47 protein-coding genes (1 of these 47 cut by a window edge) are annotated in these 56,681 nt (G+C 68.2%); 29 read left to right on the top strand and 18 right to left on the bottom strand.

Going from position 1 to position 56,681, the window contains the following annotated elements; genetic code table 11:
• The 8 genes from AC56KL_RS00985 to AC56KL_RS00950 form a co-directional block, all read left to right on the top strand.
• Nucleotides 1-1,925, top strand: partial view of a bifunctional salicylyl-CoA 5-hydroxylase/oxidoreductase gene (locus AC56KL_RS00985; RefSeq protein ID WP_497178288.1) — the 3' portion only. Its footprint begins 460 nt before the window's first position; only the last 1,925 of its 2,385 coding nucleotides appear in the window; the start codon falls outside the window, past its left edge; its stop codon occupies nt 1,923-1,925.
• Between the two features lie 25 nt (nt 1,926-1,950).
• Entirely contained in the window at nt 1,951-2,805 is an 855-nt protein-coding gene (locus AC56KL_RS00980) for an enoyl-CoA hydratase family protein (protein ID WP_497178287.1), read from the top strand.
• A 1-nt stretch (nt 2,806) separates the two neighbouring features.
• Nucleotides 2,807-3,973 carry an acyl-CoA dehydrogenase family protein gene (locus AC56KL_RS00975; RefSeq protein WP_497178286.1) on the top strand — a complete coding sequence of 389 codons (1,167 nt, stop codon included), beginning with the start codon at nt 2,807-2,809 and terminating at the stop codon, nt 3,971-3,973.
• Entirely contained in the window at nt 3,973-4,398 is a 426-nt protein-coding gene (locus AC56KL_RS00970) for a RidA family protein (RefSeq protein ID WP_497178285.1), read from the top strand. Before AC56KL_RS00975 ends, AC56KL_RS00970 begins: the two co-directional genes overlap by 1 nt.
• Nucleotides 4,395-5,009: a pyridoxamine 5'-phosphate oxidase family protein gene (locus AC56KL_RS00965; RefSeq protein ID WP_497178284.1), complete on the top strand. Its 615-nt coding sequence runs from the start codon at nt 4,395-4,397 to the stop codon at nt 5,007-5,009. Before AC56KL_RS00970 ends, AC56KL_RS00965 begins: the two co-directional genes overlap by 4 nt.
• Nucleotides 5,010-5,190: 181 nt before the next feature.
• Nucleotides 5,191-5,478: a hypothetical protein gene (locus AC56KL_RS00960; protein WP_497178283.1), complete on the top strand. Its 288-nt coding sequence runs from the start codon at nt 5,191-5,193 to the stop codon at nt 5,476-5,478.
• Nucleotides 5,479-5,665: 187 nt separating this feature from the next.
• The gene (locus AC56KL_RS00955; protein WP_497178282.1) at nt 5,666-6,199 is read left to right on the top strand and encodes a hypothetical protein; all 534 of its coding nucleotides are present in this window, start codon (nt 5,666-5,668) and stop codon (nt 6,197-6,199) included.
• Between the two features lie 81 nt (nt 6,200-6,280).
• Nucleotides 6,281-6,604, top strand: coding sequence for a hypothetical protein (locus AC56KL_RS00950; protein ID WP_497178281.1), 324 nt, complete (start codon nt 6,281-6,283; stop codon nt 6,602-6,604).
• 40 nt (nt 6,605-6,644) lie between these two features.
• Here the strand turns inward: AC56KL_RS00950 and AC56KL_RS00945 are convergent, their stop codons facing one another.
• The 6 genes from AC56KL_RS00945 to AC56KL_RS00920 form a co-directional block, all read right to left on the bottom strand.
• A complete protein-coding gene (locus tag AC56KL_RS00945) occupies nt 6,645-8,894 on the bottom strand; it encodes a xanthine dehydrogenase family protein molybdopterin-binding subunit (protein WP_497178280.1) in 2,250 nt (749 codons plus the stop codon).
• Complete coding sequence (locus tag AC56KL_RS00940) at nt 8,891-9,370, bottom strand: (2Fe-2S)-binding protein (protein ID WP_497178279.1); 480 nt, start codon at nt 9,368-9,370, stop codon at nt 8,891-8,893. Before AC56KL_RS00940 ends, AC56KL_RS00945 begins: the two co-directional genes overlap by 4 nt.
• Nucleotides 9,371-9,653: 283 nt before the next feature.
• Nucleotides 9,654-11,003 carry an erythromycin esterase family protein gene (locus AC56KL_RS00935; RefSeq protein ID WP_497178278.1) on the bottom strand — a complete coding sequence of 450 codons (1,350 nt, stop codon included), beginning with the start codon at nt 11,001-11,003 and terminating at the stop codon, nt 9,654-9,656.
• A 14-nt stretch (nt 11,004-11,017) separates the two neighbouring features.
• Nucleotides 11,018-11,794, bottom strand: coding sequence for a hypothetical protein (locus tag AC56KL_RS00930; protein ID WP_497178277.1), 777 nt, complete (start codon nt 11,792-11,794; stop codon nt 11,018-11,020).
• A 38-nt stretch (nt 11,795-11,832) separates the two neighbouring features.
• Nucleotides 11,833-12,501: a phosphoribosyltransferase gene (locus AC56KL_RS00925; protein ID WP_497178276.1), complete on the bottom strand. Its 669-nt coding sequence runs from the start codon at nt 12,499-12,501 to the stop codon at nt 11,833-11,835.
• A gap of 212 nt (nt 12,502-12,713) precedes the next feature.
• Nucleotides 12,714-12,920: an Hsp20/alpha crystallin family protein gene (locus tag AC56KL_RS00920; RefSeq protein ID WP_497178275.1), complete on the bottom strand. Its 207-nt coding sequence runs from the start codon at nt 12,918-12,920 to the stop codon at nt 12,714-12,716.
• Nucleotides 12,921-13,155: 235 nt separating this feature from the next.
• On the opposite strand from AC56KL_RS00920, the gene AC56KL_RS00915 reads away from it, so the two are divergent.
• Nucleotides 13,156-13,914: a hypothetical protein gene (locus AC56KL_RS00915; RefSeq protein WP_497178274.1), complete on the top strand. Its 759-nt coding sequence runs from the start codon at nt 13,156-13,158 to the stop codon at nt 13,912-13,914.
• Between the two features lie 19 nt (nt 13,915-13,933).
• On the opposite strand, the gene AC56KL_RS00910 is transcribed toward AC56KL_RS00915, so the two are convergent.
• The 3 genes from AC56KL_RS00910 to AC56KL_RS00900 all read right to left on the bottom strand — a co-directional run bounded on the left by AC56KL_RS00910 (nt 13,934) and on the right by AC56KL_RS00900 (nt 15,665).
• On the bottom strand, nt 13,934-14,374 hold the full coding sequence (locus tag AC56KL_RS00910; protein WP_497178273.1) for an FKBP-type peptidyl-prolyl cis-trans isomerase: 441 nt from the start codon (nt 14,372-14,374) through the stop codon (nt 13,934-13,936).
• A gap of 18 nt (nt 14,375-14,392) precedes the next feature.
• Nucleotides 14,393-15,235: an S-formylglutathione hydrolase gene (fghA, locus tag AC56KL_RS00905; protein WP_497178272.1), complete on the bottom strand. Its 843-nt coding sequence runs from the start codon at nt 15,233-15,235 to the stop codon at nt 14,393-14,395.
• 253 nt (nt 15,236-15,488) lie between these two features.
• Nucleotides 15,489-15,665, bottom strand: coding sequence for a hypothetical protein (locus AC56KL_RS00900; protein WP_497178271.1), 177 nt, complete (start codon nt 15,663-15,665; stop codon nt 15,489-15,491).
• 194 nt (nt 15,666-15,859) lie between these two features.
• On the opposite strand from AC56KL_RS00900, the gene AC56KL_RS00895 reads away from it, so the two are divergent.
• Nucleotides 15,860-16,096 (top strand): hypothetical protein, encoded by a 237-nt coding sequence (locus AC56KL_RS00895; protein WP_497178270.1) that lies wholly within the window; start codon nt 15,860-15,862, stop codon nt 16,094-16,096.
• 397 nt (nt 16,097-16,493) lie between these two features.
• Complete coding sequence (locus AC56KL_RS00890; protein ID WP_497178269.1) at nt 16,494-18,596, top strand: ATP-dependent helicase; 2,103 nt, start codon at nt 16,494-16,496, stop codon at nt 18,594-18,596.
• A 246-nt stretch (nt 18,597-18,842) separates the two neighbouring features.
• On the opposite strand, the gene AC56KL_RS00885 is transcribed toward AC56KL_RS00890, so the two are convergent.
• Together AC56KL_RS00885 and AC56KL_RS00880 are read right to left on the bottom strand one after the other, a co-directional pair.
• On the bottom strand, nt 18,843-19,691 hold the full coding sequence (locus AC56KL_RS00885; protein ID WP_497178268.1) for an SIR2 family NAD-dependent protein deacylase: 849 nt from the start codon (nt 19,689-19,691) through the stop codon (nt 18,843-18,845).
• Nucleotides 19,678-20,340: a phosphohydrolase gene (locus AC56KL_RS00880; protein ID WP_497178267.1), complete on the bottom strand. Its 663-nt coding sequence runs from the start codon at nt 20,338-20,340 to the stop codon at nt 19,678-19,680. Before AC56KL_RS00880 ends, AC56KL_RS00885 begins: the two co-directional genes overlap by 14 nt.
• A gap of 121 nt (nt 20,341-20,461) precedes the next feature.
• Here AC56KL_RS00880 and glpD point away from each other — a divergent pair, with 121 nt between their 5' ends.
• The 3 genes from glpD to udk all read left to right on the top strand — a co-directional run bounded on the left by glpD (nt 20,462) and on the right by udk (nt 23,454).
• Nucleotides 20,462-22,033, top strand: a complete 1,572-nt coding sequence (glpD, locus tag AC56KL_RS00875; RefSeq protein ID WP_497178266.1) for a glycerol-3-phosphate dehydrogenase — start codon at nt 20,462-20,464, stop codon at nt 22,031-22,033.
• Nucleotides 22,034-22,098: 65 nt separating this feature from the next.
• Nucleotides 22,099-22,713: a glutathione S-transferase family protein gene (locus tag AC56KL_RS00870; RefSeq protein ID WP_497178265.1), complete on the top strand. Its 615-nt coding sequence runs from the start codon at nt 22,099-22,101 to the stop codon at nt 22,711-22,713.
• Nucleotides 22,714-22,812: 99 nt separating this feature from the next.
• A complete protein-coding gene (gene udk / locus AC56KL_RS00865; RefSeq protein ID WP_497178264.1) occupies nt 22,813-23,454 on the top strand; it encodes a uridine kinase in 642 nt (213 codons plus the stop codon).
• Nucleotides 23,455-23,457: 3 nt separating this feature from the next.
• Here the strand turns inward: udk and AC56KL_RS00860 are convergent, their stop codons facing one another.
• Both AC56KL_RS00860 and AC56KL_RS00855 read right to left on the bottom strand, forming a co-directional pair.
• On the bottom strand, nt 23,458-24,318 hold the full coding sequence (locus AC56KL_RS00860; protein WP_497178263.1) for a CheR family methyltransferase: 861 nt from the start codon (nt 24,316-24,318) through the stop codon (nt 23,458-23,460).
• On the bottom strand, nt 24,318-29,222 hold the full coding sequence (locus AC56KL_RS00855) for a response regulator (RefSeq protein WP_497178262.1): 4,905 nt from the start codon (nt 29,220-29,222) through the stop codon (nt 24,318-24,320). The genes AC56KL_RS00860 and AC56KL_RS00855 overlap by 1 nt, the downstream gene beginning before the upstream one ends.
• Nucleotides 29,223-29,579: 357 nt before the next feature.
• On the opposite strand from AC56KL_RS00855, the gene AC56KL_RS00850 reads away from it, so the two are divergent.
• Nucleotides 29,580-30,314: an autoinducer binding domain-containing protein gene (locus AC56KL_RS00850; RefSeq protein ID WP_497178261.1), complete on the top strand. Its 735-nt coding sequence runs from the start codon at nt 29,580-29,582 to the stop codon at nt 30,312-30,314.
• Here AC56KL_RS00850 and AC56KL_RS00845 read toward each other — a convergent pair.
• Nucleotides 30,289-30,504, bottom strand: a complete 216-nt coding sequence (locus tag AC56KL_RS00845) for a helix-turn-helix domain-containing protein (protein ID WP_497178939.1) — start codon at nt 30,502-30,504, stop codon at nt 30,289-30,291. The two genes, AC56KL_RS00850 and AC56KL_RS00845, sit on opposite strands and share 26 nt — an antisense overlap.
• Nucleotides 30,505-30,727: 223 nt before the next feature.
• Between AC56KL_RS00845 and AC56KL_RS00840 the strand changes: the two genes are divergently transcribed.
• Nucleotides 30,728-31,312 (top strand): acyl-homoserine-lactone synthase, encoded by a 585-nt coding sequence (locus AC56KL_RS00840; RefSeq protein ID WP_497178260.1) that lies wholly within the window; start codon nt 30,728-30,730, stop codon nt 31,310-31,312.
• Here AC56KL_RS00840 and AC56KL_RS00835 read toward each other — a convergent pair.
• Nucleotides 31,309-33,384 carry a prolyl oligopeptidase family serine peptidase gene (locus AC56KL_RS00835; RefSeq protein WP_497178259.1) on the bottom strand — a complete coding sequence of 692 codons (2,076 nt, stop codon included), beginning with the start codon at nt 33,382-33,384 and terminating at the stop codon, nt 31,309-31,311. The genes AC56KL_RS00840 and AC56KL_RS00835 overlap by 4 nt on opposite strands.
• Before the next feature lie 83 nt (nt 33,385-33,467).
• On the opposite strand from AC56KL_RS00835, the gene AC56KL_RS00830 reads away from it, so the two are divergent.
• The 5 genes from AC56KL_RS00830 (at nt 33,468) to AC56KL_RS00810 (ending at nt 47,047) form a co-directional block, all read left to right on the top strand.
• Nucleotides 33,468-36,524 (top strand): CHASE domain-containing protein, encoded by a 3,057-nt coding sequence (locus AC56KL_RS00830; protein ID WP_497178258.1) that lies wholly within the window; start codon nt 33,468-33,470, stop codon nt 36,522-36,524.
• Nucleotides 36,525-36,651: 127 nt separating this feature from the next.
• Complete coding sequence (recC, locus tag AC56KL_RS00825; protein ID WP_497178257.1) at nt 36,652-40,074, top strand: exodeoxyribonuclease V subunit gamma; 3,423 nt, start codon at nt 36,652-36,654, stop codon at nt 40,072-40,074.
• Nucleotides 40,071-43,739 carry an exodeoxyribonuclease V subunit beta gene (gene recB / locus AC56KL_RS00820; RefSeq protein ID WP_497178256.1) on the top strand — a complete coding sequence of 1,223 codons (3,669 nt, stop codon included), beginning with the start codon at nt 40,071-40,073 and terminating at the stop codon, nt 43,737-43,739. The genes recC and recB overlap by 4 nt, the downstream gene beginning before the upstream one ends.
• On the top strand, nt 43,732-45,714 hold the full coding sequence (recD, locus tag AC56KL_RS00815; RefSeq protein ID WP_497178255.1) for an exodeoxyribonuclease V subunit alpha: 1,983 nt from the start codon (nt 43,732-43,734) through the stop codon (nt 45,712-45,714). Before recB ends, recD begins: the two co-directional genes overlap by 8 nt.
• 211 nt (nt 45,715-45,925) lie before the next feature.
• Nucleotides 45,926-47,047: an RDD family protein gene (locus AC56KL_RS00810; protein WP_497178254.1), complete on the top strand. Its 1,122-nt coding sequence runs from the start codon at nt 45,926-45,928 to the stop codon at nt 47,045-47,047.
• Nucleotides 47,048-47,114: 67 nt separating this feature from the next.
• Here AC56KL_RS00810 and AC56KL_RS00805 read toward each other — a convergent pair whose 3' ends face one another.
• Both AC56KL_RS00805 and AC56KL_RS00800 read right to left on the bottom strand, forming a co-directional pair.
• Nucleotides 47,115-48,083 (bottom strand): serine hydrolase, encoded by a 969-nt coding sequence (locus AC56KL_RS00805; RefSeq protein ID WP_497178253.1) that lies wholly within the window; start codon nt 48,081-48,083, stop codon nt 47,115-47,117.
• A gap of 289 nt (nt 48,084-48,372) precedes the next feature.
• Complete coding sequence (locus AC56KL_RS00800; protein WP_497178252.1) at nt 48,373-49,377, bottom strand: sulfate ABC transporter substrate-binding protein; 1,005 nt, start codon at nt 49,375-49,377, stop codon at nt 48,373-48,375.
• Between the two features lie 220 nt (nt 49,378-49,597).
• Between AC56KL_RS00800 and AC56KL_RS00795 the strand changes: the two genes are divergently transcribed.
• The 4 genes from AC56KL_RS00795 (at nt 49,598) to AC56KL_RS00780 (ending at nt 51,808) form a co-directional block, all read left to right on the top strand.
• Entirely contained in the window at nt 49,598-50,134 is a 537-nt protein-coding gene (locus AC56KL_RS00795; protein WP_497178251.1) for a GNAT family N-acetyltransferase, read from the top strand.
• Nucleotides 50,135-50,278: 144 nt separating this feature from the next.
• Nucleotides 50,279-50,914 carry a YcbK family protein gene (locus AC56KL_RS00790; protein WP_497178250.1) on the top strand — a complete coding sequence of 212 codons (636 nt, stop codon included), beginning with the start codon at nt 50,279-50,281 and terminating at the stop codon, nt 50,912-50,914.
• Nucleotides 50,915-51,035: 121 nt separating this feature from the next.
• Nucleotides 51,036-51,329, top strand: coding sequence for a DUF378 domain-containing protein (locus AC56KL_RS00785; RefSeq protein WP_497178249.1), 294 nt, complete (start codon nt 51,036-51,038; stop codon nt 51,327-51,329).
• A gap of 17 nt (nt 51,330-51,346) precedes the next feature.
• Nucleotides 51,347-51,808 (top strand): metallophosphoesterase family protein, encoded by a 462-nt coding sequence (locus AC56KL_RS00780; protein ID WP_497178938.1) that lies wholly within the window; start codon nt 51,347-51,349, stop codon nt 51,806-51,808.
• Nucleotides 51,809-51,861: 53 nt separating this feature from the next.
• On the opposite strand, the gene AC56KL_RS00775 is transcribed toward AC56KL_RS00780, so the two are convergent.
• Nucleotides 51,862-53,652 (bottom strand): glycoside hydrolase family 16 protein, encoded by a 1,791-nt coding sequence (locus tag AC56KL_RS00775; protein WP_497178248.1) that lies wholly within the window; start codon nt 53,650-53,652, stop codon nt 51,862-51,864.
• Between the two features lie 246 nt (nt 53,653-53,898).
• Here AC56KL_RS00775 and AC56KL_RS00770 point away from each other — a divergent pair, with 246 nt between their 5' ends.
• From AC56KL_RS00770 to AC56KL_RS00755, 4 genes are all read left to right on the top strand, one after another.
• Nucleotides 53,899-54,576: a class I SAM-dependent methyltransferase gene (locus AC56KL_RS00770; RefSeq protein ID WP_497178247.1), complete on the top strand. Its 678-nt coding sequence runs from the start codon at nt 53,899-53,901 to the stop codon at nt 54,574-54,576.
• A gap of 51 nt (nt 54,577-54,627) precedes the next feature.
• Complete coding sequence (locus AC56KL_RS00765; protein ID WP_497178246.1) at nt 54,628-55,032, top strand: hypothetical protein; 405 nt, start codon at nt 54,628-54,630, stop codon at nt 55,030-55,032.
• A gap of 79 nt (nt 55,033-55,111) precedes the next feature.
• Entirely contained in the window at nt 55,112-55,921 is an 810-nt protein-coding gene (locus AC56KL_RS00760) for a transporter substrate-binding domain-containing protein (protein WP_497178245.1), read from the top strand.
• A 10-nt stretch (nt 55,922-55,931) separates the two neighbouring features.
• Nucleotides 55,932-56,594 (top strand): amino acid ABC transporter permease, encoded by a 663-nt coding sequence (locus tag AC56KL_RS00755; protein ID WP_497178244.1) that lies wholly within the window; start codon nt 55,932-55,934, stop codon nt 56,592-56,594.
• Nucleotides 56,595-56,681: the final 87 nt, after the last annotated feature.

The raw sequence follows: 56,681 nt of genomic DNA, 5'->3' as shown, positions 1-56,681 counted from the left end.
AGCCGGAGCTCGAGCAGCGCCATTGCCGCTTCGTCTGGCTCGGCACCCGCAAGCGCTTCGACGCCTTCACCTTCGCCTTCGAGGAGACCGAGCACGGCTGGTTCCAGGCCCACGCCTACCAGTATGACGGCGACACCGCGACCTTCATCATAGAAACCCCGGAGCAAACCTGGCAGGCCGCCGGGCTGGAAGCGATGGACCAGGGGGAAGCGCTGGCCTACTGCGAACGCCTGTTCGCGCGCTACCTCGACGGCCAGCCCCTGATGGCCAATGCCGCCCACCTGCGCGGCTCAGGGATGTGGATCCGCTTCCCGCGGATCGCCTGCCGCCAGTGGGTGCACGTGCAGGAGATCGATGGCCGGCGCGTGCCGCTCGTGCTGATGGGGGACGCGGCGCATACGGCGCACTTCTCGATCGGCTCGGGCACCAAGCTGGCGCTCGAAGACGCGATCGAGCTGGCGCGCTGCCTGGACAACCCCCTGGCGCCGCTGGCCGAGGCCCTGGCGGCCTACGAGGCGGCGCGCCGGGTCGAGGTGCTCAAGCTGCAGAGCGCCGCGCGCAATTCGATGGAATGGTTCGAGAACGTGAAGCGCTACACGGCGATGGAGGCCGAGCAGTTCGCCTACTCGCTGCTGACGCGCAGCCAGCGCCTGTCGCACGAGAACCTGCGCCTGCGCGACCCGGACTACGTCGCCGGGTTCGAGCGCTGGTTCGCGGCCCGCGCCGCGGCGCAGGCCGGCGTGGCGGCGCCCGAAGGCTTTACCCCGCCGATGTTCACCCCCTACAAGGTCCGTGGCGTCCTGCTGAAGAACCGCATCATCGTCTCGCCGATGGCCCAGTACTCGGCGGTGGATGGGGGGGTGGGCGACTTCCACCTGGCCCACCTGGGCGCGCGCGCCCTTGGCGGCGCGGCCCTGGTCATGGCCGAGATGACCTGCGTGTCGGCGGACGCCCGCATCACGCCGGGCTGTCCGGGCCTGTACGCGCCGGAGCACACGGTGGCATGGCGGCGCATCGTCGAGTTCGTCCACGCCAGCAGCGATGCGAAGATCGGCGTGCAGCTGGGCCATGCCGGCGCCAAAGGCTCGACCCGGCCGATGTGGGACGGGATCGACCAGCCGCTCGCGGAGGGCAACTGGCCGCTGGTCGCGAGTTCGCCCCAGCAGTACCTGGACGGGGTGTCGCAGGTGGCGCGCGAAGCCACGCTCGACGACCTGGAGCGTATCAAGCAGGATTTCGTCCGGGCCACGCGGGCGGCGAACGATGCAGGCTTCGACTGGCTGGAGCTGCATTGCGCGCACGGCTACCTGCTGTCGAGTTTCATCTCGCCGCTCACCAACCGCCGCCGGGACGCCTACGGCGGCAGCCTGGAAAACCGCTGCCGCTACCCGCTCGAGGTGTTCGCGGCGATCCGGGCGGCCTGGCCTGCCGAAAAACCGGTCAGTGTGCGCCTGTCCGCGCACGACTGGGTCGAGGGCGGCGTCACCCCGGACGACGCGGTGCAGATCGCGCGCCTGTTCAAGGCGCTCGGGGCCGACATGATCGACTGCTCGTCGGGGCAGGTCAGCAAGGACGAAAAGCCGGTGTACGGGCGCATGTTCCAGACCCCGTTCGCGGACCGCATCCGCAACGAGGCCGGCATCCCGACCATCGCGGTCGGTTCCATCTACGAGGCCGACCACGTCAACGGCATCGTTTCCGCCGGGCGCGCCGACCTGTGCGCGGTGGCGCGGCCGCACCTGGCCAACCCGGCCTGGACCCTGAACGAGGCCGCCCGAATCGGCTATACGGGCGCCGCCTGGCCGCGCCAGTACCGCCCGGGCAAGCTGCAGCTGGAGCGCAACCTCGAGCGCGAACGCCAGATGCAGGCCGCGAACGCCGGCCTCACGCCCCAGCAGCTGGCCGCGCGCCTGCTCGAAGGCTGAACCCACCATCAACAGGAGCCACCGCATGCATTATCTACCGGGCGAAGCGCACCGGCTGCCGGGCAGCCGCACCGAGCTCGCCGCCTACCAGGCCACCCATTTCGCCTACGCCGTGCACGAGCGCGTCGCGACGATCACCCTGAACCGGCCCGAGCGCAAGAATCCGCTCACCTTCGATTCCTACGCCGAGCTGCGCGACCTGTTCCGCGGGCTCGCCTATGCGGACGACGTCAAGGCGGTGGTCATCACCGGCGCCGGCGAGAACTTCTGCTCGGGCGGCGACGTGCACGAGATCATCGGGCCGCTCACCAGGCTCGACATGCCCGGCCTGCTGGCCTTCACCCGCATGACCGGCGACCTGGTGAAGGCCATGCGCGCCTGCCCGCAACCGATCGTCGCGAGCGTGGACGGCGTGTGCGCCGGCGCCGGCGCCATCCTGGCGCTGTCCGCCGACATCCGCTACGGTACCGCGCGCAGCAAGACCGCCTTCCTGTTCACCCGCGTTGGCCTGGCCGGCTGCGACATGGGCGCCTGCGCGCTGCTGCCGCGCGTGATCGGCCAGGGCAGGGCGGCCGAGCTGCTCTACACCGGCCGTGCGTTGAAAGGCGACGAGGCCGAGCGCTGGGGCTTCTTCAACCGCCTGTGCGAACCGCAGGCCTTGCTGGCCGAGGCGCAGGCGTTCGCCGCGCAGCTTGCCGGCGGCCCGACCTTCGCCCACGGCATGACCAAGAAGATGCTGCAGCAGGAATGGAACATGGGCGTGGACGAGGCCATCGAGGCCGAAGCGCAGGCGCAGGCGATCTGCATGGCCACCAATGACTTCCACCGTGCCTACCACGCCTTCGTGGCCAAGGATGCGCCGCGCTTCGAGGGAGACTGACATGCTTGACTGCGACTACCTCGACTGGCCTTTCTTCGAGCCGCGCCACCGCGCGCTGGCGCTGGAACTCGATGCCTGGGCGGCCGCGCACCTGGAGCACGCCCACGGAAGGGACGTCGATAGCGCCTGCCGCGCGCTGGTGCGGCAACTCGGCAGCGCCGGCTGGCTGCGCCACGCCGTCGGCGGCGCCGGGCAGGCGATCGACACGCGCGCCATCTGCCTGATCCGCGAGACCCTGGCGCGCCACGCCGGGCTGGCCGATTTCGCCTTCGCCATGCAGGGCCTGGGCAGCGGCGCGATCTCGCTGTTCGGCAGCGCCGCGCAGCAGGCGGCATGGCTGCCGCGGGTGGCCGACGGCAGCGCGATCGCCGCCTTCGCGCTGTCCGAACCGCAGGCCGGCTCCGACGTCGCCGCGATGGCGTGCGCGGCGCGGCGCGAGGGCGACAGCTACGTGCTCGACGGCGAAAAGACCTGGATCTCGAACGGCGGCATCGCCGACTTCTACGTCGTGTTCGCCCGCACCGGCGACGGCGGCAGCGAGGGCGGAAGGGGCTCGCGCGGCATCTCGGCCTTCATCGTCGAAGCCGGCGCCCCCGGCTTCGAGATCGCCGAGCGCATCGAGGTGATCGCCCCGCATCCGCTGGCGCGCCTGCGCTTCACGGGCTGCCGGGTGCCGCTGGAAAACCGCATCGGCGAGGAAGGGCAGGGCTTCAAGGTGGCGATGGCCACGCTCGACGTGTTCCGCACTTCGGTGGCCGCGGCCGGCCTCGGTTTCGCCCGGCGGGCACTGGAGGAAGCCTTGCGCCGCGCCCGCGAACGGGCGATGTTCGGCAAGACCCTGGCCGACTTCCAGCTTACCCAGGGCAAGCTGGCCCAGATGGCCACCGGCATCGACGCCGCCGCGCTGCTGACCTACCGCGCGGCCTGGATGCGCGACGGCGGCAAGCGCGTGACGAAGGAGGCGGCCATGGCCAAGCTGACGGCGACCGAAACGGCCCAGCAGGTGATCGATGCGGCCGTCCAGATGTTCGGCGGACAGGGTGTAGTCAGCGGCGAGACCGTCGAGACCCTGTACCGTGAAATCCGCGCGCTGCGCATCTACGAAGGCGCGAGCGAAGTCCAGCTGCTCATCATCGCGCGCGAACTGCTGGCCCGGGAGGCACGCTGATGGACATCCTGCAACCGCCCGGCTGGGTTCGCCCGAAGGGCTATTCGAACGGCGTCGCCGCCCGCGGCCGCCAGGTCTATGTGAGCGGCATGATCGGCTGGGACGCGCACGGGCGCTTCCAGACCGACGACTTCGTGGGCCAGGCGCGCCAGGCGCTGGACAACGCCGTCGCCGTGCTGCGCGAAGCCGGAGGCGGTCCGGAGCACATCGTGCGCATGACCTGGTACGTGCTCGACCGGCGCGAATACCTGGAAGCCGGCGCCGCGCTCGGGGCCGCCTACCGCGACGTGATCGGGCGCCACTACCCGGCCATGAGCGCCGTGCAGGTGGCGGCCCTGATGGAAGAGCGGGCCCGGGTCGAGATCGAAGTCACCGCCGTGATTCCGGATCGGGACGGGCAACAGAGCGAGCGGCCGCAGCCATGAGCGGGCATCTCGTCACCGACCTGGCCGCACTGGAGGCCCTGTTCGGCCAGGTCGCGCCGGCCTCGATCGCCAAGGAGGCGGACAGCCTGCAGCCGGTCTACGCGCGCTGGATCGCGCAGGCGCGCTTCGCCCTGCTGGCTACCCAAGGACCGGGGGGACTGGACATCTCGCCGCGCGGAGATGCGGGCCCCCTGGTGCGGATCGTGGACGGGCACACCCTGCTGCTGCCGGAGCGGCGCGGGAACAACCGTATCGACAGCCTGCGCAACCTGGTCGCCGATCCGCGCCTCGGCCTGCTGTTCATGATCCCCGGCGTGGGCGAAACGCTGCGGGTGCGTGGCCGTGGCCAGATCTGTGTCGACCCGGCCCTGCTCGCCTCGTTCGAGGTCGAAGGCAAGCGGCCGCTGTGCGTGCTGCGCATTGCGGTCGACAAGGTCTTCTTCCAGTGCGCCCGTTCGATCCTGCGATCGCGCTTGTGGCATCCGCAGGAACACGATGCCTCGGCCGTGCCGTCTCCGGGAGCGATGCTGGCCGCCCTGACGCAGGGCGCGATCGACGGGCCCGGCTACGACAGCGCCTTGCCGCAGCGGCAACGCGACACGCTGTATTAGCGCGCGGCTCCGCCCTATTTCACCGCAAGCGCAGCAGGACTGCTCCTACGCCATCGCAGGTACTGGACAGCTTGTTCGGGGCCGCGCAGGGGAGTAAGTTAGCGTTATCGACCGAGTCCATGATCGTTTCCCGGCCTGACAGGCTGAGCAGGACCCGATCCATTGCTTAAGGAGAAACGTTATGCGCGCTTTTATCGTGACGGCAGCGAGTGCCCTGTGCTTGCTCGGCTGTGCAACGCCCCAGGAACGGGCACAGAAGGAACAAGCCGACATGGAGCGCATGATGGTCGAATTCGGCCCCGCCTGCACCCAGCTGGGCTTTGCGGCAAATACTGATCCATGGCGAAATTGTGTGGTCCAGTTGGCTGAACGGGAAGGCGTCCGCCGCGGCGGCGTATCGACCTCGGTATTCGGCGGCTTCGGCGGCAGAGGAAGCGGGCTGGGCATCGGCATTGGTATAGGGCGCTAGCACCATCCCTGCAGAATCAGCAGGCTCGGCGGAATTACCCGCTTAAGTGAGTTTGCACGCATATTTTCCCACGTGGACATGGCATGATGCTCGGGCTCGGCGATTCGAGCCCCGAGCCGCCGCATGTCGCCGCCGACACGAGGACAAAGGCGGATTCGGCGATGACATCTCATCCGAAAGGAAAAGCATGAAGTTTGTAGCCCACGCCGTACTCGGCCTGTCGCTGTTCTCGGTCATCCCTGCGTTTGCGGCCGCCCCGGCCCAGGCGCCCCTTGCCGCCAAGGGTGTCACGCACGTCCAGGCAGTACAGGACCTGCTGGCGGCAATGCAGGTCGAAAAGGTCTTGCGGGGTGTCGCCGCCCGCAGCCGCTACCAGAGCGAAGCACAGCGCAAGGCCGTGTTCGCCAAGCTCGACAAATTCCCGCCTGCCGAGGTCTATCGGCGCCTGGCTGTGCCGATGACGCAGGTGATTTCCGCCGACACCGCGACCGAAATGACACGCTTCTACAGCACGCCCTATGGCAAGCAGGTCATCCACAAGCGCTACAACAGCGGCTCGCAGATCATCTTCCCGGGCATGAAGCCGGTCGTGCCGCCGGAAGAAAAGAAGGAGCGCAAGCGCGCCGCCTATGTCAAGGCCAGCAAGGAGCTGGCGGATGCGGAACCCGTGCTCGAGCGTGAAGCCTTCAAGGTGCTGCAGGAAATCAACAAGCAGCGCTAGGCCGGCGTCCCTGTCCGGTGCGAGCGCCGGCCCCGGCGCATTTCTGGTACGGTGCCTTCAACAGGAATCGACGGAGGCACCATGAACAAGCAGATCGTACGTGTGATCGAAAATGTCCAGGACGCGGAGCGCGCGCGCCAGGCGCTGCTGGACGCCGGATTCGACCGGGACGGGATCGAGATCAGCCATACCGGCGACGAAGCCGGCCCGTCGGAGGCCAATTTCACGGTGGGCGATTCGCCCGCGGTGAAGGGCGGCACCGACTACAAGGACGTCTACACGCCGGGCCTGGAGATCGGCAAGTGCGTCGTTACCGTCAGCGCCGATGAATCGCGCATCGAGAAGGCCGCCTCGATCCTGGAATACCACGGCGCCAGGGACAACGATCCCGCGCACCGCCACTGAAGACGGCGCCGCGCCGCCCGGCCGGCGGCGCGCCCCGCCATCAGCTCCAGCTCAGGTCGGTCTTGCTCAGCGGGAGCTGGCGCACCCGCTTGCCGGTGGCGGCGAAGATCGCATTGCACACGGCCGGCGCCAGCGGGGGCAGGGCGGGTTCGCCCAGGCCGGTGACCGGATTGTCGGTCTTGATGAAGTGCGTCTCGATCCTGGCAGGTGCGTCCGGCATGCGCAGCAGCTGGTAATCGTGGAAGTTGCTCTGCACGATGCGGCCTTTCTCGATGTTCAGCTCCGGGAACATCAGGGTCGACAGGCCGTCGATCACCGAGCCTTCGACCTGGTTCTCGGCGCCGGACAGGTTGACGATCTGGGAACCGACATCCGCCGCCACCACCACCCGGTCCACCTTCAGCTTGCCATCGCGCGACACCGTCACCTCGGCCACTTGCGCCACGTAGCCGCGGTGGCTGAAGTGGAAGGCGATGCCCTGGCCCTGGCCGCGCGGGAAGCGCTTCTTGCCCCAGCCGGCGCGCTGGGCCACTTCGACCAGTACGTTGCGCATGCGCTTGACGTCGTAGGGCTGGCCGCGCTCGCTGCTGGCCGGCATGATGTCCTTGCTCCCCAGCAGCTCCAGGCGGAATTCCAGCGGATCGCGCCCGCCTGCGTGGGCCAGCTCGTCGATGAAGCTGTGTACGACCCAGGAGACGACGCAGCTGCCCGGGGCGCGCCACGGGCCCATCGGGATGCGGCATTCGAGCCCGGTCTGCTCGAACAGGCAATTCTCGATCCACCGGCCCGGGAACTCGTCGGCAGGCAGGATGCCGCCGCTGCCCGGCTGCAGCACGCTCTTGCCTTCGCGTTCGACGCGGTTGGTGAAGGTCACGAAATGGTTGTGCCAGGCGAGGACCTTGCCGTTCGTATCGACGCCGCCGCGCAGGAAGTGGAAGCCTCCCGGGCGGAAATGGTCGTGCTGCAGGTCGTCCTCGCGGGTCCAGGTCAGCTTGACCGGTGCGGCAAGCTTCTGCGCGATCGCGGTCGCTTCGACGATGAAGTCCGAGCTCAGGCGCCGGCCGAAGCCGCCGCCGCTACGGATGATGTGGAGGGTGATCTTTTCCTTCGGGATGCCGAAAACGGTATTCACGAGGTTCTGGCCCGCGGCCGGGTTCTGGGTCGGCGCCCACAGTTCGAGCGCGCCGTCCGGCTTGATCCAGGCGGTGCAGTTCTGCGGTTCCATGCTCGCATGCGAGATGAAGGGATAGCTGTAGGCGGCTTCCACCACTTTCGCGGCCTTGCCGAGCGCGGCCGGGACGTCGCCGTCCTTGCGCACGGTGGCGGCCCCTGCCTGCTTCGACGCGGCCTGGGCCTGGGCCGTGAAGTCGGCCCAGCTGTGCTGCGCGCCTTCGCCTTCGTCCCATTCCACCTCCAGTGCCCGGCGCGCGCGCAGCGCTGCCCAGGTCGAGGTGGCGACGATCGCCACGCCCGGGCGCAATCCGTTCAGGTTGGGCGTACCTTCGACGATGAAAGCGTCCTTCACGCCCGGCATGGCCTTGATCGCATCCAGGTTGGCCTTGACCGGCTTGCCGCCGAAGACCGGGCACTTGGCGTACACGGCATACAGCATGCCCGGCAGGCGCACGTCGATGCCGAACAGTGGCTTGCCACTGACGATGGCCGCATTGTCGACGCCGCCGATGCGCTTGCCCAGCAGCTTGTAGCTGGATGGGTCTTTCAGCACCACCGCCTTGGCGTCAGGCACCGGCAGCCTGGCGGCGCGCTCCACCAGGGCGCCGTAGCCGAGCCGGCGCTTGCTCGGCCCATGGACGACGGCGCCGGAGCCGGCTGCGCACTCGGCGACGGGCACGCCCCAGGTGTCGGCCGCGGCCTGCACCAGCATCATGCGGGCGGCGGCGCCCAGCCGGTGGAAATTCTCATAGTTGGTCGGCGTCGAGGTCGAGCCGCCCGCGCCCTGCGAACCGTACTGGGCGGTGTCGAGGTCGCCCTGGACGATGCGCACGTCGGACCAAGCGACCTCGAGCTGCTCCGCAATCACCATCGGCAGCGAGGTCTTGATGCCCTGGCCGATCTCGGGCTGCTTGGAGATGAGCGTCACGCGGCCGTCGCGGCCGATGCGGATGAAGGCGTTCGGCGTGAACTCCGGGGCCGACGGCGCACCGGCCCGTGCGGCGGCAGCAAGCGCGCCTTCGGCCGAGATGCCGAGCATGAAGGCGCCGCCGATGCTTGCGGTGCGCAGGAAGCTGCGGCGCGACGACGACAGCGGTGCGTTGCTCAGTGGAGTCATTTCTTGACCTTTCCATTAGCGGCGATGTCGGCCGCGCGGTGGATGCCGGCGCGGATGCGGGTATAGGTGGCGCAGCGGCACAGGTTGCCCGCCAGCGCTTCGTCGATCTGGGCGTCGGTCGGCTTCGGGTGCTGCTTCAACAGGTGGCAGGCCGTCATGATCTGGCCCGACTGGCAGTAACCGCACTGGGGCACGTCGAGCTCCTGCCAGGCCTGCTGCAGCGGGTGTTGGGCGTTCGGATCGAGCCCTTCGATGGTGGTGATCTTCCGCTTGCCGAGGCTCGATACCGGCGTCAGGCAGGCGCGCGCCGGCACGCCGTCGACATGCACGGTACAGGCGCCGCACTGGCCCAGGCCGCAACCGTATTTGGTGCCGACCAGGCCAAGGGTGTCGCGCAGCGCCCACAACAGCGGGGTGTCGGGCTCGACCTCCACGGCCTGCGCCTTGCCGTTGATGTGGAGCATATATGTACTCATGGTAGCCTCGTCGGTAGCGGAAAATCGGCGGAAGAATGCGACATGCTAATCGAATCCGGCGGTCTCAACAATACCGACATTTGCCTTAGGGAAGCAAACGAGGCGGCCAGACGGAATGCCGAAGCGGGTCCAGGGCGGCCATCGGCGGACCGCACGCCGCGGCTGGCCCCGGTGGGGGCCGCGGGCGTGTCCGCCGCCAGGTTTCTCGCGACCATGCCCGCGCTTCCGGCGGCCGAGCGCGGCATGAAAGGCGTAAGCTTTGCGCCAGCCGGGGACCTTGCAGCTACAAGCCCTGGGGATAGGTCTCCGGCGGCTCGTCGGAATGCCAGCCGCTGGTCGGGTCGAGCGGGGTGACGGCGCTGGTGCGGTCGATGTGGATGACGGCGTCGAACTGCTTAGGCAGCCGGGCCATGAAATAGTGGCTCTGGCGCTCGGTGCGGGGCAGGTAGAGCACCCCGATGGCGCGCTCCAACCGTTCCTCCATCAGCAGGTCGCGCGCCTCGCCCGGATCGCGCAGCGGCAGGAAGAAGCGCTCGATGCCGACGCCGTGCAGCAGGTGTTCGTAGCTGCCGGGCGTGCCGGGCCGCACGTGCTTGTGCTCGGCCGGCCCGTCCCACGCCGACGCCGCCGTGACCCGGCCGTCGTAGGTGGTGAAGCCGATCAGGCGGGCGTCCTCGCCATAGGCTTTGCGCGCCAGTTCGCCGACGTTCCATTCGCCCTGGCGCCCGATCTCGGTGGCGCGCGCGTCGCCGATGTGCGAGTTGTGTTCCCACACGACGATCTTGGCCGGGACGCCGGTGCGCGAGAGGTGGCGCGCCAGTGCGTCGAGGGTTTCGGCCATGTGGCTGTCGCGCAGGTTCCAGGACGAGACGCGGCCGCGGAACATGGTGCGGTAATACTCCTCGGCGTTCTTCACCAGCCGCGCGTTCTGGTGCGCGTAGAAGAAGGCGTCTTCGGCATGGGCGCCGTCGGCCTGCATGTAGTCGAAGGCGCGCTGCTGCAGCTCCTGCAGCGCCGCCAGCACCCCTTGCTGGCACGATGCCGACATCCCGATGCTGGCGGCATAGCCGTAGTGCTGGCTGTCCTGGCTGTAATGGTCGAAGCAGGCGTAGCGGCGGCGGGTTTCCTCGGCAGCCGCCGGATCGACCTGGTCCAGGTAGCGCAGCACTTCCTGGATCGAGGTGAACAGGCTGTACAGGTCGAGGCCGTAGAAGCCTGCCTTGACGGCATTGCCGCCGGCGCCTGCGGCCTCGTTACGCTTGCGCAGCCATTCCACGAAGTTCAGGACCGAGGTGTTGCGCCACATCCAGGCCGGGAACCGCTCGAAACCGGACAGTGCGGCCCTCCCGTCGGGGTCGGAGCCTTCGCCGCGTACATAGCGGTTGACCCGCCAGGCGTCGGGCCAGTCGGCCTCGACGGCCACCGCCGTGAAGCCCTTTTCTTCGATCAGGCGCTGGGTGATGCGCGCCCGTTCGTCGTAGAACTCGGCGCTGCCGTGGGTGGCTTCGCCAAGCAGTACGAAGCGGGCGTTGCCGACCAGATCCAGCAGCGGGTCGTAGTCGGAAGCGGCGCCGGTGAGCGGGCGCGCGGCCGCCCGCAGGACACCGGTTTCGTCGTCGGTGACGCTGGCCATGCGATGCCGGCGCTTCAGTGCAGGTAGCGGCTGCCGGCCTGTTCGCCCGGCGGAATCATCGGGGCCTCGGCTGCTTCATCGGCCGTCTTCACGCGCGGCAGGGCCATGTTGTCGGTGACGCGGTAGGTCCGGTTGCGCGTGCTCTGCATCAGGAGCGCCAGCGCCGCCAGGCCAAACAGCAGTCCGCCCGGCGAACGGCGCATCAGCCCGACGATGCCCAGCATGCCGCCGCCCACCAGGGCGGGATGGGGCGCCTCGGCCGCGCCGCGCCCGGCCGGGCCGGCGCCGCCCAGTCCGCGCAGCCATTGCGCCAGCCCGCCGCGCGTGCGCGCAGCGCCGCGCGCGCCCGCGTCGTCGTAGCGGTCCGACTCGTAGGTGTTATAGGTGTCGTAGGGCGCCGGCTTGGGTTCGTAGCCGGCCGCTTTGTGTCCGCGCTCCCGCACCCGCTCCGCGCTGTCCTCGAGCTTCCGGGTCGCCTGCTGCGCGCCATGGCGCGCGCGTTCGATGACCGGGGCCGCCTGCGCCTGCAGGCGGCCAGCGCCGCGCGACAGGGCGCCGGCGGCGCTGTCCTTCAGGTCGACCAGGCGTTCGCCCGCGCTGTGCAGCGCGTGGTCGACGCCGGCCCCCGTGCGGGCGCCGGCTGCGCGCACCGCGGACAGCGCGCGCGCGCGGCGCGCGGAGCCGCGCTCGGGGTCGAGCACGTACATCAGCAGCGCCCCGGCCGCTGCCGCGCCCACCCACTTGCCCACGCTGCCCACGTCGGTTGCCGTCTCGGTTGGAATTGGTTTCATGTCCGCTCCTTTCGGTTGTCCTGGTTGCCTTGCTGCCTTCACCGTGGCGAGGCGGGCGCTGCCCATGCCTGCGCCAGCAAGTCCTGCACCTCTTCGTCCTCCGTCTGCCCGAACGTGCCGTAGTGCTGGCCGACCGCCTGGAAGCGCGGCGGGACCAGCGGGCAGACTACTTCATCGGCCTGCGCCGCGAGGCGCCCGACGCTATCAGGCGCGCCCACCGGCGCCGCCGCCACCAGCAGTGCCGGCCGCTTGAGCCGCGCGACCCGGATTGCGGCCAGCATGCTGGCGCCGGTAGCGATGCCGTCGTCGACCAGGATCACGGGGCGTCCCGCGAGCTGGGGCGGCGGCCGGCCGCCCCGGTAGAGGCGGTCGCGCCGTTCGAGCTCGGCCAGTTCGCGTGCGGTGACGCGCTCGACCTGCTCCTGCGTCACGCCCATCAGGCCCGGCACACCGGGCTGCAGCACGCGTACGCCGCCGCTGCCGATCGCGCCCATGGCGAATTCCGCGTTGTAGGGCGTGCCCAGCTTGCGCACCAACAGCACGTCGAGCTCGGCGCCAAGCGCCCGCGCCACTTCAAAGGCCACCGGCACACCTCCGCGCGGCAGGGCCAGGACGATCAGGCCCGCCTGTCCGGCGTGCTGGCGCAAGCTTTGCGCCAGCGTCCGGCCGGCGTGGCTGCGGTTCCTGTAGCCTTCGGTATCCCACATGGCGCAGTGGCGAAAGAACGCGTGAACGACAACGAAGCAAACCGCAAACAAGGGGCGAGCGGTGCCACGCACGACCACCAGCCCGCAGCGCACCGCGGCAGGGCGCCGCGCGCGGTATGCGGACCACGGAGGCGCCAGCCCGATATGCAGCGCGGGCGGCGCTTACTGGATGGTCAGGCGGCGTGCTTCAGTGCCCTGTTTTTTCGGCAGGATCAAAGCAGAACGCCGTTCCCGAGCCGCGCCTGTGCCGTACCGTCGTCGACCTCGGTGGGCAGGGCGGAGCTGCGCATGAACTTGCGTGCGGTACGTTCAGCATACACCACGGTTTCACCGTCACGGCGTTCGTTTGCCGAGCGGCATTCCGCCTCGATGGTGACACGCTGGCCGTCGACCGAGACCTCGACGTCTTCCCGACTCATGGGGGCGCGGGGTTGCCTCTCCTGATGGGATTCATGATGGCCTCCGTGAATGGACATTGACCTGGCCGGCGGGCGCCGGCAGTTCATTCATCGTCTCCAGGCGGCCTGTTTTCATACGGGCTGCGCAGGGGTATGGGGGTGTGGCGGCGGATTACAATTTGTTTCCAAAATGCATCTATAGCGCTGCACGCTTTGCTATCCTGTACAGACCATCCCTCATGTCCATACCGAACCCATGCGCCTGTTGATCCTGCTCTGCGTCTTCCTGTCCGCCTCCGTCCAGGCAGGTACCCGAGCCGTCTATGAACAGCTCGCCCGTCCCGACACGCTGGTGTTCGAAATCGCCGACAACGGCGACTTTCGCGCCGGCGCGCCCGACGCGCGGCAATACCGGCTGGTGCTGGGCGGCGAGTCCTACCAGGTCGTGGAACTCGACGGCAAGCCGGTGGTGGCGCGGCTCGCCGACCTGGAGGAAGCGCTGCGAGCGAACGCCCATGGCCTGGGGCGCGGCCTGATGCAGACCCTGACCGCACTGGTGGCGGCCCTGCCGCAGCGCCTGGTGCATAACGGGCCGATCGAGATCAACGGCTGGCGCGGCGAGGTGTACAACATCCGGGGCGCCGAGTGGGAGATCGACGGTGTCGTTGCGATTCGCGATCCGGAAGGCGCGCCCTACTATGTGCTCAGCCGCGATCCGGCGCTGCGCCAGATCGGCCCGGCCATGAAAGCCTTTACGCTCGGCGAGCTGTCCTTCGGACGCCACTTGCTCGCAGACAGCGCAGTCCGGCTGGTGCTCGACACCCTGGACCAGCTGGACGCGCGCGGCACCCTGATCGACAGTAGCGAGAACGGGTTGCAGCTGGTCAAGGCCGAGCCACTGCGGGTCGAGCCGGCGCGGCTGGCGCTTCCTGCTGCGCCGCTGTCGCGCGCAGCGCTGACGGCGCTGGTGAAGGAGGGGCGCAGCCCGTTCCGCCGGCTGGTGGAGGACGACTGAGCACCCGGGATCTGCCCGCTCAGCGCACGTCCAGCAGCTCGACCTCGAAGATCAGGTTGGCATTCGGCGGGATCGGACCGGCGCCGCCGGCGCCGTAGCCGAGTTCCGGCGGCAGGATCAGGGTGCGCTTGCCGCCCACCTTCATGCCCTGCACGCCCTGGTCCCAGCCCGGGATGACCTGGCCGCCGCCGACCTGGAAGCTGAACGGCTCGCGTCCGCGCGAGGAATCGAACTGGGCGCCGCGCTGCGACGCGGCGCCTGGCTCGTACAACCAGCCCGTGTAGTGGACCACGGCGGTGGCGCCCGCCACGGCTTCCTTGCCGCTGCCGGCAACGGTGTCGATCTTCTGGAAGGGCACGGCGGCCGTCGCGGCCGCCTGGGGCGCCTCATTGCGTTTGCAGGCGGTGGCGGACAGGGTCAGCGCGAGGCCGATAGTGCAATAGCTGAGGAGTCGTTTCATCGTTGTTATCCTGGTTTCTTATCCGAGTTGGCTGCGGTGGAAGCGCAAGTGGTCCTCGACGAAGGTCGAGATGAAGTAGTAGCCGTGGTCGTATCCCGCATGGCGGCGCAGCAGCAAGGGCTGGCCGGCGCGCGCGCAGGCTTCTTCGAAGGCCTCGGGATACAGTTGCTCTGCAAGGAATTTGTCGGCCAGGCCCTGGTCGATCAGGATCCCGCCGGGGAAGGGCGCGGCGTGCATGTCGTTCATCAGTTCGGTCGCATCGTACTGGCGCCAGGCCGCTTCGTCCGGGCCCAGGTAGCTGCCAAAGGCCTTCCTGCCCCACGGGCAGCGCATCGGCGCCGCGATCGGCGCGAAGGCCGACACCGAGCGGAACAGGCCGGGATTCTTCAGGGCCAGCGTCAGCGCCCCGTGCCCGCCCATCGAGTGCCCGAAGATACCCACCCGCGCCGGGTCTGCCGGCAAGCTGGCAAGCACCAGCTCGCGCAGTTCCAGGATGTGGCCGTACATGCGGTAGCGCTGCGACCAGGGGGGCTGGGTCGCATCGAGGTAGAAGCCGGCCCCGGCGCCGAAGTCCCAGCTGTCGGTTTCGCCCGGCACGCCGGCGCCGCGCGGGCTGGTGTCGGGCGCGACCAGGATCAGGCCTTCCTGTGCGGCCACGCGCTGGGCGCCGGCCTTGGTCATGAAGGTCTCTTCGGTGCAGGTCAGGCCCGCCAGGTAGAACAGGACAGGAAGGCGTTTGCCTTCTGCGCCGGGCGGCAGGTAGACGGAAAAGCGCATCGGCAGGCCGATTGCCCCGGACTGCACGCTGTAGTAGCGCTGGACGCCGCCGAAGCAGGCATGTTCGCTGAGGAGTTCTGGCATGAATGTCGTCATGGAGTGGACAATAGCGCAAGTATGCACCCTGGCGCGGCCGTGTGCCAGCCGAGTCGGGTCAAACGATACCCAGGGCGCCCGGCAGGGCCCCGGCGCCGGGCAGCCAGGCGCTTGCCAGCAGCATGCCGATCACCAGCGGCGCCATGCCGAGGCGGAAGGCGCGCAGGACGCGTGAGAGGGTGTCATCGGCGGATGATCGCCGCCGCCCCGCTGCCTGTCCGTGCGCCGCCCTGGCGGGCGCTCAACCGCCGCCAATGCCCCGCATGACCTTGCCGCTGCCGCCACAGTTCGAACAGGGTTTGCCATCGGACAGCTTGCCGCTGCCGGCGCAGGCCTCGCAGACGTCTTCGCCGGCGCCGGGGGTGCCCGGCTCGGCCTCGTCGCCGGGATTCAGGTCGGGATCGGTGTGCATGCTCATGGGGTCCTCGCGTGGGTTGGTTGCGTGGCCATTGTAGGCGGCCGCCATGGGACGCGGCGCAGCGCTGGACCAGCGGCAAACGCCGAGCTCAGACACGAACGCTTTTGTTTGATTCGTATCTGATATTGACATTGTTTGCGCTTCACCCATACTCGCTTGCGAGCGACAAGCCGCGATATGGAAAGGCCAGGCGCATGATGAATCCATTGGACAATTCCCCGACCATTTCCGAGGGCGCCACCAGCGCCGAGGCCAGGCGCGACCTGCGCCGGCGCGACATCGTGCACCAGGCCATTGCCCAGGCAGGGCTGACCGGCAGCGTCGGTGCGATCGAGTATCTGAAGGCACACGCCATCAGCGGACGCATCATTGCACGGGTGCTGCTGGAACCGCGCCAGCGGCGCAGCATGCCGGGCGATGCGCACCCGTGATGACGCCGCCCTCTGGCGGGACAAGAATTGGACAGCCAGCACGGGCTTATACACAATAATTTCCCAGAAATAATTTTGTGTTTCCACGTGCCGCGCACGCCACAGTGGCACGTAAGCCCTTGATTTGTGGGGCTATACCGGTTGCCTTCCCAATAGGCAAATTGTTGAAAGCCGCACAGATGGCCGCATTCGGCGTGTCAAGCCCCCGCTTTTCCACATAGTTATTCACAGACTTTGTGGATATCCGGAAAAGTTTTTAAGTATTAACTACCTAGCACGGTTTTTGCATGTGTTGCATGACCTGACACGCGGCAAGACACCGTGTCAAACGTGCGCGGGCTTGCATATCCCGGTTTTTCGACTTGCGCAAGAGAACTGGATAAATGTACAGTATCGCATGCCCACCTGCCATGCCCTCACCGCCGTCCTCGAGACGCCGCCTGTCGCCGATCCTTTTGCCGGCCTGAATGCCGAACAGCGCGCTGCGGTCGAGCACGATATTGGCGCGCCCAGCGTCCGTCCGCTGCTGGTAATTGCCGGCGCAGGATCCGGCAAGACCAATACGCTGGCGCACCGTGTCGCGCGCCTGATCGGCGCCGGCGCCGATCCCCAGCGCATCCTGCTGCTCACCTTCTCGCGCCGGGCGGCGGGCGAGATGTCCCGGCGCGCCAGCGGCGTGCTGCAGCGGATGCTGGGCAGGAACGGGGCGCAGGCTGCCGTTACGCTGCCCTGGGCCGGCACCTTCCACGCGATCGGGGCGCGCCTGCTGCGCGAGTACGCGGGCCGCATCGGCCTGGACGAATCCTTCACCATCCACGACCGCGGCGATTCCGAAGACCTGATGGGACTGGTGCGTCACGAGATCGGGCTGTCGCAACTCGACAAGCGTTTTCCGCTGAAGGGCACCTGCCTGTCGATCTATTCGCGCGTGGTGAACAGCCGCGAACCGCTGGAGGCGGTGCTGCAGTCCACCTTCCCCTGGTGCAGCGAATGGGAAGCGCAACTCAAGACCCTGTTCGGCGCCTACGTCGACGCCAAGCAGGAGCAGAACGTGCTCGATTACGACGACCTGCTGCTGTTCTGGGCCGAGATGGCGGCCGACCCGGTGCTGGGCCCGGAGATCGGCGCCCTGTTCGACCACGTGCTGGTGGACGAGTACCAGGACACCAACCGCCTGCAGGCGGCGATCGTCACCGGCATGAAGCCGGCCGGCGAGGGCGTGATGGTGGTCGGCGACGACGCCCAGTCGATCTATGCCTTCCGTGGCGCCACGGTGCGCAACATACTCGACTTCCCGAAGGGTTTCTCGCGTCCGGCGGAGATCATCACGCTGGAGCGCAACTACCGCTCGACTCAGCCGATCCTGGACGCGTCGAACGCCGTCATCGCCGGCGCCCGCGAGCGCTATGCCAAGACCCTGTGGACCGACAGGGCCTCGAGCATCAAGCCGCAACTGGTCCTGATTCCGGACGAAGCCGAACAGGCGCGCTGGGTCTGCAATCGCGTGCTGGAGCAGCGCGAGGCCGGCATCGCCCTGAAGTCGCAGGCGGTGCTGTTCCGCGCGGCCAGCCACAGCGCCGCGCTGGAGCTGGAACTGATGCGCCGGAACATTCCCTTCGTGAAGTTCGGGGGCCTGAAATTCCTGGAAGCCGCCCACATCAAGGACGTGCTGGCGACCCTGCGCTTCGCCCAGAACCCGCACGGACGCCTGGCGGGATTCCGCGTCGCCCAGCTGATCCCGGGCATCGGACCGGCCACCGCCACCCGCCTGCTGGACACGGTGGGCGAGGCGGCCGACCCAGCGGCCGCGGTGGAAGCCTTCGCGCCGCCCGCCAAAGCCAGGCTCGACTGGGATGCCTTCGCCGCCCTGTACCGCCGCCTGCGCACGCCCGGCCTGCGCTGGCCGGCGGACCTCGAACTGGTCAAGCAATGGTATCTGCCTCACCTCGAGCGCATGCACGACGACGCCCAGGTGCGCGCGGCCGACATCGAGCAGCTGACAGGGCTGGCCGGCGGGCACGCGAGCCGCGAGAGCTTCCTGGCCGAGATCACCCTCGACCCGCCCGAGGCGACCAGCGACCGCGCCGGCCCGCCGCTGCTGGACGAAGACTACGTGATCCTGTCGACCATCCATTCGAGCAAGGGCCAGGAATGGCAGTGCGTTTACGTGCTGAACGTGGTGGATGGCTGCATCCCGTCCGACATGAGTACCGGCAGCCAGGACGACATCGAGGAAGAGCGGCGCCTGCTCTACGTAGCGATGACGCGCGCCCGCGAGCACCTGCACCTGGTGGTCCCGCAGCGCTTTTTCATCAAGCAGCAGGCTGCGACAGGCGACCGCCATGTGTACGCGGCGCGCACCCGCTTCATCACCCCGGTCATGCTGGCGCATTTCGAGGAAACGGCCTGGCTCAGTGCGGAATCGCAGCAAGTGCGCAGGCCGGTGCCGGAGAGCGTGCGCATGCTGGTTCGCGAACGCGCCCGGAACGCGTGGAAATGAGCGATGATGCCGGGGCGATGACGACTTATCCCCCGTCAGGCGCCCATGTAGGAATTTGCCCCACAGGAGGCTGATGCGCGAAAGCGGTGCATTCGCAAGTCCTTGATTTCTAAAGGCTTTCGTTTTGCCTGTCGAACGGGCAATTTGTTGAAACCCGCATTCTTGCTGGACTTGCGGCTTGTCAAGTGCTGCTTTTCCACATCTTTATCCACAGTTCTTGTGGATATTGGAAAATGTTCAAGTAAATCAGTCCTTTAGACCATTCGATTGACCTAAGTCAACATTCAGCAGCTCCGCAAGCCGCCGCAAGGCTTCCAGTGCGCCCAGCTTTAGTGCGACACCATTGCGCACCCTTGCTGCGCGCGGGTTGATGCGGATTACCGGCACCCCTTGCGACTCCGCCACCCGCCGCACCGAGGGAATGTCGACACCGGCTCCCAATTCGATGACGGCGGGACGCCGCAGGCCCGCGCGCCAGCGCATGAAGCGCTCGACCTGCGCTTCGGTCCGTTCCGGCAGCCAGGCGCTGTCGTTGAACATCAGGATGTGGGGACGCGCCAGCGCGCCGCAATGCGGACAACGGGGCAGTTCGGAGACGAGCCGGCAGGCGTCCATGTCCACCTGCGGCGCCAGGCCCTGCGCCGGCCATACGGCATCGCCGCACGGCCTGGAGCATTGCAGGTGGTGGATCGAGCCGTGGCACTCGACGATCGCCGCGGGATCGAAGCCTGCGGCCTGGAACTGGCCGTCGACATTGCTGGTGAAAACGAAACCGGCGCCGGCCATGCGCGTGGCGAGCAGGCGCAGGAGGCGAAAGCCCGCGTGCGGACGGGTGGCGCGGTAGAGCTGCAGCCGGTGTCCATAGAAGCCCCAGGCCAGGCGCGGATCGCGCTCGAAGGCGGCGGGACTGGCGATCTCGTGGAAGGCGAGCCCGAGCCGCCCGAGCGGCGGATAGGCGCGCCAGAAACCGGCCGCGCCACGAAAATCCGGCAAGCCCGAGTCCACTCCCATGCCGGCCCCGGCGGCCACCAGCAAGCCGTCGGCAGCGGCGAGCAGGGCGCCGGCGCGGGCGATGTCCTCGTCAGGCGGCTGCATGGCCAGCGGCTTCCTTGAGGCGTTCCAGTTCGGCCAGGAAGCGCTCGGCGGCCAGGCCGGGGGGCCAGGGCTCCCACGGGGTGCAGCCGTAGCGGGCCGCCAGCGGATCGTTCTCGAGCACGGCGGCGCGGATCTTCAGGGTGCGCCGTACTTCCTCGGTCGACCAGCCGGCCACGTGCACGGCCTCGCTGGCCGCCGCCAGCCGGTCGGCCTGCTTGTGCAGGCGGTGTTCCTTTTCCGTCCAGCCAGGCAATCCGTAGCGCAGGAACACCATCTGCTCCAGGCGCTTTGTCAGCGCGCGAAATCCTTCGCCCAGGAATGGCTTGATCACCGAGATGGCGTCGAAACCGAGCAGGCCCTCTTCGGCATCGTGCAGCAGTTCGCGCAGGTCCTGCAGCGGCGTGGTGGCGGGCGCAGCGGCGCCGGTAGCAGAACCCGCGCGGCGCAGCAGCATGACCGCGATCGAGTGCTGGGCCACCGACAGCGGCAGCGGCCAGGCAGAGTGGCCGCCCCAGCGGTAGGTGCGCGCCAGGCCGAGCGCCAGGTCGGCGTCGTCCCAGTCGAACGGGGTCGGGTTCAGCAGGTCCAATCGTTTGCCTGAGGGCATCCGGACCCAGGCGCGCGCGGCGGCGCTCGAAGCATTGTGCATGTGGCGATTTTACACACGGGCCCGGGCATTCTCTGCATAATTGATGCAAGCAAAGATGCTTCTGCGCCGCCTGCCTACACTGGACCGGATAGGCGGGATGGGCCCGCGCACAGGAGGCGACATGAATGGTGTGCATGACAAGGCCGACGGCGTGCTGGAGTGCGATGTGCTGGTCGTGGGCGGCGGCATCAACGGCGTCGGCATCGCCCGCGATACGGCCGGACGCGGACTGCGCGTGATCCTGTGCGACAAGGACGACCTCGGCGCCCATACCTCCTCGGCATCGAGCAAACTGGTGCACGGCGGCCTGCGCTACCTCGAGCACGGCGCGTTCGGCCTGGTGCGCAAGGCGCTGGCCGAGCGCGAAACCCTGCTGTGCAGCGCCCCGCACATCATGCAGGCCCTGCGCTTCGTGATGCCGCACGACGCCGCGCAGCGGCCCGCCTGGCTGATCCGGGCCGGCCTGTTCCTGTACGACCGGCTGGCGCCGCGCGCGTTTCTACCCGCGTCAAGAGCGGTCGAGCTGGCCGGGCACCAGGCCGGCGCCCCTCTCAAGCCGGCCTTTACGCGCGGTTTCGTGTACTCCGACGGCTGGGTCGACGACGCCCGGCTGGTGGTGCTCAACGCGCTCGACGCCCACGAACGCGGCGCCACCATCCTGACCCACACGCGCTGTTCGAGCCTTGTGCGCCATCCCGGCCGCTGGATGGCCACGCTGGAGGGGGGCGGGCGCCGCTTCCAGGTCGAGGCGCGCTGCCTGGTGAATGCGGCGGGACCGTGGGCGGCGCAGCTGGCCGAGGCGGCCACCGGCAAGCCGCCGCAGCGCCGCCTGCGCCTGGTGAAGGGCAGCCACATCGTGGTGCCGCGCCTGTACGAGCACAAGTACGCCTACATTTTCCAGCATCCGGACCGGCGCATCGTGTTCGCGATGCCCTACGAAGGCGCGTTCACCCTGATCGGCACCACCGACGTCGAGTTCCAGGGCGACCCGGACGAGGTGGCGATCGCGGGGACCGAGACGGGCTACCTGTGCGAGCTCGCCAACCGCTATTTCCGGCGCCAGGTCGCGCCCGCCGACGTGGTGTGGAGCTACTCCGGCGTGCGCCCGCTGCTCGAAGACGAGGCCGCCAGTGCCGCCGCCGCGACGCGCGACTACCTGCTGGCGCCGGATGACGCCGGCGCGCCGCTGTTGTCTGTATTCGGCGGCAAGATCACCACCTACCGCAAGCTGGCCGAGGAAGTGGCGGACTGGATCGGCACGGCCCTCGGCCGCCCGCTTGCGCGCTGGACGGCGGGCGCGCTGCTGCCCGGCGGCGACTTGTTCGGCGGCACGCCCGACAGCCGCGGCGTGCTCGAATTCGACCGCTGGGTGGCCGCGTGCGAACGCCGTCATCCCTGGCTGCCCCCAAGCCTGGTGCTGCGCTGGGCGCGCGCCTACGGCACGCGCGTCGAGGCGCTGCTGGCCGGCGCCTCCCGGCTCGAGGAACTCGGCGAGGAAGTGGCGCCCGGGCTCTACGAAGCCGAGCTGCGCTACCTGGTGCGGCACGAATGGGCCGCCTGCGCCGAGGATGTGCTGTGGCGGCGCAGCAAGCTCGGGCTGCACACGGCGCCGGGCTGCGCACAGGCGGTGGATGCCTGGATGGCGGCCGCGCGCAGGGAGAACGATCGCGCGGCGCTTGCCGAGCCGGCCTGATCGCGGGAGCGCCGTTCGCGCTATCATGAGCGTCCTGCCTGTCTGCCTGTTCCAGGGAAGCTTCCATGCGTCTGTACACGAGTCCCCGTGCGCCGAATCCGCGGCGCGTTACCATGTTCATGGCCGCCAAGGGCATCGACGGCGTCGAGCAGGTCGAAGTCGACCTGAACGCGGGCGCGCACCGCGCCGCCGGGTTCACGGCCATCAATCCGCTCGCGCGGGTGCCGGTGCTGGTGCTCGACGACGGCCGCGCACTCAGCGAGACGCGGGCGATCTGCACCTACCTCGAGGGCCTGTATCCGGAGCCGAACCTGATGGGGCGCGACGCCACCGAGCGCGCCTTCATCGAGATGGCCGACCGTCGCATGGAACTGCACCTGATGCTGGAGACGGCCCTGTGCGTGCGCCACACCCACCCGGGGCTGGCGACCCTCGAACAGCCGCAGTTCCCGGACTTCGGCGCCGCCCAGGGCGTCAAGATGCGGGCCACGGCGCGCTGGCTGGATGGCGAACTGGCGCAGCAGCCCTACGTGGCCGGGGAACGCTTCACGATCGCCGACATCACGGCCTTCTGCACGCTCGAGTTCGCGCGGGGCTTGTTGCGGTTCCGGCCGGCGGACGAGGGAATGCCGCACCTGGCGGCCTGGCGCGACCGGATTGCCGCCGAGCACAAAACATAGGGCGACAGCGCCGGTGAGACTTGCCGGCGGGGCAACATGGGCCGGCTGCGGATGGCGCCTCCCCTGTCGGTTCGCACGCCGCTCCGGTATCATGCGGGGATGAATGAGATTTCTTTTCTTCCGTTTGTCATCGGTGTCGCCGGCGGAAGCGGCAGCGGCAAGTCAACCGTGACCCAGCAGGTGCTGGCTTCCTTCGGCGCCGAGATGGTCTCGGTGGTGATGCAGGACGATTACTACCGCGACCAGTCCGACCTCACCCCGGAAGTGCGGCGCAGGCAGAACTACGACCATCCGCAGGCCTTCGACTGGCCGCTGCTGGTGCAGCACGTGCGCGCCCTGCGCAATGGCGAGGCGATCGAGATGCCCGAATACGACTTCACGATCGACAACCGCTCCAACAAGACCATCCCGGTCAAGCCGGCTCCGGTCATCGTGATCGAAGGCCTGTTCGCACTGTATGACGCGGACTTGCGCAACATGATGTCGTTGAAGATCTTCGTCGATACCGCACCCGACGTGCGCTTCATCCGCCGCATGCAGCGCGATATCGCCGAACGCGGCCGCTCGATGGAGAGCATCGTCAAGCAGTACCTAGAAACGGTGCGCCCGATGCACAAGCAGTTCATCGAGCCGACCAAGCGCCACGCCGACGTCATCCTGCCCCACGGCGCCAACGGTCCGGCGGTCGACGTGATCACCACCAAGGTGGCGAGCGTGATCGGCCAGCTCAGGCGCCCCTGAGGATCAGCGCACCCGCTTGTACCAGCCGCCGTCCTCGAACAGGGGCTGGTAGTCAGGCGCGCCGGCGTCGGCCGCGCCCAGCTCGCGGTCCAGTCCCACCACCCCGAACAGCGACAGGCTGTCACGGAACAGGCGCAGCACGCGCTGGCGCAGCACCGGGCCGAAGTCGGGCAGGGCGCGGCGGCAGACGATGCCGTGGAATTCCTGGAAGGACGCGTCGGTCACCAGGCTGTACTGCGCCCAGGTGATGCGCTCGCGCAGGCGCGGCAGCAGGCGCGCCTCGCCGTTCGACACTTCGAAGTAGTCGGCCAGGCGGCCGCTGCCGCCGCTGGCTTCGTACTGCGGCTGGGCCAGCGCGAGCGCGCCGGCCGGCAGGGAAGCGTTGCGGGCTTCCAGCAGCAGCTCCTCGCTGGCGAGCGTGGCGAACACTTCGGTACGCCCGTACAGCTTTTCCTCGGCCAGCACGATCGCCAGCGTCCACGCTTCGGCCACGCCGGCCGGCTCCGCCAGCCACACTTTGGGCAGGGCGGTCGGGCGCAGGCTGTCGCCGAGCGCGCTGCGCAGGCGGCGCGTGTCCTCCGGCAGGTCGAACAGCTCAGCCTTCGGCACCGCCAGCGCCCGCACCACCTCCTGGGCGACGCCGGCTTCGTGCAGCACGCGCTCCTGCAGGCCGGAGACCGTCGCCAGTCCGCGCGCCTGCAGCAAGGCCTGCAGGCGCTCGCGCAGCCCGGGGCGGGCATAGCCGCGGAAATCGAAACCAAAGCGCTGGTAGACGGCTTCCAGCAGCAGTTCGATCTCGAGTTCCTCGGTGGCCTGGAGGTTGGCAAGACCGGCAAAGCCGGTCCAGACACTCAACTCACCCATCAGTGCAACCACACGCGCATCATCGACAGCAGCTGGGCCACATCGACCGGCTTGGTGATGTAGTCCGAGGCGCCGGCGGCGATGCACTTGTCGCGGTCACCCTTCATCGCCTTCGCGGTCAGGGTGATGATCGGCAGCGAGCGGAACTTCGGAATGCGGCGGATCGCCCGCATCGTGTCGTAGCCGTCCATCTCCGGCATCATGATGTCCATCAGGACGATCTCGATGGTCGGGTCCTTCTCCAGCACCTCGATGCCGTCGCGGCCGTTCTCGGCGAACAGCACCTGCATCTGCTGGCGCTCGAGCAGGGTGGACAGCGCAAAGATGTTACGCAGGTCGTCGTCGACGATCAGCACCTTGCGTCCGGCCAGGCCGCCGTCGAGCGCGTGGATTTCCTCGAGCATGCGGCGCTGCTGTTCCGGCAGGCTGGCCTGCGAACGGTGCAGGAACAGCGCGGTTTCGTCCAGCAGGCGCTCCGGCGAGCGGGCGTCCTTCATGACGATGGTCTTGGCATAGCGCTTGAGCTTCGTGACTTCCTTGCGCGAGAGTTCCTTGGCGGTGTAGATCACCACCGGCAGGTCGCGCAGGCGTTCGTTGGCGCCGATGCGGTCGAGCAGGTCGAAGCCCGACACGTCCGGCAGGGTCAGGTCCAGCACCATGCAGTCGAAGCGTGCGCTCTCCAGCGCCTCGAGGGCGGCGGCGCCGGTGTCCACGGTGACCATGTGGATGTCGGCGTTGCCGATCAGCGCGACGATCGATTCGCGCTGGGCCATGTCGTCTTCCACCACCAGCAGCGAGCGCTTGCCGCCCATCAGGAATTTCTGGATGCGCTTGAATTCCTCCTGCAGCGCCTCGCGGCCCACCGGCTTGTTGATGTACGAAATGGCGCCCTGGCGCAGCGCACGTTCGCGCTCGCGCAGCGAGGACATCACGTGCACCGGGATGTGGCGGGTGTTCGGGTCGCGCTTGAGGCGGTCGAGCACCGTGAAGCCGTCGATGTCCGGCAGGTCGATGTCGAGCAGGATCGCCGACGGCAGGTAGTCGCGCGCCAGCGACAGGGCCGAGCCGCCGCGCTGGGTCACGATGCCCTTGAAGTTCTTCTCGCGGGCGAAGTCGAGCAGCACCTTGGCGAAGCGCTCGTCGTCCTCCACGATCAGCACCGACGGGTCGCCCGGGGTCACCAGGCCGCGGTCGTCCAGCACCGACGAATACTCGACCAGCGAGCCGGGCTCGATCGCATCGACGGTGACGATGTCGGTAGTGGCCTGGGCCGACGGCTGGTAGGCGACCTGCGCCGGCGCGGCCGGCGGCGGAGCCAGGCGTGCCGGCTGCGGCTGGCGCGCCTGTTCGTAGTTGATGAAGCCGGCGCGGTTGTACGGCAGGTACAGCGTGAAGGTCGAGCCGACATTGACGGTCGATTCGACGCGGATCTCGCCGCCCAACAGGCGCGCCAGTTCGCGCGAGATCGACAGGCCCAGGCCGGTGCCGCCGTATTTCCGGGCGGTCGAGCCGTCGGCCTGCTGGAAGGCTTCGAAGATCAGCTGCAGCTTGTCGGACGGGATGCCGACGCCGGTGTCGCGCACCGAGAACGCCAGCACCGCGTCGGCGTGCACCAGGTTCGGGTGGTCGTGGGTCCAGCCGCTGCTCACCAGGCTGATGGTGAGTTCGACCTGGCCGTGGCTGGTGAACTTGAACGCGTTCGACAGCAGGTTCTTCAGGACCTGCTGCAGGCGCGTGGTGTCGGTCATCACCGCGGTCGGCAGGTTCTCGGCCAGCGCCACCTCGAAGCCGAGGTGCTTGGCTTCGGCCATGTGGCGGAAGGTGCGGTCGACGTAGTTGCGCAGGTTCGAGAAGCGGTATTCCGACACGTCCAGCGTAACGGTACCGGATTCGATCTTCGACAGGTCGAGAATGTCGTTAATCAGGGTCAGCAGGTCGGAACCGGAGCCGTGGATGGTCTTCGCGAATTCCACCTGCTTGCCCGACAGGTTGCCCTCGGGGTTATCCGAGAGCTGCTGCGCCAGGATCAGGAGCGAGTTCAACGGAGTACGCAGTTCGTGCGACATGTTGGCCAGGAACTCGGACTTGTACTTGGAGGACAGGGCCAGCTGGGTCGCCTTTTCTTCCAGCGCCAGCTTGGCCTGTTCCACTTCGCGGTTCTTGCGCTCCACCTCGATGTTCTGCTCGGACAGCAGGCGCGCCTTCTCCGCCAGTTCCTGGTTGGTCTGCTGGAGTTCCTGCGCCAGCGACTGCGACTGGGTCAGCAGCGACTCGGTACGGCTGTTCGCCTCGATCGTGTTCAGGACCACGCCGATCGACTCCATCAGCTGGTCGAGGAAGGACAGGTGGGTTTCGGTGAAGCGGTCGAGCGAGGCGATCTCGATGACCGCCTTGACCTGCTGTTCGAACAGGATCGGCAGCACCACGATGTTGTTCGGCGGGGCCGAACCCAGGCCGGACGAGACCACGATGTAGTCGCGCGGCACGTCGGTCAGCCAGATGCGGTTCTTCTCCAGCGCGCACTGGCCCACCAGGCCTTCGCCCGGCAGGAAGGAAGTCGGCAGCTTGCGGCTGGAACGATAGCCGTAGCTCGCGATCAGGCGCAGGCGTGCATCGGTCTCCTGCGAGTCCATCATGTAGAACACGCCGTGGTGGGCCGAGATCAGCGGCGCAAGTTCGGACAGGATCAGCTTGGTCACGGCCTGGAGGTCGCGCTGGCCCTGCAGCAGGCGGGTGAAGCGCGCCAGGTTGGTCTTCAGCCAGTCCTGCTGCGCGTTCTTCTGCGTGGTCTCCTTCAGGTTTCGGATCATCTCGTTGATGTTGTCCTTCAGGTAGGACATCTCGCCGCGCGCTTCCACCTGAATCGAGCGCGACAGGTCGCCTCGCGTCACCGCGGTCGCCACTTCACCGATCGCACGCATCTGGTTGGTCAGGTTCGCCGCCAGCTGGTTCACGTTCTCGGTCAAGTCCTTCCAGGTACCCGCCACACCCGACACGTTTGCCTGGCCGCCGAGTTTACCTTCGGTACCCACCTCACGCGCCACACGGGTCACCTCGGATGCGAACGAGGACAGCTGGTCCACCATGACGTTGATGGTGTCTTTCAGCTCGAGAATCTCGCCCTTCACGTCCACGGTAATCTTCTTGGACAAGTCACCGCGCGCCACCGCGGTCGTCACCGCCGCGATGTTACGCACCTGGCCCGTCAGGTTCGAGGCCATGAAGTTCACGTTATCGGTCAAGTCTTTCCAGGTACCGCCGACGCCCGGCACGTAGGCCTGTCCGCCGAGTTTACCTTCGGTACCCACCTCACGCGCCACGCGCGTCACTTCGGAAGCGAACGAGGACAACTGGTCCACCATGACGTTAATGGTGTTCTTCAGTTCGAGAATCTCGCCCTTCACGTCCACGGTAATTTTCTTGGACAAGTCGCCGTTCGCCACCGCGGTGGTCACCTCCGCGATGTTACGCACCTGGCCGGTCAGGTTACCCGCCATCGAGTTCACGCCGTCGGTCAAGTCTTTCCAGGTGCCCGCAACGCCCGGCACGTTCGCCTGGCCGCCCAGGCGGCCCTCGGTACCCACCTCTCGTGCGACGCGGGTCACCTCGGATGCGAAGGAGTTCAGCTGGTCGACCATCACGTTGATGGTGTTCTTCAGCTCGAGAATCTCGCCCTTCACGTCCACGGTAATTTTCTTGGACAAGTCGCCGTTCGCCACCGCGGTGGTCACGTCCGCGATGTTACGCACCTGGCCGGTCAGGTTACCCGCCATCGAATTCACCGAGTCGGTCAAGTCCTTCCAGGTACCCGCGACACCCTTCACGACCGCCTGGCCGCCCAGCTTGCCCTCGGTACCCACCTCACGCGCCACGCGGGTCACCTCGGATGCGAACGAGGACAACTGGTCCACCATGACGTTAATCGTGTTCTTCAGCTCGAGGATCTCGCCCTTCACGTCCACGGTAATCTTCTTCGACAAGTCGCCGTTCGCCACCGCGGTCGTCACCGCCGCGATGTTACGCACCTGGCCCGTCAGGTTCGAGGCCATGAAGTTCACGTTGTCGGTCAAGTCCTTCCAGGTACCCGCGACACCCGGCACATAGGCCTGGCCACCGAGTTTTCCTTCCGTCCCCACCTCACGCGCCACGCGCGTCACCTCGGATGCGAAGGAGCGCAGCTGGTCCACCATGACGTTGATGGTGTCCTTCAGCTGCAGGATCTCGCCGCGCACGTCCACCGTAATCTTCTTGGACAAGTCGCCGTTCGCCACGGCGGTGGTCACCTCCGCGATGTTACGCACCTGCGAGGTCAGGTTACCCGCCATCGAGTTGACCGAGTCGGTCAAGTCCTTCCAGGTACCTGCCACGCCCTTCACCTGCGCCTGGCCGCCCAGCTTGCCCTCGGTACCCACCTCACGCGCCACGCGCGTCACCTCGGACGAGAACGAGGACAGCTGTTCCACCATGGTGTTCGCGGTCATGGCCGCGCGCAGGTACTGGCCCTTGAGCGGGTGGCCGTCGACTTCCAGCGCCATGGTCTGCGACAGGTCGCCCTTCGCCACCGCGCCGATGACGCGCGCCATTTCCGTGGTCGGACGCACCAGGTCGTCGATCAGGGTGTTGACCGAGCTGATGATGGTGGCCCAGCCGCCCACCACGCCCGGCAGGTCGGCACGCTGGGTCAGGTGGCCTTCGCGGCCCACCACACGCGACACGTCGGTGACCGTCTCCACCATCTTCTGCTTGGTTTCGATGATGTCGTTGAGGGTGTCGGCGATCTTGCCCGACACGCCGGTCCAGTCCGAGGGCATGCGGACCGAGAAGTCGCCTTTTTTCAGCGCCATCAACGTGGTCAGCAATAGTTTGACGTCCAACTGTTCGCCCATGTCGGTCATGTTGTTCATCGACTCAATCCTTGTATCGCGTGTGTGGTGAAGGGGTGGTGCGCCACAGGGCAGGCGGATGCGCCGGCCTGGGACTGTCAACTGTGAAATCCAGAGAAGATACTCTTGTATAAGTCCAAGTCAAGTATTCCGAACACTTTGCCAGAAGAAATCTTGCAATCTAGAAAAATAGAGCTGGCAATCCGGCGGAGCGTAACGCAAATGAACAGGAGCTGGCGCACAATTGACGAGGACATTGTTGTATTGACACTACAAAGATCCGGATTTGTCTCCCATCGCGGGCTGGTAGTTGCAATTGGTGACTCTTTTGTCATCGAACTCATTTAGCATGAGGCAATAGCGAACCGTATTTGTCACATGATCGACACCTCACTATTGCTCGAGTTGCTGGAGGCCAAGGACGATCCGACCTGGACGGAACGACTGTTCGGGCTGGCGCACAGCCTGGGCTTCGATCAGATGCTGTACGGCGTTGTCCCGTCGCGACATGTGAAGTTCGAGACAGCGTTTACGCGCGCCAATTATTCTCCCGCGTGGCGTGATCGCTATGACGCCAACGGCTTCGTCCATGTCGATCCGACGGTCGTCCACTGTGTAGGCAATACGCTCCCACTGGTCTGGGCGCCGGCCACCTTTGGCGGCGGGGTGCCCGGCGCCTTGTACGAGGAAGCCCGCGCACACGGTATCCGCAGCGGCGTGACCCTGCCCATCCACGGCCCGCAGGGTGAACTGGGCATGATTTCCTTTGCTACCGACATGGGTCCGGGCAAGCAGTTCGAGCGCTCGCTGCTCGCCGTGCTGCCGGCGCTGTCCCTGGTGCGCGACTATGCCTTCGCGTCGTCGGCGCGCTTCCGCGAGGCGCGTCCGGAATCCGAGCTGCCGCGCCTCACCCGGCGCGAGCTCGAAGTGCTGCAATGGGTCATGGCGGGCAAGTCTTCCTGGGAAGTGGCCCGGATCACCGGGTGTTCCGAGGCCACCGTCAATTTTCACCTGGCCAACGTGCGCCAGAAATTCGGCGTCAGCACGCGCCAGCAGGCGGTCGTCAAGGCGATCGCCCTCGGCCTGATCACCCCGGAAGATCACCGTCGCTGAGCCTGCCGTTGACGTAGAGGCGCAGCAGGATGGCAACGGGGGCCGGCACCGCCAGCCCGGTCTCGAAGCGGCTGCCGCTCGACTGGGTCACCCCGAAACGGCTCCAGAATTTCTCCTGGCTTTCGCGCTTGGCGTTTCGGAGCCGCCGCAAGTCGTGCGGCGCCGCCTGCGGCACGCCGCCCGCCTGCATGGCTTGTCCCGTCCGGTCCGCTTCAAGTACTGCCGCCAGTGCTTTGCACATCAGTTCATTTCCCATGTCTGCTCCTCTCCGTGGCTGTGTATGCAGTCTGCAAGTATTCCACCGCGGTGATGCATAGCCACCTAGCAGAGCTGATAGTTCCAGCCCTGCCCGTTTTGCATGAATCTTGTATGCGAAACGCATAGTTTGATCCACCACAACTAGGGGCCTAAAAATGACGATGCAAATCAAAATCGCAGCACGCCGTGAGTTCAAATCCAAAGATCTGTGGGATATGCATACGCTACGCGCCAAGGTATTCAGCGGGCGCCTGGGCTGGGAAGTGCCGGTGCTGTCCGGCATGGAAATCGACGGTTATGACGCACTCGACCCGGCCTACATGCAGATGCGCGAGCCGGGCGGCCCGCTGCTCGGTTGCTGGCGCCTGCTGCCGACCGAGGGTCCGTACATGCTCAAGGATTCCTTCCCCCAACTGCTCGAGGGCCGGGCCGCGCCCAGCGACGCGCGCATCTGGGAGCTGTCGCGCTTCGCCCTGGAAACCGACAAGGAGAACCGCTACGGCTTTTCGGACATGACGATGCAATGCTTCGAAGCCGTGGTCCGCTACGGTATCGAGAACGGCCTGACGCACTACGTGACGGTGACCACGACGGCGATGGAGCGCCTGACGCGCCGCGCCGGCGTCGTCACCAGCCGGCTCGGCGCGCCGCAGCGCATCGGCATCGAGAACGCGGTGGCCTTCTACGTGGACGTGCGCGCGACCTGGGAAGCGCTGTTCGCCCAGCGCATGGCGTCCTAGGCCTGATCGCGGTCGCCACGAAGCTCGCGCCGAAGGAAAGTCCAGGTCAGCGCCCACATGCGCGCGGTCTGGGCATTGTCCGCCGCGCCGGCGTGGCCGCCTTCGGTGTTCTCCCAGTACAGCAGTTCGTGGCCCTGTTCCAGCATGCGCGCCGCCATCTTGCGCGCGTGGCCCGGATGCACCCGGTCGTCCCGGGTCGAGGTGGTGAACAGCACGCGCGGGTAGCGCACCCCGGGACGCACCTGGTGGTAGGGCGAGTAGCGGCCGATCCAGGCCCACTCGGCGGGATCGTCGGGGTCGCCGTATTCGCCCATCCACGAGGCGCCCGCCAGCAGCGTATGGTAGCGGCGCATGTCGAGCAGGGGCACCTGGCACACCACGGCCCCGAACAGCTCGGGGCGCTGGGTGAGCGCGGCGCCGACCAGCAGGCCGCCATTGCTGCCGCCCATGATGCCCAGGCGGCGGCTGCTGGCGATCCCGCGCGCGGCCAGGTCTTCGGCGACGGCGATGAAGTCGTCGAAGGCGCGCTGGCGGTGCTCCTTCAGGGCCGCCTGGTGCCAGCGCGGACCGAACTCGCCGCCGCCGCGGATGTTGGCCACCACGTAGACGCCGCCGTCTTCCAGCCAGGCCGCACCGCTGATGGCGCCGTAGGCGGGCTTGAGGGAGACCTCGAAGCCGCCGTAGCCGTACAGGACCGTCGGGTTGTCGCCGTCCAGGCGGGTGTCGCGGTGCATCACGGCAAAGTAGGGTACCCGGGTGCCGTCGCTGGACAAGGCTTCGAACTGGTGCACCTGCAAGCCCTCGGCGTCGAAGAAGGCGGGCATGGCCTTGAGCGGCTCCGGTAGTTCCACCGCCTCGTCGGCGCCCGCTTCCATCAGGTACAGGGTGGATGGCGCGGTGAAGCCGGTCACGGTCAGGAAGTAGCGGTTCGAGGCGACCCGGTCGAAGGCCCAGGTGTCGAGCGCGCCGAGGGCCGGCAGGGCGAGCGCGCGCGCCCGCCAGTCCTCGGCGCCGCGGCGCAGCTCGACGATGCGGTTCTTGACCTTGTCGAGCACGGTGAGCAGCAGGGCGTCGCGGGTCACCGTCAGGCCGTCGAGCGAGGTGGCGGGGGTGGGCAGGAACAGCGGCTCGAAGCGGGCCTTGCCGTCCAGGACCGCCTCGAGATCGGCGGCCAGCAAGGCGCCCTGCGGGTAGCTGCGCCCGCCAATCTCCCAATCCGACCTCAGCTCGACGATGAGCTGGTCGCGCACCGCGAAGGCATTCGCGTCCTCGGGCTTGGGAATCTTGACCAGCACGCCCCCGCGCCGCACAAACAGTTCGCTGCTGTAGAAGCCGATCTGGCGCTGCACGAACGCGCGCTCGAAGCCGGGCGTCGCGTCGGCCCAGGCCGAGACCGACAGGTCGTCTGGCAGGGCTTCGTACACGGTGAGGGCCTCGGCCAACGGCGTGCCGCGCCGCCATTCCTTGACGATGCGTGGATAGCCGGACCCGGTGAGCGAACCGGGTCCGAAGTCGCTGCCGACGAACAGGGTGTCGCGGTCGATCCAGGCGACGTCGCTCTTGGCTTCCGGCAGATTGAAGCCGTCCGCCACGAAACTGCGCGTGGCCAGGTCGAACTCGCGCACGACATGGGCGTCGCCGCCGCCGCGCGAGAGCGATACGAGACAACGGCCGCCCTCGGGTTCGAGCCAGGTGACGCCGCCCCAGACCCAGTTTTCGCCTTCTTCGCGCGCCAGCAGGTCGAGATCGACCAGCGTCTCCCAGGCGGGCGCGGTCTTGCGGTACTCGTCGAGCGTGGTACGGCGCCAGATGCCGCGCGCATGGGCGGCATCGCGCCAGAAATTGTACAGCAGGCCGGCATGGCAGCCCGCATACGGGATCCTGTCGGTCGAATCGAGGATGGCGCGCAGGCGCTCGCGAAGGTGCGCATGGCCGGGCCGGCCCTCCAGCTCGGCCTCGGCGGCGCAGTTACGCTCGCGCACCCAGGCGCGGGCGCGCGCGCCGTCGACCTCCTCGAGCCAGAGGTAAGGGTCGTCGGGAACGGGGGACTGCGGGCGCTCTGGCGGGGTCATGGTGAGGATGCTCCGGCAAGTCGGGCTTGCGATTGCCTATACTAACAATATCAAGCGGCCATAACCGCACGCCTGGAGACCCGATGGATACATCCCCGACCGGCAGTCCGGCAATGAACGCCGCTGCCAGCAGCATGTTGCCGCCGACCCGGCGCGGCGCCGGCGCCGCGCCCTGGGTGGCGGGGCTTGCCTTGTCGCTGGCGGTCGGCGCGCTGTGCTACCGGGTGGCGGCGGGCGCCGTCGAGAACGACGCCCGGCGCCGCTTCGACACCGTGGCCCGCCTCGCCCAGGAGCGCATCGCGAGCGCGATCGCCGCCTACGCCCGGGTGGTGCGCGGGATGGCGGCGCTGCATGCGTCCGGCGACGCCCCGCTGACCCGGCTGCAGTTCCATCGCTACGTCAGGGCGCTCGACCTGCCGGCCCAGTTCCCGGCGATCGATGCCGTCAATTTCATCGCCCACGTGCCGGACGCGCGGCGCGAGGCCTTCGTGGCCGGCGTCCGCCACGACCGCAGCGTCGACCCGGCCGGCTACCCGCGCTTCGACATCTGGCCGGCGGGGCGCCGTCCCTACTATGAAGTGGTCACCTGGGTCGAGCCGGATGGCGTACCCAGCAGGCGGCTCGGCTTCGACATCGCCTCGCAGCCGTTTGCGGCCAAGGCGCTGGCCCAGGCGCGCGACCGCGGCCAGATCACCGCCTCCGGCAATCCGATCCGGCTCGCGCTGCCCGCGCCGCACACCGCGCTCGGCATGCGCGAACCGCTCTACCTGGGCGGCGGCGTGCCGGCCTCGCTGGCGGAGCGCCGCGCGCGCTACCTGGGCAGCGTCGGCATCGCCTTCTCGGTCGACGAACTGGTGCGCCGCGCGCTCGGGCCGCAGGCGCGCCACCCGGTGGCGCTCAGCCTGTACAGCGAGCCCGGGCCGTCCGGGCAGGGGGCAGGGCGCGCCCTAGCGCTCGATCCGCATGACCGCCTGCTGGTCGGCGCGGACGTGCGCGGCGCGCCGGCCGGCAAGGCGCGCCTTACGACCCGGCTGCCCATCGACTACGTCGGTACGCGCTGGAAAGCGCATTTCTCGGCTGAGCGCGCCGCCATGGCCGCGGGCTCGGGTCGCTACCTCCCCCTGCTGGCCTTCGGCTCCGGCTTCGGCGTCACGCTGCTGGGTTTCGCGCTGTTTTTCAGCCTCTACCGTTCGCGCCGGCGCGCGCTCGACCAGCGCCTGCTGCTCGATTCGGTGCTGGACAACCTGGACGCCTACGTCTACCTGAAGGACAGTGCCAGGCGGATGCGCTATGTGAATGCGAAAACTGCCGCCCTGATCGGCCTGCCGGCGGCGCAAATCGTCGGCCGGCGCGACCTCGACGTGGTCCGTGCGGCGGCGGCCGAGCCGATCTGGGAGCGCGACCGCGCCGTGCTGGAGGGACGTGAGCGCCACGTCTGCCAGGTCGAACTGCCCCTGCGCGACGGCAGCATCCGCCAGCTGTGGAGCGTCCGGGTGCCGCTCTATCCCGAGGACGATCTGCCCGCCGTCCTATGCATCTCGACCGACATCACCGCGCTGCACGAGCTCAAGGCGCGCGCCGATGCCGCCAGCCGGGCCAAGAGCGCGTTCCTGTCGAACATGAGCCACGAAATCCGCACGCCGATGAACAGCATCATCGGCATGACCCACCTGGCGCTGCAATCGCAGCTAGATGCGCGCCTGCGCGGCTACCTGGACAAGATCCGGCACTCGGGCCAGCACCTGCTGGGCATCGTCAACGACATCCTCGACTTTTCGAAGATCGAAGCCGGCAAGCTGGAGCTCGCCCCGCGCGGCTTCATGCTCGACGGCGTGCTGCGCAACGTCGAACTGCAGCTGGGGCAGGCGGCGGCGGCCAAGGGCCTGGGCTTCGAGGTCGAGATCGCCCCAACCTTGATGCGCCCGCTGCGCGGCGACCCGCTGCGCATCGAGCAGGTGCTGCTGAACTTCGCCGGCAACGCCGTCAAGTTCTCGGACGACGGCCGCATCGTCTTGCGCGCCCTGCTGGAACGCGCCTTCGGCCCCGAGCTGCTGGTGCGCTTCGAGGTGCAGGACCGCGGCATCGGCATCGCCGCCGACAAGCTGGCCGGCCTGTTCACCCCCTTCCACCAGGCCGATCCCTCGGCCACGCGGCGCCACGGCGGCACCGGGCTGGGCCTGGTGATCAGCAAGCAGCTGGCCGAGCTGATGGGGGGAGAGGCCGGCGTCGAGAGCGTATTGGGGCAGGGCAGCACCTTCTGGTTCACCGCACGCCTCGGCCTGGAGGACGGCATCGCCAACCCCGGCCTCGGGGGCGCGCCCTGGCCGGCCGCATACACAGGCGGGCCTGCCGGCGTCGCTGCCGGTGCGCTGCCCCTGGACGGCTGCGCCGTGCTGCTGGTCGAGGACAATCTCTTCAACCAGCAGGTCGCCCGCGAGCTGCTGGTGGGTGCCGGCGCCGCGGTGAGCGTCGCCGGCGACGGCCGCGAGGCGCTCGCGATCCTCGGCGCGCCCGGGCGGCGCTTCGACTGCGTGCTGATGGACGTGCAGATGCCGGTGATGGACGGCCTGGCCGCGACCCGGCGCATCCGCCAGGACCCGCACCTGGCCGGCACCCTGGTGATCGCGATGACGGCCAATGCCGGGGTCGAGGACCGCACCCGTTGCCTGCAGGCGGGCATGGACGAATTCCTGAGTAAACCCGTGGTGCCCGAGCTGCTGGTGGCGACGATCGCGCGCTGCATTGGCCGCAGCCCGGCGCCGGCGCCGGACCTGGTGGCGGCGCCCGGGGGCGGACCGATCGACCTGGCGCTGCTGGCGGCCACCTTCGGGGGCGAGCGCGACCGCATGCGCAAATACGCCTTCCTGTTCGTGTCCACCGCGTGCAAGGCACTGGACGAGATCGATGCCGCCCTGGCCGCGGGCGACGCACACGCCGTGTCCGCCGTCGCGCACCGCATCAAGTCGTCGGCGCGCACGGTGGGCGCCGGCAGCTTCGCCGCCGTGTGCGAGGAACTCGAAGAGCTGGCGAGACACCCGGCGCAGGCGCGTGCCCTGGCGGCGCGCCTGCGGGCCCAGCTGGCGCGCATCGAACGCGAGGTCGGCAGCCGCCTCGGCGCCCGCGCGCAAGACCGTCAATAGAGGGTGGCGCGACGGTGCTGCGAGCGGCGCAGGTGGGGGTTGTCAAAGGGATACGGCGCCGTTTCAAGCCTTCCGTCAGGACCCCAAAACGGGTATCCTTTGCCCCTTGAGCAACCCAAGCGTTCCGATGCCTTCCCCGATCACCCCAGGCTTGTTAATCTTGCACGGCAACCAGATGGAATTGCTGCGCAGCGCCGTGTTCGACTGGATCCGCAGCCACCCGCTCGGCCCGCTCGAGCAGGAAACGATCCTGGTGCAGTCGAACGGGGTGGCCGAGTGGCTCAAGATTGCGCTGGCCGAGGAACTGGGCGTGTGCGCCGCCACCCGCGTGGCGCTGCCGGCGCGCTTCCTGTGGGAAGCCTACCGCGGCATGCTGGGGCGCGAGCGCGTGCCCACCCGCGCGCCGTTCGACAAGGACCCGCTGGCCTGGCGCCTGATGCGCCTGCTGCCCGCGCTGGTGGAGGACGCCAGCTATGCACCGCTCAGGCAGTTCCTCGGCGACGGCTGCCCGGAGCGCCGCCTGCAGCTGGCCGAGCGCCTGGCCGACCTGTACGACCAGTACCAGGTCTACCGCGCCGACTGGCTGGCCGACTGGGAAGCGGGCCGCGACCAGCTGCGCCGTGCCGTTGGCGATCCGGTACCGCTGGGGCCGGACCTGACATGGCAGGCCTGCCTGTGGCGCGAGATCCACGCCAGCATCCCGCACGAGCAACGCGTCAGTGGCCGCGCCAGCATTCACCAGCAGTTCCTGGCCGCCGTCGAAGCGGGCAGGGAGCCGGCATCGACCCTGCCGCGCCGCGTGATCCTGTTTGGCATGTCGACCTTGCCCTACCAGACCCTGCAGGCGATTGCCGCGCTGTCGCGCCACGCCCAGGTGCTGTTCGCGGTGCCGAACCCCTGCCGCTTCTACTGGGGCGACATCATCGAGGGACGCGAGCTCCTGAAAGCCGCGCGCCGGCGCCAGCAGCCGCGCGAAGGACGCGAGCTGGCCAGCGTGCCGGTCGAGGAGCTGCACATGCACAGCCATCCGCTGCTGGCGAGCTGGGGCCGCCAGGGACGCGACTTCGTGCGCATGCTCGACGAGTTCGACGGGGGCGAGGGCAGCCGCATCGACAACCTGCGGGTCGACCTGTTCGACGAATCCGAGGGCGGCACCCTGCTGCAGCAGGTGCAGGCCGCCGTGCGCGACCTGCTGCCGCCCGGCGAGCATCCAGGGGCGCAGCTCAAGCCGCCGCCGCCGCGCGAAGACCGCTCGATCGAGTTCCACATCACCCACAGCGTCCAGCGCGAAGTCGAGGTGCTGCACGACCAGCTGCTGTCCTGGTTCGCCCAGGACCCCAGCCTGCGCCCGCGCGACGTGGTGGTGATGGTGCCCGACATCGACCTGTTCTCGGCCGCGATCCACGCCGTGTTCGAGCAGCATCGCCGCAGCGACCCGCGCCACATTCCTTTCCAGATCGGCGATGTGCGCGACCGCAGCGTGAATCCGCTGCTGGTGGCGCTCGAATGGCTGCTGCGCCTGCCCCAGCAGCGCTGCCGCCAGAGCGAGGTGCGCGACCTGCTCGACGTTCCGGCAGTAAGCGGGCGCTTCGGCCTGCATCCCGACGACCTGCCCATCCTCGGCCGCTGGATCGAAGGATCCGGCGTGCGCTGGGGCCTGGACCGCGAGCACCGGGCCGGCCTTGGCCTGGCCTCGGTGGGCGAACAGAACGCCTGGATCTTCGGGGTGCGCCGCATGCTGCTCGGCTACGCGAGCGGGGCCGGCGCCAGCTTCGCCGACATCGAGCCGTATGGGGAAGTGGGCGGCCTGGACGCCGCCCTGGCCGGCTCGCTGGCGGAGTTCATCGACAGCCTGCTGCAGTACCGCGCCGCGCTGGCGCAGTCGCGCACGCCGCGCGAGTGGGGCGAGGCGGCGCGCGCGCTGCTGGCGGCTTTCTTCCACCCCGCCATCGAGGCCGACCGCCTGACCCTGGCCCAGCTGAACGAAGCGCTGCAGTGCTGGCTCGAGACGGTCGACGCGGCCGGCTTCGACGAGCCGGTCCCGCTGGCGGTGATGCGCGAATCCTGGCTCGGCCAGCTCGACCAGCCGACCCTGAACCACCAGTTCGTATCGGGCGGGGTCACCTTCTGCACCCTGATGCCGATGCGCGCCGTGCCTTTCCGCGCGGTGTGCCTGCTCGGCATGAACGACGGCGACTTCCCGCGCCGCACCCAACAGGCGGACTTCGACCTGCTGGCGCTGCCCGGCATGGCGCGCCCGGGCGACCGCTCGCGCCGCGACGACGACCGCTACCTGATGCTGGAGGCGCTGCTGTCCGCCCGCGACAAACTGTACGTGAGCTGGGTGGGCCGCAACGTGCGCGACAACAGCGAGCAGCCGGCTTCTGTGCTGGTGGCGCAGTTGCGCGACTACCTGAAGAACGGCTGGGACCTCGACCTGTCCGAACGCACCGTCGAGCATGCGCTGCAGCCCTTCAGCCGCCGCTATTTCGAGCACGGCGGCCTGCTGACTTATGCGGGCGAATGGCGCTCGGCCCACGGCGCCGACGATGCCGCCGGGGCAGCCGCGGGTGCAGCCGACTCTTTGCCGCCGTATGAACTGGAACCGGGTTTCGTGCTCAAGCTGGGCGAACTGGCCGCCTTCCTGCGCCAGCCGGCCCGCTACTTCTTCCGGCGCCGCCTGGGAGTGGTGTTCGCCGATGCCGCCGTGGTGGGCGAGGACGAGGAACCGTTCTCCCTCGATGCGCTCGAGCGCTACTTCGTCGAGGACCACCTGCTGGACGACAGCGGAGCGGCTGAACGGCCGGACGAAGTGCGCGCGACCCTGCACGCGCGCGCCGGGCGCCTGGCGCGCGAAGGCGTGCTGCCGATCGGCCTGCTGGGCCGCCAGTGGCAGCAGGAGCTGGTCGACGGCCTGGTGCCGGTGCGCACCGCCTGGCTGGAACTGGGGGCGCGCTTCCCGCATCCCGCGCCCAAGCGCGCGGTCAGCCTTGGTCTCGGCGAGGGGATCGTGCTGGACGACTGGATCGACCGGCTGCGCACCGACGGCGAGGAAACCGCCTGGCTGATGCAGGTGTCGTCCAGGGTGCTGGACCGCGAGGGGCGTCCGCGCGGCGACAAGCTGATCGGCGCCTGGCTGCGCCAGCTGGCAGCTGGCGCGGCCGGCGCCCCTGTGGCCGGGCACCTGGTGGCGCGCGACGCCATCCTGACCCTGGATGCCTCCAATCCGATCGAGGCCGCGGCCACGCTGCACGAGCTGGCGCGCCTGTGGCGTGCCAATCTCGACCGCCCGCTGGGCGTGGCCTGCAAGACCGCGCTGGCGCTGCTGCAGGAAGGCGATGCGCGCAGCGTCTACGACGGCGGCTACGAGATCACGGGCGAGGTGGACGAGCTGTGCCTGGCGCGCCTGTGGCCCGACTTTGCCGCCCTGGTGGCGGCCGGCGACTGGCCGCATGTGGCGCGCGACCTGTACGGGCCGCTGGCCGAGTGGCTGGAAGACGCGGTGCATGTGGCGCCGCTGCAGGGCAGCGTCGCGGAGGAAGCAGAATGAGCCAGCTCCTCGAAGCGCTGGACTTCCCGCTGCACGGCACGCGCCTGATCGAGGCATCGGCCGGCACCGGCAAGACCTGGACCATCGCCGCGCTCTACCTGCGCCTGGTGCTCGGCCACGGCGACGACGCGGGCTTCGTGCGCCCGCTGTTGCCGGGCGAGATCCTGGTCATGACCTTCACCCGCGCCGCGACGCGCGAACTGGCCAAGCGCGTGCGCGAACGCCTGGTGGAGGCGGCCGCCTTCTTCCGCGGCCAGCTGGACGTCGACGATCCCTATTTGCGCGAGCTGCTGGAGGCCTACCCGACGGAGCTTGAGCGCAGCGTGGCGGCGCACCGCCTGGTGCTGGCCGCCGAAACGATGGACGAGGCGGCGATCTTCACCATCGACGCCTGGTGCCAGCGCATGCTGCGCGAGCACGCCTTCGACTCCGGCAGCCTGTTCGACGAAGAACTGGTGGCTGACGAGCGCGCCCTGTTCGAGGACGCGGCCCACGACTACTGGCGCCAGCACATCTACCTGCTGGGCGCGGACGCGCTGGCCTCGGTGCGCGAATGCTGGAAGGACGTCGAGGCTTTGAAGGGCGCCGTGCGCGAGCTGGTCACGCGCACCCGCCTGCTGGGCGACTGCGCCCCGGAGCCGCTCGGCGTGCTGGTGGCGCGGGTCGAGCGGGCCCTGCGCGCCGAGCTGTCGGGCCTGAAGGAAGGCTGGGCCGCGCGGGCCGATGAAATGGAGGCCTGGATCGCGGGGCAGCGCGAGCGCAATGCGAAGTGCTTCAACGGCAACAAGATGCGCGCCGACTCGCTGGTGAAATGGTTCGAGGCGCTGCGCGCTTGGGCGAACGATCCGGCGCGCGTGCTGCCCGACCTGAACGACACTGCCTGGCGCCGCCTGTGCCCGGACGGCATCGTGGACGCCTTCAGCAAGGACTTCGTGGCCGAGGTGCCGGCCTGCTTCAATTTCACCACGCCATTGAAAGAGGCACTGGCGCGCCTGCAGCCGCTGTCGCATTCGCTGCTGCGCCACGCGGCCGGCCACATCGCCGCCCGCATGCGCGAGCTGAAGGTGCGCAACCGCCAGTTCGGCTTCGCCGACATGCTCGAGCGCCTGAAGGACGCCCTCGAAGGACCGAACGGCGAAGCGCTGCAGGCGCGCATCGTGCAGCAGTTCCCGGTCGCGATGGTCGACGAGTTCCAGGATACGTCGCCCGACCAGTACCGCATCTTCGACCTGTTGTACCGGGTTGCCGACAATGACCCTCGCCGGGGGCTGTTCCTGATTGGCGACCCCAAGCAGTCGATCTATGGCTTCCGTGGCGCCGACATCCACAGCTACCTGGCAGCGCGCCGCGCGACCGCGGGCCGCCATTACCAGCTGGGCGTCAACTACCGTTCCACTGCGCCGCTGGTGGAGGCGGTGAACCAGCTGTTCCGCCATGCCGAAGGACACGCAGGGCAGGCCGGCTATCCCTTGGGGGCCTTCCGCTTCCGCCGCGGGCAGGACAACCCGCTGCCGTTCGAGCCGGTGCAGGCCAAGGGCCATCGCGAGCGCCTGGTCGGCGCCGATGGTCCCCAGCATGCGATGTCGGTGTGCTGCGCCGGCCCGATGAACCAGGAAACCTACCGCGACTATTTTGCCCACCACTGCGCCGAGCACATTGTCGGCCTGCTGGGCGACGAGCGGGTCGGCTTTTCGGACGGCGAGCGCTTCCGCCGCCTGATGCCGGCCGATATCGCGATCCTGGTGCGCGACCGGCGCGAAGCCGCAGCCGTGCGGCGCGCCCTGGTCGAGCGCAAGGTGGCCAGCGTCTACCTGTCCGACAAGGATTCGGTGGTCGAGAGCGAAGAGGCGGCCGACGTGCTGCGCTGGCTGTACGCGGTCGCCAATCCGCTCGACGGCACGGCGGCGCGCGCCGCCTTTGCCACGCGCACCGCGGGCCTGCCGCTCGGCGAGCTGGCCAGGCTGTCGAGCGACGAAGTGGCCTGGGAAGCGCGCGTCGAGCAGCTGAAAAACCTGCACGGCGCCTGGCAGCGCCAGGGCGTGCTGGCCATGCTGCGCCGCTTCGTCCACGAACTCGGCCTGCCGGCGCGCCTGCTGCGCCAGCCGGGCGGCGAGCGCCGGCTGACCAACCTGCTGCACCTTGCCGAACTGCTGCAGGAGGCGAGCACCCAGCTCGAAGGCGAGCAGGCCCTGATCCGCTGGCTGGCCGAGCAAATCGAGGGCCTGGGCGAGGGCCAGGGTGAAAACAGCGAACGGGTGCTGCGCCTGGAAAGCGACGCCGAACTGGTCAAGGTGGTCACGGTGCACAAATCCAAGGGCCTGGAATACCCGCTGGTCTACCTGCCGTTCGCGGTGACCGCGCGCGCTACCTCCCGGCGCAACCGCGCCTTCTTCGAATTCGTGGGGCCGGACGGCGCGCGCCACCTCGACCTGGCGATGGGCGACGAGGCGCTGGAGGCGGTCGACCGCGCGCGCCTGGAAGAAGACCTGCGCCTGCTGTACGTGGCCTTGACGCGCGCGCGCCACTTCCTGTGGCTGGGCGCGGCGCCGGTCAGCGGCCGCAGCAAGAATGAAAACCGCTTGCACGAGTCGGCGCTCGGCTACCTGCTGGGCGGCGGCGAGAAGATCGAGGCGGAACTGCTGCGCGAGCGGCTGGAGCGCCTGCGCGGGAACGTCGACGGCATCGTGCTGCACGACCTGGCCGAGGCCGAAGGCCGCAGCTTGCTGGCGCGCGAAGACGTGCGCCCGGACCTGCTGGCGGCGCCGCGCTATGAAGCCTCGTTCGAGCGCGACTGGTCGATCGGGTCCTTCACCTCGCTGGTGCGTCATGCCGTGAGCGCCCAGCCGGCTTCGCCGCCTGCGCCGGCCCCCATGCGCGCCCAGGAGCAGACCCTGCTCGAGGAAGCGCCGCAGGTGCTCACGCCGCCGCGCATCGAGGACGCCCCCTGGCACCGCTTCCCGCGCGGCTCGGTGCCCGGCAACTTCATGCACGAACAACTGGAATGGATGGCGGGCGAAGGCTTCCGGCGCGCAGACGAGCCGGAGCTCATGGTGCGCCTGGGCCAACGCATCGAGCGCGCCGGCTGGGGGCACCGCCTGGACGATGCCCTGGCCTGGCTGCACGCGGTGGTGAGCACGCCGCTGCCGCCGCTGGGCGCGGCCTTGCGCGCGCTGCGCGATCCGGTGCCGGAGCTGGAGTTCTGGTTCCCCAGCGAGCGCCTCGACGTGGCGCAGCTCGACCGCCTGTGCCGGGCGCGCATCATGAGGGGCCTGGACCGGCCGATCCTGCCGGAGCGGGTGCTGCACGGCATGCTCAAGGGTTTCGCCGACCTGGTGTTCGAGCACGATGGCCGCTACTGGGTCCTCGACTACAAGACCAATGCGCTGGGGCCGGGCGACGCCGCCTATACCCAGGGCGCGATGGAACTGGGCATGCTCGACCACCGCTACGACATCCAGGGCACGATCTACATGCTGGCGCTGCACCGCCTGTTGCGCAGCCGCCTGGGCGAGTCCTACGAGCCGCGCCGCCAACTGGGGGGCGCCGTGTTCCTGTTCCTGCGCGGGATCGCGAATACCGACACGCGCGGCTGCTGCCTGCTGGGACCGGACCTGGAACTGCTGGACGGGCTGGAAGCATTGCTGGACAAGGATCGCCATGCTTAAGCACGAGGCACATCCGGAACTGCTATGGAAGGAACTGGCGCGCCTGAGCGGAGCCGGCGAGCTGCGCCGGCTGTCCTGCGCCTTCGCCCGTTTCATCGCCTCGCTCGCGGGCGGACAGGCGGCGGCGCCTGCGCTGGTGCTGGCCGCCGCCGTGCTGTCCGAACTGGAAGGGCAGGGCCACAGCTGCCTGCTGCTGGACGACCTGGCAGCCGGCCCCGCGAGCCTGCTGGGCTGGGAAGACGAGGGGTGGAAAACCCTGGCGCGCGCGGCCCGCCCCCTGCCGAAGACGGCGCAGGCCTGGGCGCGGCAGCTGGCCGCCTGCGGCCAGGTGTGGGAAGTCGGCGCCTTCGACTACGACCAGCCGCTGGTGCTGGATGGCGACCGCCTCTACCTGCGCCGCTACTGGCGCGACGAGATGCTGGTGGCGCAGGCGGTGCGCGAGCGCGCCACGAAAGCGCGCGAGGTCGACGTGCGCGACGTGCGCGGCTGGCTCGACCTGCTGTTTGCCGCCGGGCCGGGCCCGGCGCAGGGCGCCGGCGATGGACCCGACTGGCAGAAGCTGGCCTGCGCCATCGCCCTGCGCGGCTCGGTGGCGATCATCACCGGCGGTCCGGGCACCGGCAAGACCTATACCGTGGCGCGCCTGCTGGCGCTACTGTTCGCGACCGCCCCGGAGGCGGGCAGCCAGCGCATCGCCCTGGCCGCGCCGACCGGCAAGGCGGCGGCGCGCCTGAAGCAGTCGATCGACAAGGCGCTGGGCGACCTGGCCGACAAGGTCGGTTCGCAACTCCCGCTGCGCGACCTGACCCAGCGCATGGGCGCAGCGCGCACCCTGCACAGCCTGCTCGGCGCGCGTCCCGATACCCGCGCCTTTGCCCACCATCGCGGCAACCCGCTCGACGTCGACGTCCTGATCGTCGACGAGGCATCGATGGTGCACCTGGAGATGATGGCCTCGCTGCTGGACGCGCTGCCGCCCGCGGCCACCCTGATCCTGCTGGGCGACAAGGACCAGCTGGCGTCGGTGGAGGCGGGAGCCGTGCTGGGCGACCTGTGCCACAACGCCGGGCTTGGGGGCTACACCGCGGCCACGCTCGACTACGTGCTGGCCGCCAGCGGCGAAGAGCTCCCTGGCGAATTCCTCGGCGACGCCGGCGCGCTGGCCCAGCAGACCGTGATGCTGCGCCACAGCCGCCGCTTCGGCGGCCCGATCGGACAACTGGCGCTGGCAGTGAACGCAGGCGACGCGCTGCGCGCCGAAGCCGTGCTTCGCGCCGGCAAGCCTGACGGCGGCGGGGTGCGCTGGATCGAGAACGCCCAGCAGGTGCAGGTACTGCAGTTGGCGCAGTCCGGCTACGGCGCTTACCTGGACGTGTTGAATTCGGGCTACCAGGCTGGATTGAACACGGATCATGATGAATGGGTGCGCCAGGTCTTGCAGCGCTTCGAATCCTTCCGCATCCTGTGCGCGGTGCGCGATGGAGAATGGGGCGTGGCCGGCCTGAACGAGGCAGTGGCCGCGCGCCTGGCCCAGGCCGGACTGCTGCGCCCGAACGGCGAATGGTATGTCGGCCGCCCGGTCATGGTCACCCGCAACGATTACGGGACCGGGGTCTACAACGGCGACATCGGCGTCACCCTGGCGGACCCGGCGCGCCCGGGCGCGCTGCGCGTCTACTTCATGGAAGGCGACACCGTGCGCAGCGTGCTGGCGACCCGTCTGCGCAACGTCGAGACGGCGTTCGCGATGACGGTGCACAAGTCGCAGGGCTCGGAGTTCCGCCACACGGTGCTGGCCCTGCCGCGCGAGCGCGGCGCCGTCCTGACGCGCGAGCTGGTCTACACCGGCATCACCCGCGCCAGCGAGCTGTTCACCCTGGTGTCGCCGCCCGGCGCGGTACTGGGCGAGGCGATCGCCCAGCGCACCCACCGCACCAGCGGCCTGCGCGGGATGCTCGCGCCGAGCGCGCGCTGAATTGGGTTAAACGCGCCTGTCGCGCCGGCGCGACGTCCTGTTTGAGCGAGCACAAGGGAAGGCCCGGATCACCCCACAGCCGCCGAACTCGGCCGCACATGGCGAGTCATAAGGGAAACGGCCTATGACGCCTGCACAAAGTCCGGGCTGCAATGTTCGTGTAATTAATCACTTATTCCTGCTATTTTCGGCGACCACGCCTGGCGCACGCATGCAGCCACTCGACCCGCACACGGTATTGCTCTATCCCGAAGAGGAGAGGGTGACGCGCCTGCCCGCGGCCTGCGGGACGCAGGAGGTGTTGCCGGCGATCCTGCCAGCCGGCGCCTGGCGGCGCTGGTTCGCCCGCAGCTTCGACGTCTGGTGGCAGACCGTGCTGGTGGCCTCCCTGCTCGGCCATGTGCTCAGCCAGGCATCAACCGGTTTCGTGCGCTGGCTCGAGACGCCGTTCGGATGGAAGCTGTTCGGGCTGGCCTGCATCCCCGGCGGCCTGCTGCTGGATGCGGCGCTGGCGGCGCTGGCCGGCAACACGCCGGGCAAGGCGCTGCTGGGCCTGCGCGTCCTGACGCCCGACGGCCGCACGCCCCGGTTCGCGGAACTGGCCGGCCGCAACCTCGCGCTGTGGCGCGCAGGCCTGGGCTTCGGTCTGCCGCTCGTCAGCCTGGCGACGATGGCGCGCCAGGGCCTACGGCTGCGCAAGGGCTTGCAGGCCAGCTACGACAACAGGGATTTCCTGGTGCGGGCCGCGCCGGCCGGGCGCCTGGCGAAGGCGGTGTTCGCGTTCGCCTTCGCCGGCCTGTTCGCCGCGATCACGATCCTCGACACGATCGACCGCCAGGACAGCCGCGAAGCGAGCGCCATGCTGGCGGCGCCGCCCTACGGCTGGACCAATCCGGTGACCGGACGCACGGCCAGCATCGCGCCGCAATGGAAGGCCGAGGCGCGTCGCGGGCCGGGCGGCCGGGCGGAATACCTGTTCACCCAGTACAGCGGCCATGCGGCGGTGCTGATTGCCTATGACGACGTGCGCGCCAGCGCATTGCGCCAGGATGCGCAGGTGCTGGCAGGCCGGCTGGCCGACCGCTTCGAGCTGGGGGAAAGCTATTTTGCGCAGTTCCGCGGACGGCGATCCTGGGTGGGCAGCGGCCTGCACAAGAAGGGCCCGGAACGGGTGCAGCTGCGCATCGTCGAGGTGGACGGCAAGGCCTGGCGGGTGGTGGCGATGCAGTCGCCACCGGCCGCGTACACCGACGACCTGGTGCGGGAGCTGGCCGGGGCGCTGTGGGACACGGTGGCGCCGCCTCCGCCGGCCGCGTCCCAGCCGGAGCGCTGAGCGCCGGTGTCGCACGATGCCAAAGCAAAAGGGGCCTTGCGGCCCCTTCGTCTGCTTGCGGCAGTGCTTACTTCTTGCGGCGCTTCGGCACCACCTTCACCTTGCCGCGTTTCTTGACCGCCTTCAGTTTGCCGGTGCGGGCGCTCGCCTTGATGCGCGCCCGGCTCGAGGTGGCCTTGATGCGGGCGTGCTTCGACGATGCCTTGAAGCGCGGCGCGCGGTGCGAGGCCTTGGCGATGCGCACCGGCTCGTCGCCGGAAATGAAGCGGCGGATGTTGAGGGCGTCCAGGATGCGCGCCGACGAGGCGCTGGCGTTGAGCAGCACCAGGGTAGCGTTCTTGCCGCCGGCCGTGATGTTCATGATCAGGCAACGGCCCGCTTCCCGGATGTAGCCGGTCTTCGACAGGCCGATGTCCCAGCCCTGGGCGCCGACCAGGCGGTTGGTATTGCGGTATTCGACCTCGCGGCCGTTGATGTTGATCAGGTCCTTCGACTCGGTCGACATGCGCGCGATCTCGGGATACTTGCTCGAGGCGGTCGCCATCTTGACCAGGTCGCCCGCGGTCGAGCGGTTGCGCGGCGACAGGCCGGTCGGTTCTTCGATCACGGTCTGGGTCATGCCGAGTGCGGCGATCTTCTGGCGCACCGCGGCCCTGAAGCCGGGCATGCCGCCCGGATAGGTGCGTCCCAGTGCGTGGGCTGCGCGGTTGTCCGAGGACATCAGCGCCAGCTGCAGCACGTCGCGGCGCGAAATCAGGGCCCCGACCGGCACCCGCGAGCTGCTGTACTTGACGGTATCGACGTCGCTGCGGTCGATCTCGATCAGCTCGTCCAGGTCTTGCCGGGCATCGAGCACGACCATCGCCGTCATCAGCTTGGTGAGCGAGGCGATCGGCGCCACGCGGTCCGCGTTCTTTTCCAGCAAAATCTTGCCGGTGTCATCTTCTACCACGAGCACCGATTGCGAGCCGAACGGCACGGCGAAAGCCGCAGCCGAAAACGACATCAATACGGTGGCAAACAATTTTTTGAGCATTGTCGGGTTCAGGAATAGGGTGCGTTGAGCGGGAGGCGCAGCTGGCAACGAGCGCGCAGTCAACTATCTAGCTGTAGAGCAACTACAGGGCTTGAAAGATAGCATCATGCCTGAGACATGTCTATGGCGCACAGGAAAAAACAAGCTTGCGAACAAGTATTTCTGTTCAGAATAGCGATTCCCTTGGCATAGCGTCCATGAGAATTATCAGCTTGACTACATTCGCCCGACCCGAATGACAAAGCCCTGCGCGCAGGCAGGGCTCGATTGCTTGGGACGGATCGCTTATTTACTTCTGGTAGATCTTGTCGAACTCGCCGCCATCGTCGAAGTGGCGCTTCTGGGCGTTGCGCCAGCCGCCGAACAGCTCATCCACCGTAAACAGCTGGATCGGCTTGTAGTTGGCGGCATATTTCTTCATCACGGCATCCGAGCGCACGCGCAGGAAGTGCTTGGCGCCGATTTCCTGGCCGGCCGGCGAGTACAGGAAGTTCAGGTAGGCGGTGGCTTCCTTGCGCAGCTTGCGGCGGTCGACCACCTTGTCGACCACGGCCACCGGCGATTCGGCCAGGATCGACACCGAGGGGTAGACCACCTCGAAGTCGTTGCCGAACTCCTTGCGCACCATGCTGACTTCGTTCTCGAAGGTCACCAGCACGTCGCCGATCTGGCGCTGGGTGAAGGTGGTGGTAGCGGCGCGGCCGCCGGCGTCGAGGATCGGCACGTTCTTGAAGATACGGGCAACCAGCTCGCGCGCCTGGGCGTCGTTGCCGCCCTTCTTGATTGCCGAGCCCCAGGCCGCCAGGTAGATATAGCGGCCGTTGCCCGCCGTCTTCGGGTTCGGGATGATCACCTGCACGCCCGGACGCGCCAGGTCATCCCAGTTGCGGATGTTCTTCGGATTGCCCTTGCGCACCAGGTACACCATGGTCGAGTAATAGGGCGCCGCATTGTTCGGGAACTTCCTGGCCCAGTCCTTTACCACCAGGCCGCGGTCGGCCAGCATGTCGATGTCGTTGGCCTGGTTCATGGTCACGACCGAGGCTTCCAGGCCGTCCGCCACGGCGCGCGCCTGCTTGCTGGAACCGCCGTGCGACTGCTTGACCGTGACAGTCTGGCCGGTCTGTTGCTTGTAGGCTGCGATGAAGGCCGGGTTGATGTCCTTGTACAGCTCGCGCGCCACGTCATACGAGACGTTCAGCAGCTCGGCGCCGGCGGCATGGGCGGACAGCGGCAGCGCCAGGCCCAGGCTCAGGGCCAGCAGGACACGGCGCAGTGGGGAGGTCGGGGTCATGTTGTGCTCGCTTTTCGAATCAGGTGGTGACAGGATGCATCATCCGTACTTTCGTCAAATTAAGGAACAATCGATTCGTCATATGCTTAGTACTGCCGAGCAGGGTGCCCGGCCGCTTGGGCGCGCGCAGCAAGCCGGCATGCTTTCGGTGTATAGTCGTGCCCAGCAATTGCGCCGCCGGCGCGGGTCTTGATCGTTTTTTTATGCATAGTGATGTTTGATGTCCACGCGTTTTGACATTCGCAAGGCGGCCCCCGTTGATGCTTCCGCCGCCTGCGCGCTGCTGCGCAGCTCGATCGAAATCGGGTGCCGGGCCGACCACCAAGACCAGCCTGCCGTGCTGGAGGCTTGGCTCGGCAACAAGACGGCAGCCAACGTCGCCACCTGGTTCTCCAGTCCCAGCAACCATGCCCTGGTCGCCGAGCGCGAGGGAGAATTGCTCGGCTTGTGCCTGCTCACCCAGGCGGGCAAGCTGGCCCTGTGCTATGTCGCTCCGGAAGCACTGCGCTGCGGCGTCGGCCGCGCGCTGCTGGCCGCTGCCGAGGAACAGGCGCGCGCCTGGAGCATCAAGAAACTGCACCTGCACAGTCCGGTGGGAGCGAGCGCCTTCTTCGAAAGCCAGGGCTACGTGAACGCAGGCAAGGACAAGGCCTGCTTCGGCCTTGAATGCGACCTGCTGTGGAAGCCGCTCGATGCCGCCTGCGAAGCTGGCCCCGGCGCGGGTGCGCGCAAGCGTTTCTGCAACTGCAGCGGCTGAGCCCGGCGTCAACTGGTCGCCTGGGTCGCGCAGCGAATCTGAGGCCAGCACGCGAGTCGAGCGGAAGCAACAGGTTTGACGAACACTTCTTCTGTCTCGTGGAAGCTTGCGATATAGTAAGCGCCTCGATTGGATGAGTTCCTTATGGCTTCACGTAGAGATTTCCTGCAACAAAGCGCCCGGGTATGCGCCCTGGGCCTCGCCGGCGCCCCCTTGTGGACGCCGGCCACTGCAAACGCCCAGTCCGGCGAGCTGCAACCGCCACCCGATTTGTTCGACGCCCAGCTGCTCGACATCGACTTCTGGGTCAAGCCGCGCACCCTGTCGCTGGTGCGTCCCCAGAGCGGCGAACGCACCAGGGTGCTGTACTGGAAGGACGGCGAGCTCATCGATTCGGCCTACCAGGAACTGTGCCACATCCTGCGCGACGTGAACGGCCGCGCGACGGCGCCGATCGATCCCAAGCTGTTCGAAGTGCTGTGGGGCACCCAGGCATTCATTGCGCGCTACGGCATGACCCAGCCGCTCGAGATCCTGTCCGGCTACCGCACCGAAGCCTCGAACAAGCGGCTGGTGGAGGAGGGCGTGCCGGCCGCGCGCAAGTCGCTGCACATGGTCGGCAAGGCGGCCGACATCCGCATCGCCAGCCTGAACGAGGAAGTGCTTGGCGGCCTGATCCGCAGCTTCCGCCAGGGCGGGGTCGGCTATTACTATCGCTCCGGCCCGAAGGGCGGCTGGATCCATGCGGACACGGGACTGCACCGCAGCTGGAAGGGCTGATCCTTGATCGGCAGACGCGCCGACGCGTGCGAGCCGGCCAGCAAACTTCCGCTAATATGAGTTGTCAGGGTCAGGGCAGGCCGCCCTGGCCTATCCATGTCGCTTTTTCAAGGAGACAATGATGGCAACGATGAACACACCCACGATGGACCGCAGGACGACCGGCGAACGCCGTACGTCGATGCACGCGCATCAACGTTCCGCCATGTCGGCGCTCGACTACCTGGCGATGGCCCTGCTGATCATCGGTGGCCTGAACTGGGCGATGGTCGGCCTGTTCGACGTCGACATGGTCGCGACCATCTTCGGCCCTGGCAGCCCGGCAACCCGCATCGTCTACGTGGTGGTGGGCCTGGCCGCGCTCTATTCGATCTATACGACTGCCAAGATGGCAAGCAGCAAGCGCTCGCATTGAGCGGCGCACGGCCTGGACTGCGTGTCGGGCTCATTTCCGACACGCACGGCTTGCTGCGCCCGCAGGCGCTCGACTTCCTGCGGGGCAGCGACCATATCATCCACGCAGGCGACATCACCGGCCCGGACATCCTGGAAGCCCTGGCGGCGATCGCACCGCTGACGGTGGTGCGCGGAAACAACGATCGCGGCGCCTGGGCCACGAGCGTGCCCGAGACGGCCGTGCTCCGACTGGGGCCGGTCGCCATCTACGTCATCCACGACCTCAAGGAATTGCCGATCGACCCGGCGCGCGAAGGCATGCGCGTGGTGGTGTCCGGCCATACGCACCGGCCCGCGGCCAGGGAGCGCGACGGCGTGCTCTACGTGAATCCGGGCAGCGCCGGACGGCGCCGCTTCACGCTGCCGGTGTCGGTCGGCGAACTGCGGGTGGACGGCGAGCAGGTAAGCGTCGGACTGGTGACGCTGGACGTCAAATAGAAACGCGCGGGCAGCACTGCGCGCCGCCCGCGAGAAAGACTGCGCCAAACGGATTACTTCATCGTGTAGCTCTGCCACGCGGTGTCTACCGCAAAATTACGCGCCGTATCCCAGTAGGTGAAGTTGTAGCGCACCACGTCGCCGATCTTCAGGCCGCCGGCGATATACGTATTGGTGCTGCCGTCCAGGCGCATGCGCACGTTCTGCTGGGGACCGTTGTTGACGGTGTAGTGCACGTCGGCCCAGCTGCCCGTGCTGGTGTTGAACTGCAGCGTGGTCGCGGACGGCTGCGTCACCCAGGTCGGCCCGGTCGGGTTGGTCGGCGGCGGGTTGGTGGTGCCGCCCGAATCCCACACGATGTCGTCGATCGCGAACTGGAAGGTCGAGGCCGGCAAGCGCGCGGCGTCGCTCGAGATCATGAACACGTCCAGCAGCGACTGCGCCGCCACCTTCGTGCCCAGCAGGGTCGAGACGGGAATGCTGGCCTGGGCCCACTCGCCGTTGCGCACCAGGCCGTGGGTGGTGGTGTTGGCCGGGAAGTTCACCCAGTTCTGGTTGGTATAAGTGTCGCCCACCCCGATGTTGAAGGACACGTTGGCCGGGATCTTGATGCGGAAGCGCATGGTGCCGTTGCGGTAGTTCGACAGGTCGCGCGCCTGGCGGGCCTGCACGCCGCCGCCGAACCACTGGTTCGGGGCCGTGTAATTCCAGGCGATCACGTTGCTGCCTTCGTACGGGGTGGTGTTGCCCGCCCCGGTCGAGGCGCCGTTCCACAGGAAGATGTCGGAACTGGTGCCGGCCACCAGCTTGTTGTGGACGGCCGTGGTGTCGGTGAAGATGCCGAACTTGCCGGCCACCTCCGGTACGGTCTGGTTGCCAAGCTTGACCTGTCCCTTGCCGTCCATCTGGTAGACGCGCACGTAGTCGACATACATCGTGCCCGGCAGCGGCGCCGTGACCTGGCTCGGGTTGGCGGCGTCGGTGAAGTTCCCGCCGACGGCCAGGTTCAGCAGCAGGTAGAAGGGCGCCTGCAGGGCAGCCGAGTTGACCGGCAGCGGCGCGTCGTACATGTTGCGCTCGACGCCGTTGTCGACCACGGTGAAGCGCATCTGGCTCTCGTCCCAGTACAGGCGGTAGGTGACGAAGCGGTTCGCCAGCGAGACGCCGGGTACGTACCAGTTCTTGGTCTGCCATGCGGTCGAGGCGGCGCAGCTCTCGTTGCCCGGCACGCAAGCGGCCTGCTGGTAGGTGATGACGTTGGAGCCGGTGAAGTGGTTGGCCGACGGGTTGCCGGCCGCAGCCCGGCTCGAGGCCTTGTGGCCCATTTCCATGATGTCGATCTCGCCGTTGCGCGGCCAGGTCTGCGGGCTGACGCCCAGCATCCAGGCGGCCGGCCACAGGCCGGTAGCGACGTTCGGGGTGCTCATGCGTACTTCGACCATGCCGTACTGGACCTGCACCTTGCCCTTGGTGTCGATCTTCCCGGAGGTGAACACGTTGCTGCCGACGGTCTCGCGCCTGGCCTGGATCGCCAGCGCGCGCGTGCCCGATTCGAAGGGCACGTTCACGATCGACAGGTTGGCAGGGCGGTAGTACTGCAGCTCGGCATTGCCGTAGCCGCACAGGTTGATCTGGCAGCCATTGCCGTCCGAGGCGGTCCACACGCCCGTGTTCAGGGCGGTGCCGTTGAATTCCTCGGACCACAGCAGCTGGCCGATGACCGGGTTGGTGACGCTTGCCGATGCCTGCGCGCCGCAGGCAAGCAGCAGCGCAGCGCCAGCCTTCTGGAAACGTTTCCAATGAATCGCGCGATTCGAGTGACGATCTGGGTTCTGGTTATACACTTCGACTCCTCTTTTAACTCCGAAGAAAAGGGCGCGCCAGGACGGCGCGCCGCGGTCCGCCAACTCGTGCGTTGGTCTCGTATGATCCTGTCGAGGCTGATATGGAAACGTTTCCACCCAATAGCGAAAAATATATGCCCAAATTGTATTGACGTCAAATCCAACCGTGCGCAGGTCTTGATCTATCACAAGCTCGTGCCCAGGCCGGGCTTGGTGGATAATGTGTTTCTTTATAAAGGAGTCTGCATGAGCAGCCGCACCGACGCCTCCGTCATTGACGCCTGGTCGCGCAACACCGATCCGTGGACCGCGGCCGTGCGGGGAGGGGAGATCGAATCGCGCATCCTGGTGACGAATGGGGCGATCCTGGAAACGGTGCGCGCGCGTTCGCCAGCTACCTGTGTCGACCTGGGTTGCGGCGAGGGCTGGCTGGTGCGGGCCCTGCCTGAAGTGAGCATGGTCGGTGTCGACGCCAGTGCAGGCCTGGTCGAACAGGCGCGGGCAGCAGGCGGCGGCGAATTCCGCCAGCTGTCCTACGAAGAGATCGCGGACGGTGCGCTGGCGCTGGCCGCCGACGTGGCGGTGTGTAACTTCTCGCTGATCGGGGACGAGGCCGTGCGCGGCCTGTTCCGCGCGGCGCCCGGCTACCTGCGCCCCGGCGGGCAGCTCATCGTGCAGACCGTCCACCCGCTCATGGCCTGCGGCGACGCGCCCTACGTGGACGGCTGGCGCGACGGTAGCTGGGCCGGTTTCAGCAGCGCCTTCAGCGACCCGGCGCCATGGTATTTCCGCACCGTGTCGAGTTGGCTGGCCCTGTTCCACGAGCACGGCTTGCGGATCGTCGAGATGCGCGAGCCGCTGCATCCGCGCACCGGCAAGCCGGTATCGCTGATCCTGGCGGGCCAATTGCCCGACGCCGCCTAGGATGCCGGCACTTCCCGTAGAATAGGCGTCGTTCCGCTTATACCGCATCACATGACCCTCCCACCCGATACCCCCACGCCGCGTTTTCGCCCCCGTCCCTGGACGCATCTCGAGACCCCGCAGGACGTCGAACTCTGGATCGACGAACACAACCGCGCCCTGCAGGAACTGGTCAAGCCGACCGAGACCGGCGTCGGCATCTGCTTCGCGCTGGCAGAGGGCGGCAATGCGTTCATGCAGACCACGGGCGACGCGGTCGTGCTCGATGTCGAGCCGGAAGCCGCCTGGATCGCGCCCCTGATCGTGGCGGCCACCGGCGCCGCGCCGCCGCGCGGCCAGGTCTGGATTCTCCCGGACGACAGGCTGGTGCAGCTGATCCTCGGCCTGTCCACCCTGGTCGCCAGCACCACCCTCGTGGTCGGCCACCCCTTCGGATCGCGCGGGCGCAGGTTCTGAGCCTCCATCGCCCGGCGGCGCTTCCCGCCGGCACGGCTTTCGGTTATAAAGTCAGCTCAACCTGGATGGAGACGACGTGATGGGCAAGCATTCGCATTCCGTGGCACGCCGTGCCGTACTCGGCCTGGCGTTCGGCGCCGCGCTGTCGGCGCTGGCGCCCAGCCATGCCGCCGACCTGCTGACGGACGCGAAGGCGCGCGGCACGCTGCGCATTGCGATGGAAGGCACCTACCCGCCGTTCAACTTCAAGGACCGGAAGACCGGCCAGCTCACCGGCTACGACGTCGACGTGGCGCGCCTGGTGGCCGCCAGGCTGGGCGTGAAACCCGAGTTCGTCACTACCGAATGGGCCGCGATCCTCGCGGGCCTCGCGGCCGGCAAGTACGATGTGATCGTCAGCCAGGTCGGCATCACACCCAGGCGCGAGCAGGCCTTCGATTTTTCGCGGCCGTACACCTACTCCTTCCCGCAGCTCATCGTGCGCAAGAACGAGCGCCTTAATTACGCCAGCCTGGCCGACCTGAAGGGCAAGACGGTCGGCGTGGGACAAGGCAGCGTGTTCGAGCAGCAGGCCAAGGCCGTTGCCGGCATCGAGGTCAAGAGCTACCCGGCGGCGCCCGAGAACCTGCAGGACCTGGCCTTCGGGCGCATCGACGCCGCCCTCAACGACAGCCTGATGGTGGCCTACCTGCTGAAGCATTCGCCGTTGCCGATCAAGGCCGGCGCGCGCGTCGGCGCACCCGAGCGCATGGGCATCCCCTTCCGCAAGGGCAACCCCCAGTTCAAGGCGGCGGTCGACAAGATCCTGCTCGATGCGACCGCCGACGGCAGCCTGAAGGCCTTGTCGCTCAAGTGGTTCGGCGCCGACGCCAGCCGTCCAGCGCCATGACGGCCGGCGCATGGACCTGATCGCGCTGCTGCGCGAAGCGGCGCCCGTCATGTTGCAGGGCGCCGGCTACACCTTGCTGTTCGCGGTAGCGTCGATGATCGGCGGGCTTGCCATCGGCTTCCCGGTGGCCCTGATGCGCATCGCGCCCTGGGCTGTGGTCCGCCTGCCGGCCAGCCTGTACGTGAGCCTCATGCGCGGCACGCCGTTGCTGGTGCAGATTTTCGTCATCTACTATGGATTGCCGAGTGTCGGCGTCGAGTTCACGCCGGTGACGGCGGGCGTGCTGGCGCTGTCGCTGAATGCCGGCGCCTACCTGTCCGAAAGCCTGCGCGGCGCCATCCGCGCCGTCAGCGAAGGGCAGTGGCGCGCGAGTTTCAGCCTGGGACTGGGCTACTGGCAGACGCTGCACCATATCATCCTGCCGCAGGCGCTGCGCATCGCGGTGCCGTCGATGAGCAATACGCTCATCAGCCTGATCAAGGATACTTCGCTGGTGTCGGTGATCACGATGACCGAACTGATGCTGGCGACCAAGGAAGTGATCGCGGTGACCTTCCAGCCGCTGCCGCTGTACATCGCGGCGGCCGGCATCTACTGGCTCCTGAGCCTGTTCTTCGAAGCGATCCAGCGCCGCGCGGAGCGGCGCCTGAATCGCGCGCACGCCCCGCGCTGAGCGGCCTGGTGGCCGGGCGCGGCGCTGTGCGATACAGTATCAACCCTTGCGGTCGTTCTGCTGACGGAAGGCGTCGGAAGCCTGCTG

Source organism: Telluria sp. ZB4P34 (assembly GCF_059686055.1).
The sequence above is the reverse complement of the archived record's forward strand: the minus strand, read 5'-3'. Positions and strand labels throughout refer to the sequence as shown.

Excerpts from the sequence above, each read along its gene's own strand:
- AC56KL_RS00980 (WP_497178287.1), top strand. The coding sequence starts at position 1,951 with ATGCATTATCTACCGGGCGAAGCGCACCGGCTGCCGGGCAGCCGCACC.
- AC56KL_RS00975 (WP_497178286.1), top strand. The coding sequence starts at position 2,807 with ATGCTTGACTGCGACTACCTCGACTGGCCTTTCTTCGAGCCGCGCCAC.
- AC56KL_RS00970 (WP_497178285.1), top strand. The coding sequence starts at position 3,973 with ATGGACATCCTGCAACCGCCCGGCTGGGTTCGCCCGAAGGGCTATTCG.
- AC56KL_RS00965 (WP_497178284.1), top strand. The coding sequence starts at position 4,395 with ATGAGCGGGCATCTCGTCACCGACCTGGCCGCACTGGAGGCCCTGTTC.
- AC56KL_RS00960 (WP_497178283.1), top strand. The coding sequence starts at position 5,191 with ATGCGCGCTTTTATCGTGACGGCAGCGAGTGCCCTGTGCTTGCTCGGC.
- AC56KL_RS00955 (WP_497178282.1), top strand. The coding sequence starts at position 5,666 with ATGAAGTTTGTAGCCCACGCCGTACTCGGCCTGTCGCTGTTCTCGGTC.
- AC56KL_RS00950 (WP_497178281.1), top strand. The coding sequence starts at position 6,281 with ATGAACAAGCAGATCGTACGTGTGATCGAAAATGTCCAGGACGCGGAG.
- AC56KL_RS00945 (WP_497178280.1), bottom strand. The coding sequence starts at position 8,894 with ATGACTCCACTGAGCAACGCACCGCTGTCGTCGTCGCGCCGCAGCTTC.
- AC56KL_RS00940 (WP_497178279.1), bottom strand. The coding sequence starts at position 9,370 with ATGAGTACATATATGCTCCACATCAACGGCAAGGCGCAGGCCGTGGAG.
- AC56KL_RS00935 (WP_497178278.1), bottom strand. The coding sequence starts at position 11,003 with ATGGCCAGCGTCACCGACGACGAAACCGGTGTCCTGCGGGCGGCCGCG.
- AC56KL_RS00930 (WP_497178277.1), bottom strand. The coding sequence starts at position 11,794 with ATGAAACCAATTCCAACCGAGACGGCAACCGACGTGGGCAGCGTGGGC.
- AC56KL_RS00925 (WP_497178276.1), bottom strand. The coding sequence starts at position 12,501 with ATGTGGGATACCGAAGGCTACAGGAACCGCAGCCACGCCGGCCGGACG.
- AC56KL_RS00920 (WP_497178275.1), bottom strand. The coding sequence starts at position 12,920 with ATGAGTCGGGAAGACGTCGAGGTCTCGGTCGACGGCCAGCGTGTCACC.
- AC56KL_RS00915 (WP_497178274.1), top strand. The coding sequence starts at position 13,156 with ATGCGCCTGTTGATCCTGCTCTGCGTCTTCCTGTCCGCCTCCGTCCAG.
- AC56KL_RS00910 (WP_497178273.1), bottom strand. The coding sequence starts at position 14,374 with ATGAAACGACTCCTCAGCTATTGCACTATCGGCCTCGCGCTGACCCTG.
- fghA (WP_497178272.1), bottom strand. The coding sequence starts at position 15,235 with ATGCCAGAACTCCTCAGCGAACATGCCTGCTTCGGCGGCGTCCAGCGC.
- AC56KL_RS00900 (WP_497178271.1), bottom strand. The coding sequence starts at position 15,665 with ATGAGCATGCACACCGATCCCGACCTGAATCCCGGCGACGAGGCCGAG.
- AC56KL_RS00895 (WP_497178270.1), top strand. The coding sequence starts at position 15,860 with ATGATGAATCCATTGGACAATTCCCCGACCATTTCCGAGGGCGCCACC.
- AC56KL_RS00890 (WP_497178269.1), top strand. The coding sequence starts at position 16,494 with ATGCCCACCTGCCATGCCCTCACCGCCGTCCTCGAGACGCCGCCTGTC.
- AC56KL_RS00885 (WP_497178268.1), bottom strand. The coding sequence starts at position 19,691 with ATGCAGCCGCCTGACGAGGACATCGCCCGCGCCGGCGCCCTGCTCGCC.
- AC56KL_RS00880 (WP_497178267.1), bottom strand. The coding sequence starts at position 20,340 with ATGCACAATGCTTCGAGCGCCGCCGCGCGCGCCTGGGTCCGGATGCCC.
- glpD (WP_497178266.1), top strand. The coding sequence starts at position 20,462 with ATGAATGGTGTGCATGACAAGGCCGACGGCGTGCTGGAGTGCGATGTG.
- AC56KL_RS00870 (WP_497178265.1), top strand. The coding sequence starts at position 22,099 with ATGCGTCTGTACACGAGTCCCCGTGCGCCGAATCCGCGGCGCGTTACC.
- udk (WP_497178264.1), top strand. The coding sequence starts at position 22,813 with ATGAATGAGATTTCTTTTCTTCCGTTTGTCATCGGTGTCGCCGGCGGA.
- AC56KL_RS00860 (WP_497178263.1), bottom strand. The coding sequence starts at position 24,318 with ATGGGTGAGTTGAGTGTCTGGACCGGCTTTGCCGGTCTTGCCAACCTC.
- AC56KL_RS00855 (WP_497178262.1), bottom strand. The coding sequence starts at position 29,222 with ATGAACAACATGACCGACATGGGCGAACAGTTGGACGTCAAACTATTG.
- AC56KL_RS00850 (WP_497178261.1), top strand. The coding sequence starts at position 29,580 with ATGATCGACACCTCACTATTGCTCGAGTTGCTGGAGGCCAAGGACGAT.
- AC56KL_RS00845 (WP_497178939.1), bottom strand. The coding sequence starts at position 30,504 with ATGCAGGCGGGCGGCGTGCCGCAGGCGGCGCCGCACGACTTGCGGCGG.
- AC56KL_RS00840 (WP_497178260.1), top strand. The coding sequence starts at position 30,728 with ATGACGATGCAAATCAAAATCGCAGCACGCCGTGAGTTCAAATCCAAA.
- AC56KL_RS00835 (WP_497178259.1), bottom strand. The coding sequence starts at position 33,384 with ATGACCCCGCCAGAGCGCCCGCAGTCCCCCGTTCCCGACGACCCTTAC.
- AC56KL_RS00830 (WP_497178258.1), top strand. The coding sequence starts at position 33,468 with ATGGATACATCCCCGACCGGCAGTCCGGCAATGAACGCCGCTGCCAGC.
- recC (WP_497178257.1), top strand. The coding sequence starts at position 36,652 with ATGCCTTCCCCGATCACCCCAGGCTTGTTAATCTTGCACGGCAACCAG.
- recB (WP_497178256.1), top strand. The coding sequence starts at position 40,071 with ATGAGCCAGCTCCTCGAAGCGCTGGACTTCCCGCTGCACGGCACGCGC.
- recD (WP_497178255.1), top strand. The coding sequence starts at position 43,732 with ATGCTTAAGCACGAGGCACATCCGGAACTGCTATGGAAGGAACTGGCG.
- AC56KL_RS00810 (WP_497178254.1), top strand. The coding sequence starts at position 45,926 with ATGCAGCCACTCGACCCGCACACGGTATTGCTCTATCCCGAAGAGGAG.
- AC56KL_RS00805 (WP_497178253.1), bottom strand. The coding sequence starts at position 48,083 with ATGCTCAAAAAATTGTTTGCCACCGTATTGATGTCGTTTTCGGCTGCG.
- AC56KL_RS00800 (WP_497178252.1), bottom strand. The coding sequence starts at position 49,377 with ATGACCCCGACCTCCCCACTGCGCCGTGTCCTGCTGGCCCTGAGCCTG.
- AC56KL_RS00795 (WP_497178251.1), top strand. The coding sequence starts at position 49,598 with ATGTCCACGCGTTTTGACATTCGCAAGGCGGCCCCCGTTGATGCTTCC.
- AC56KL_RS00790 (WP_497178250.1), top strand. The coding sequence starts at position 50,279 with ATGGCTTCACGTAGAGATTTCCTGCAACAAAGCGCCCGGGTATGCGCC.
- AC56KL_RS00785 (WP_497178249.1), top strand. The coding sequence starts at position 51,036 with ATGGCAACGATGAACACACCCACGATGGACCGCAGGACGACCGGCGAA.
- AC56KL_RS00770 (WP_497178247.1), top strand. The coding sequence starts at position 53,899 with ATGAGCAGCCGCACCGACGCCTCCGTCATTGACGCCTGGTCGCGCAAC.
- AC56KL_RS00765 (WP_497178246.1), top strand. The coding sequence starts at position 54,628 with ATGACCCTCCCACCCGATACCCCCACGCCGCGTTTTCGCCCCCGTCCC.
- AC56KL_RS00760 (WP_497178245.1), top strand. The coding sequence starts at position 55,112 with ATGGGCAAGCATTCGCATTCCGTGGCACGCCGTGCCGTACTCGGCCTG.
- AC56KL_RS00755 (WP_497178244.1), top strand. The coding sequence starts at position 55,932 with ATGGACCTGATCGCGCTGCTGCGCGAAGCGGCGCCCGTCATGTTGCAG.